This window comes from Pantoea sp. RIT413 (assembly GCF_003057675.2).
In the GTDB taxonomy this organism is placed as follows: Bacteria; Pseudomonadota; Gammaproteobacteria; order Enterobacterales; family Enterobacteriaceae; genus Pantoea; species Pantoea eucrina.
Genome location: NZ_QBJB02000006.1, coordinates 57,054 through 114,724, shown reverse-complemented (window position 1 = coordinate 114,724; position 57,671 = coordinate 57,054). Strand labels below are relative to the sequence as shown.

At 57.7% G+C, this 57,671-nt stretch carries 45 protein-coding genes and 1 riboswitch (1 of these 46 only partly in view); of the genes, 17 read left to right on the top strand and 28 right to left on the bottom strand.

Annotated features, from left to right (window positions below; translation table 11 throughout):
* The 21 genes from secA to ilvI form a co-directional block, all read right to left on the bottom strand.
* Positions 1-1,373, bottom strand: the 5' portion of a protein-coding gene (secA, locus tag DBY66_RS10275; RefSeq protein ID WP_071669073.1) for a preprotein translocase subunit SecA. 1,333 nt of this gene lie to the left of the window's left edge; the window shows 1,373 of its 2,706 coding nt (coding positions 1-1,373); it begins with the start codon at positions 1,371-1,373; its stop codon lies beyond the left edge, outside the window.
* 71 nt (positions 1,374-1,444) lie between these two features.
* Positions 1,445-1,945, bottom strand: a complete 501-nt coding sequence (gene secM, locus DBY66_RS10270; RefSeq protein WP_039382596.1) for a secA translation cis-regulator SecM — start codon at positions 1,943-1,945, stop codon at positions 1,445-1,447.
* 267 nt (positions 1,946-2,212) lie between these two features.
* The gene (lpxC, locus tag DBY66_RS10265) at positions 2,213-3,130 is read right to left on the bottom strand and encodes a UDP-3-O-acyl-N-acetylglucosamine deacetylase (protein ID WP_039382593.1); all 918 of its coding nucleotides are present in this window, start codon (positions 3,128-3,130) and stop codon (positions 2,213-2,215) included.
* 100 nt (positions 3,131-3,230) lie between these two features.
* A complete protein-coding gene (ftsZ, locus tag DBY66_RS10260) occupies positions 3,231-4,385 on the bottom strand; it encodes a cell division protein FtsZ (RefSeq protein ID WP_039382590.1) in 1,155 nt (384 codons plus the stop codon).
* Positions 4,386-4,457: 72 nt separating this feature from the next.
* On the bottom strand, positions 4,458-5,714 hold the full coding sequence (ftsA, locus tag DBY66_RS10255; protein WP_039382588.1) for a cell division protein FtsA: 1,257 nt from the start codon (positions 5,712-5,714) through the stop codon (positions 4,458-4,460).
* A complete protein-coding gene (gene ftsQ, locus DBY66_RS10250) occupies positions 5,714-6,550 on the bottom strand; it encodes a cell division protein FtsQ (RefSeq protein ID WP_071669074.1) in 837 nt (278 codons plus the stop codon). The genes ftsA and ftsQ overlap by 1 nt, the downstream gene beginning before the upstream one ends.
* A 1-nt stretch (position 6,551) precedes the next feature.
* The gene (locus DBY66_RS10245) at positions 6,552-7,472 is read right to left on the bottom strand and encodes a D-alanine--D-alanine ligase (RefSeq protein WP_039382584.1); all 921 of its coding nucleotides are present in this window, start codon (positions 7,470-7,472) and stop codon (positions 6,552-6,554) included.
* Positions 7,465-8,940, bottom strand: coding sequence for a UDP-N-acetylmuramate--L-alanine ligase (gene murC / locus DBY66_RS10240; RefSeq protein ID WP_104085541.1), 1,476 nt, complete (start codon positions 8,938-8,940; stop codon positions 7,465-7,467). Before murC ends, DBY66_RS10245 begins: the two co-directional genes overlap by 8 nt.
* A 70-nt stretch (positions 8,941-9,010) precedes the next feature.
* On the bottom strand, positions 9,011-10,069 hold the full coding sequence (murG, locus tag DBY66_RS10235; RefSeq protein WP_039382580.1) for an undecaprenyldiphospho-muramoylpentapeptide beta-N-acetylglucosaminyltransferase: 1,059 nt from the start codon (positions 10,067-10,069) through the stop codon (positions 9,011-9,013).
* Positions 10,066-11,280, bottom strand: a complete 1,215-nt coding sequence (ftsW, locus tag DBY66_RS10230) for a cell division protein FtsW (RefSeq protein WP_039382578.1) — start codon at positions 11,278-11,280, stop codon at positions 10,066-10,068. The genes murG and ftsW overlap by 4 nt, the downstream gene beginning before the upstream one ends.
* Positions 11,280-12,596, bottom strand: coding sequence for a UDP-N-acetylmuramoyl-L-alanine--D-glutamate ligase (murD, locus tag DBY66_RS10225; RefSeq protein ID WP_071669075.1), 1,317 nt, complete (start codon positions 12,594-12,596; stop codon positions 11,280-11,282). The genes ftsW and murD overlap by 1 nt, the downstream gene beginning before the upstream one ends.
* 2 nt (positions 12,597-12,598) lie before the next feature.
* Positions 12,599-13,681, bottom strand: a complete 1,083-nt coding sequence (gene mraY / locus DBY66_RS10220; protein ID WP_039382574.1) for a phospho-N-acetylmuramoyl-pentapeptide-transferase — start codon at positions 13,679-13,681, stop codon at positions 12,599-12,601.
* Positions 13,675-15,036, bottom strand: coding sequence for a UDP-N-acetylmuramoyl-tripeptide--D-alanyl-D-alanine ligase (murF, locus tag DBY66_RS10215; RefSeq protein WP_108569994.1), 1,362 nt, complete (start codon positions 15,034-15,036; stop codon positions 13,675-13,677). Before murF ends, mraY begins: the two co-directional genes overlap by 7 nt.
* Positions 15,033-16,520, bottom strand: coding sequence for a UDP-N-acetylmuramoyl-L-alanyl-D-glutamate--2,6-diaminopimelate ligase (gene murE, locus DBY66_RS10210; protein WP_039382570.1), 1,488 nt, complete (start codon positions 16,518-16,520; stop codon positions 15,033-15,035). The genes murF and murE overlap by 4 nt, the downstream gene beginning before the upstream one ends.
* Positions 16,507-18,273: a peptidoglycan glycosyltransferase FtsI gene (locus DBY66_RS10205; RefSeq protein WP_039382568.1), complete on the bottom strand. Its 1,767-nt coding sequence runs from the start codon at positions 18,271-18,273 to the stop codon at positions 16,507-16,509. The genes murE and DBY66_RS10205 overlap by 14 nt, the downstream gene beginning before the upstream one ends.
* A gap of 16 nt (positions 18,274-18,289) precedes the next feature.
* Positions 18,290-18,610: a cell division protein FtsL gene (gene ftsL / locus DBY66_RS10200; RefSeq protein WP_039382567.1), complete on the bottom strand. Its 321-nt coding sequence runs from the start codon at positions 18,608-18,610 to the stop codon at positions 18,290-18,292.
* Positions 18,607-19,548: a 16S rRNA (cytosine(1402)-N(4))-methyltransferase RsmH gene (gene rsmH / locus DBY66_RS10195; RefSeq protein ID WP_039382565.1), complete on the bottom strand. Its 942-nt coding sequence runs from the start codon at positions 19,546-19,548 to the stop codon at positions 18,607-18,609. The genes ftsL and rsmH overlap by 4 nt, the downstream gene beginning before the upstream one ends.
* 2 nt (positions 19,549-19,550) lie before the next feature.
* Positions 19,551-20,009 carry a division/cell wall cluster transcriptional repressor MraZ gene (mraZ, locus tag DBY66_RS10190; RefSeq protein WP_108569993.1) on the bottom strand — a complete coding sequence of 153 codons (459 nt, stop codon included), beginning with the start codon at positions 20,007-20,009 and terminating at the stop codon, positions 19,551-19,553.
* Positions 20,010-20,495: 486 nt separating this feature from the next.
* Positions 20,496-21,506: a catabolite repressor/activator gene (gene cra / locus DBY66_RS10185; protein ID WP_039382560.1), complete on the bottom strand. Its 1,011-nt coding sequence runs from the start codon at positions 21,504-21,506 to the stop codon at positions 20,496-20,498.
* 197 nt (positions 21,507-21,703) lie between these two features.
* Entirely contained in the window at positions 21,704-22,195 is a 492-nt protein-coding gene (ilvN, locus tag DBY66_RS10180) for an acetolactate synthase small subunit (RefSeq protein WP_039382558.1), read from the bottom strand.
* 2 nt (positions 22,196-22,197) lie between these two features.
* Positions 22,198-23,922 (bottom strand): acetolactate synthase 3 large subunit, encoded by a 1,725-nt coding sequence (ilvI, locus tag DBY66_RS10175; RefSeq protein WP_039382556.1) that lies wholly within the window; start codon positions 23,920-23,922, stop codon positions 22,198-22,200.
* 909 nt (positions 23,923-24,831) lie between these two features.
* Between ilvI and leuA the strand changes: the two genes are divergently transcribed.
* From leuA to leuD, 4 genes are read left to right on the top strand one after another with little or no spacing between them, the layout of a single operon-like run.
* Positions 24,832-26,394 carry a 2-isopropylmalate synthase gene (gene leuA, locus DBY66_RS10165; protein WP_039382552.1) on the top strand — a complete coding sequence of 521 codons (1,563 nt, stop codon included), beginning with the start codon at positions 24,832-24,834 and terminating at the stop codon, positions 26,392-26,394.
* A 2-nt stretch (positions 26,395-26,396) separates the two neighbouring features.
* On the top strand, positions 26,397-27,488 hold the full coding sequence (leuB, locus tag DBY66_RS10160; protein ID WP_039382550.1) for a 3-isopropylmalate dehydrogenase: 1,092 nt from the start codon (positions 26,397-26,399) through the stop codon (positions 27,486-27,488).
* A gap of 2 nt (positions 27,489-27,490) precedes the next feature.
* The gene (gene leuC / locus DBY66_RS10155) at positions 27,491-28,897 is read left to right on the top strand and encodes a 3-isopropylmalate dehydratase large subunit (RefSeq protein WP_108569991.1); all 1,407 of its coding nucleotides are present in this window, start codon (positions 27,491-27,493) and stop codon (positions 28,895-28,897) included.
* Between the two features lie 3 nt (positions 28,898-28,900).
* Positions 28,901-29,506, top strand: coding sequence for a 3-isopropylmalate dehydratase small subunit (leuD, locus tag DBY66_RS10150; protein WP_104085543.1), 606 nt, complete (start codon positions 28,901-28,903; stop codon positions 29,504-29,506).
* 35 nt (positions 29,507-29,541) lie between these two features.
* Here leuD and DBY66_RS10145 read toward each other — a convergent pair whose 3' ends face one another.
* Positions 29,542-30,747 (bottom strand): MFS transporter, encoded by a 1,206-nt coding sequence (locus DBY66_RS10145; RefSeq protein ID WP_108569990.1) that lies wholly within the window; start codon positions 30,745-30,747, stop codon positions 29,542-29,544.
* A 256-nt stretch (positions 30,748-31,003) separates the two neighbouring features.
* Here DBY66_RS10145 and sgrR point away from each other — a divergent pair, with 256 nt between their 5' ends.
* The 4 genes from sgrR (at position 31,004) to thiQ (ending at position 36,100) form a co-directional block, all read left to right on the top strand.
* Entirely contained in the window at positions 31,004-32,665 is a 1,662-nt protein-coding gene (gene sgrR, locus DBY66_RS10140) for an HTH-type transcriptional regulator SgrR (RefSeq protein WP_108569989.1), read from the top strand.
* A 35-nt stretch (positions 32,666-32,700) separates the two neighbouring features.
* Positions 32,701-32,796, top strand: a riboswitch (TPP riboswitch).
* A gap of 46 nt (positions 32,797-32,842) precedes the next feature.
* Positions 32,843-33,829, top strand: a complete 987-nt coding sequence (gene thiB / locus DBY66_RS10135) for a thiamine ABC transporter substrate binding subunit (protein WP_039382540.1) — start codon at positions 32,843-32,845, stop codon at positions 33,827-33,829.
* On the top strand, positions 33,805-35,415 hold the full coding sequence (thiP, locus tag DBY66_RS10130; RefSeq protein ID WP_108570012.1) for a thiamine/thiamine pyrophosphate ABC transporter permease ThiP: 1,611 nt from the start codon (positions 33,805-33,807) through the stop codon (positions 35,413-35,415). The genes thiB and thiP overlap by 25 nt, the downstream gene beginning before the upstream one ends.
* On the top strand, positions 35,399-36,100 hold the full coding sequence (gene thiQ, locus DBY66_RS10125; RefSeq protein WP_039382537.1) for a thiamine ABC transporter ATP-binding protein ThiQ: 702 nt from the start codon (positions 35,399-35,401) through the stop codon (positions 36,098-36,100). The genes thiP and thiQ overlap by 17 nt, the downstream gene beginning before the upstream one ends.
* Here the strand turns inward: thiQ and DBY66_RS10120 are convergent.
* The gene (locus tag DBY66_RS10120) at positions 36,097-36,858 is read right to left on the bottom strand and encodes a DedA family protein (RefSeq protein ID WP_039382534.1); all 762 of its coding nucleotides are present in this window, start codon (positions 36,856-36,858) and stop codon (positions 36,097-36,099) included. The two genes, thiQ and DBY66_RS10120, sit on opposite strands and share 4 nt — an antisense overlap.
* A 143-nt stretch (positions 36,859-37,001) precedes the next feature.
* Between DBY66_RS10120 and polB the strand changes: the two genes are divergently transcribed.
* From polB to rluA, 3 genes are all read left to right on the top strand, one after another.
* The gene (gene polB / locus DBY66_RS10115) at positions 37,002-39,362 is read left to right on the top strand and encodes a DNA polymerase II (protein WP_108569988.1); all 2,361 of its coding nucleotides are present in this window, start codon (positions 37,002-37,004) and stop codon (positions 39,360-39,362) included.
* A 149-nt stretch (positions 39,363-39,511) separates the two neighbouring features.
* Positions 39,512-42,418, top strand: a complete 2,907-nt coding sequence (rapA, locus tag DBY66_RS10110; protein WP_039382530.1) for an RNA polymerase-associated protein RapA — start codon at positions 39,512-39,514, stop codon at positions 42,416-42,418.
* Between the two features lie 15 nt (positions 42,419-42,433).
* Complete coding sequence (gene rluA / locus DBY66_RS10105) at positions 42,434-43,093, top strand: bifunctional tRNA pseudouridine(32) synthase/23S rRNA pseudouridine(746) synthase RluA (protein ID WP_039382528.1); 660 nt, start codon at positions 42,434-42,436, stop codon at positions 43,091-43,093.
* A 48-nt stretch (positions 43,094-43,141) separates the two neighbouring features.
* Here rluA and djlA read toward each other — a convergent pair whose 3' ends face one another.
* On the bottom strand, positions 43,142-43,951 hold the full coding sequence (gene djlA, locus DBY66_RS10100) for a co-chaperone DjlA (RefSeq protein WP_108569987.1): 810 nt from the start codon (positions 43,949-43,951) through the stop codon (positions 43,142-43,144).
* Positions 43,952-44,133: 182 nt separating this feature from the next.
* Between djlA and lptD the strand changes: the two genes are divergently transcribed.
* From lptD to apaH, 6 genes are read left to right on the top strand one after another with little or no spacing between them, the layout of a single operon-like run.
* Positions 44,134-46,518, top strand: coding sequence for an LPS assembly protein LptD (gene lptD, locus DBY66_RS10095; protein ID WP_052246515.1), 2,385 nt, complete (start codon positions 44,134-44,136; stop codon positions 46,516-46,518).
* A 54-nt stretch (positions 46,519-46,572) separates the two neighbouring features.
* On the top strand, positions 46,573-47,862 hold the full coding sequence (gene surA / locus DBY66_RS10090; RefSeq protein ID WP_108569986.1) for a peptidylprolyl isomerase SurA: 1,290 nt from the start codon (positions 46,573-46,575) through the stop codon (positions 47,860-47,862).
* Positions 47,852-48,847, top strand: coding sequence for a 4-hydroxythreonine-4-phosphate dehydrogenase PdxA (gene pdxA, locus DBY66_RS10085; protein WP_108569985.1), 996 nt, complete (start codon positions 47,852-47,854; stop codon positions 48,845-48,847). The genes surA and pdxA overlap by 11 nt, the downstream gene beginning before the upstream one ends.
* Positions 48,840-49,664 carry a 16S rRNA (adenine(1518)-N(6)/adenine(1519)-N(6))-dimethyltransferase RsmA gene (gene rsmA / locus DBY66_RS10080; protein ID WP_039382519.1) on the top strand — a complete coding sequence of 275 codons (825 nt, stop codon included), beginning with the start codon at positions 48,840-48,842 and terminating at the stop codon, positions 49,662-49,664. The genes pdxA and rsmA overlap by 8 nt, the downstream gene beginning before the upstream one ends.
* Positions 49,665-49,668: 4 nt before the next feature.
* Entirely contained in the window at positions 49,669-50,046 is a 378-nt protein-coding gene (apaG, locus tag DBY66_RS10075; RefSeq protein ID WP_039382517.1) for a Co2+/Mg2+ efflux protein ApaG, read from the top strand.
* A 49-nt stretch (positions 50,047-50,095) separates the two neighbouring features.
* Entirely contained in the window at positions 50,096-50,965 is an 870-nt protein-coding gene (gene apaH / locus DBY66_RS10070; protein ID WP_094110724.1) for a bis(5'-nucleosyl)-tetraphosphatase (symmetrical) ApaH, read from the top strand.
* A 69-nt stretch (positions 50,966-51,034) separates the two neighbouring features.
* On the opposite strand, the gene folA is transcribed toward apaH, so the two are convergent.
* The 4 genes from folA to carA all read right to left on the bottom strand — a co-directional run bounded on the left by folA (position 51,035) and on the right by carA (position 57,546).
* Positions 51,035-51,517: a type 3 dihydrofolate reductase gene (gene folA, locus DBY66_RS10065; protein WP_039382513.1), complete on the bottom strand. Its 483-nt coding sequence runs from the start codon at positions 51,515-51,517 to the stop codon at positions 51,035-51,037.
* Between the two features lie 270 nt (positions 51,518-51,787).
* On the bottom strand, positions 51,788-52,930 hold the full coding sequence (locus DBY66_RS10060) for a porin (RefSeq protein ID WP_108569984.1): 1,143 nt from the start codon (positions 52,928-52,930) through the stop codon (positions 51,788-51,790).
* Between the two features lie 226 nt (positions 52,931-53,156).
* Positions 53,157-56,384 (bottom strand): carbamoyl-phosphate synthase large subunit, encoded by a 3,228-nt coding sequence (gene carB, locus DBY66_RS10055; RefSeq protein ID WP_039382507.1) that lies wholly within the window; start codon positions 56,382-56,384, stop codon positions 53,157-53,159.
* Positions 56,385-56,397: 13 nt separating this feature from the next.
* Positions 56,398-57,546: a glutamine-hydrolyzing carbamoyl-phosphate synthase small subunit gene (gene carA / locus DBY66_RS10050; RefSeq protein WP_039382504.1), complete on the bottom strand. Its 1,149-nt coding sequence runs from the start codon at positions 57,544-57,546 to the stop codon at positions 56,398-56,400.
* Positions 57,547-57,671: the final 125 nt, after the last annotated feature.

Sequence of the window (57,671 nt, the reverse complement as noted above, 5' to 3'; positions counted from 1 at the left end):
GAAATAGTCCCCACCAGCACCGGCTGGCCTTTTGCCGTACAGGTACGAATATCTTCAATGATGGCATCGATCTTCTCTTTCTCGGTCATGTAGACCAGATCGGCCATGTCTTTACGCACCATCGGACGGTTAGTTGGCACCACGATAGTGTCGAGCTTGTAAATCGAGCTGAATTCAAACGCTTCGGTGTCCGCCGTACCGGTCATACCGGCCAGCTTCTCATACAGACGGAAGTAGTTCTGGAAGGTGATGGACGCCAGCGTCTGGTTCTCATTCTGGATATCCGCGCCCTCTTTGGCTTCAATAGCCTGATGCAGACCATCAGACCAGCGGCGCCCCTGCATGGTACGGCCGGTGTGCTCATCAACAATGATGACCTCACCCTCTTTAACGATATAGTCGACGTCACGCGTGAAGAGCGCGTGCGCACGCAGCGCAGCGGTGACGTGATGCATCAGCATAATATTAGTTGGCGAGTAGAGCGACTCGCCCTCTTCCATAATGCCCTGGCTGACCAGCAGCTCTTCAACTTTGACCAGGCCGCGCTCAGTCATGTGCGCCTGACGCGCTTTCTCATCGACCCAGAAGTCGCCTTCTCCCTGAAAGTTGTCAGAATCTTCTTTTTCCTGACGAACCAGGTGCGGGATGATTTTATTGACCTTGATATAGAGATCGGAGCTATCTTCCGCCGGACCCGAAATAATCAGCGGCGTACGCGCTTCATCAATCAGAATGGAGTCGACTTCATCCACCAGCGCATAGTGCAGCTTACGCTGTACGCGCTCTTCCGGGCTGAATGCCATGTTGTCGCGCAGGTAGTCAAAGCCATATTCGTTATTGGTGCCGTAGGTGATATCAGCCGCGTAAGCTTCACGCTTGGCAACCGCAGGCATGCCTGGCAGGTTGATACCGATACTCAGGCCCAGAAACTCAAACAGCGCGCGGTTGTTCTCTGCATCACGTTGTGCCAGATAGTCGTTGACGGTAACTACGTGCACGCCTTTGCCGCTCAGCGCGTTCAGGTAAGCGGGCAGCGTGGCGGTCAGCGTTTTACCTTCACCGGTACGCATCTCCGCAATGCACCGCTCATTCAGCACCATACCGCCAATCAGCTGCACATCGAAGTGGCGCATGCCAAATACGCGCTTACTCGCTTCGCGTACGGTGGCGAACGCTTCCGGGATCAGGCTCTCCAGCGCTTCGCCCTTTTCCAGACGCGCGCGGAATTCATTGGTTTTGGCTTTCAGTTCATCATCTGACAGTTTGACGAACTCAGGTTCCATCTTATTGATGACATCTACAGCTTTGCGCATGCGGCGCAGCGTACGATCGTTGCTGCTGCCAAACACTTTCGTTAACAGTTTGATTAACATGTTCAATTTTTCTCTTATCAGCCGGGATATCGCGGCCGGTTAACTCTTAAAAAGGGGAAAAGGGGGCGTAATCAGGCAACGAAAGGTCCGGCGCGGATACCATCGCTGGTAGCCTGCCAGTCAGCAACGGCATGAGCTATCGGAGAGTGATAGCAGGCGTACGGCAGTGTCAGATGCGCGGGCTGCGGCTGCACAGGCGATGTCAGCAGCGCCTGCAGCGAATCAATCAGCGCCAGCTTCTGTACGGCAAGCGGCAGCGCGATTTCAGCTTCAGCTTCGGTGGCCGGTGACAGACTGAATGAGAGGTGGCGGATCACCGTGCGGATAGCGTGCTGATGCCAGTAATCGACATTAGCGCCAGGCCGACGGGCGCTCTCCTGCAGCCGGATCAGGTGATCAAAGTGAACCACATTGCCGGTGAACAGGCTGCTGACCGGGGAGTCGCTGGCGGAAGGCTCGGCGTTTTGCGCGCAGGCAGGCAGGCCCAGACTGGCCGCCACCATCCCCAGCAGGAGATGTGGCCAGAAATAGCGCCTGCCTAATTGTCGCCAGCGTGAAAAGAGTCCGATCACAATCCGTCCACAACGTTAATAACACATCCATGCGGCTGACATGCTATCAGCCCGCTTATATGAGCGCCAGATAATAGCACTTATGTACGGCTTCCACAGCAGAGATCGGGCGGCTTACGGCGGATTTCACGCTTTTCGTACAGCATTTCACCAGACAGGCGGGCATTTTGCGGGCGGGCTTCCACGCCATCAGAGAGGCGAAAAAAAACGGCGGATACCGCTGACCGGAGAGAGTGTCAGGGTATCCGCCGTTCTTATGACCGGCTGTTAAGCCAGGACTAAATTAGGTGCTTTAAACGCCAGCGGCAGCTCAGCTTCATCTTCGAAGGTGGCCCACTCCCAGGCTTCCTGTTTCGCCAGGACAGCCTGCAGCAGCTTGTTGTTTAACGCATGGCCTGATTTAAACGCCGAAAAGGCACCAATCACGTTGTGACCACACATAAACAGATCGCCGATAGCATCCAGCATTTTGTGCCGTACAAACTCATCTTCAAAGCGCAGGCCATCTTCATTCAGCACGCGGAAATCATCAAGGCCAATCGCACAATCTAAACTACCGCCCAGGCACAGGCCTTTAGACTGCAGATATTCAATTTCACGCATAAAGCCAAAGGTGCGCGCACGGCTGATCTGGCGGACAAATGCCTCAGCCGAGAAGTTGAGCTGGTAACGCTGCGAGCTTGAATCGATAGCCGGATGTTTGAAATCGATAGTGAAATCGAGCGAGAAACCGTTATACGGTTTGATCTCAGCCCACTTATCACCATCTTCTACCCGTACCGCCTGCTTAACGCGTACAAATTTTTTCGCGCTGTTAAGCTCTTCCACACCTGCATCCATCAGCAGGTAGACGAAAGGTGCTGCGCTGCCATCCATAATTGGAATTTCTGGTGCATCGACTTCCACAATAATGTTATCGATACCCAGACCCGCCAGCGCGGCGTTCAGGTGTTCAACCGTTGAAATACGTACGCCTTCATCGTTCACCAGGCAGGTACTCAGCATGGTGTCGCGCACGTATTTTGCATCAGCCGGGAAATCAACCGGTGGATTCAAGTCGGTGCGACGATAGATGACCCCGGTGTTAGCCGACGCAGGGCGTAAAGTCAGCGTGACTTTTTTGCCGGTATGTAAACCGACGCCAGTCGCCTGAACAATACGTTTTAGTGTCCTTTGTTTGATCATCGCATTATCTCGCAATATTACCATCCGACCGCCAGTATAAATTACCGGCGGGCGAAGACTTTAGCACAAAGAGCGGGAAATCCCAATTATCAGCTTATTCTTAATCTGCCTGTTTACGCAGGAACGCTGGAATATCGAGATAGTCAGGCTCTTTACCGGAAGCGGCCGGCTGTTCGTTAACAACTTTCGCAGCAGGTTTCTGCTCCTGCGGCAGCGGCGCCATGCCGTGCTGCTGATAGCGGTGATCCATAACCGGTTGCGAAGCAGGTTTATTGGTCACCAGAGTGATTTCCGGACGCTTATCCATACCGATGCCGGTGGCCACGACGGTGACACGCAGCTCATCATTCATCTCTGGATCCAGTGAGGTACCGATAACCACGGTCGCATTGTCAGAAGCGAATGCGCGGATAGTATTACCGACGGTTTCAAACTCATCCAGACGCAGATCGAAGCCGGCAGTGATGTTGACCAGCACGCCACGTGCGCCAGAGAGGTCGATATCTTCCAGCAGCGGACTGGAAATTGCCATTTCAGCAGCTTCTTCAGCACGATCTTCACCGCACGCCACGCCAGAGCCCATCATGGCATAACCCATTTCTGACATCACAGTACGCACGTCTGCAAAGTCGACGTTCATCAGACCCGGACGGGTAATCAGTTCAGCAATACCCTGAACCGCACCTTTCAGTACATCGTTTGCTGCGCCAAAAGCGTCCAGCAGCGAGATACCGCGGCCCAGCACTTTGAGCAGTTTGTCATTCGGGATGGTGATCAGGGAGTCAACGTGCTTGGAGAGCTCAGCAATACCCTGCTCAGCAAACGCCATACGTTTTTTGCCTTCAAAGTTGAACGGCTTGGTCACGACAGCAACGGTCAGAATCCCGAGATCTTTAGCCACTTCAGCGACAACAGGCGCAGCACCGGTACCGGTACCGCCGCCCATACCGGCTGCGATAAACACCATGTCTGCCCCATCCAGCGCAGAACGCAGTGCTTCGCGATCTTCTTCCGCTGAGGTACGACCGACTTCCGGGTTAGCCCCTGCGCCAAGACCTTTGGTGATATTGGTCCCGATCTGGATCGTCTGGCCGACCGCTGTTTTACGTAACGCCTGAGCGTCCGTGTTTACAGCAAAGAATTCCACACCTTCGATACGCTCGCGCACCATGTGCTCTACGGCGTTGCCACCGCCACCGCCGACGCCGATGACTTTAATCACCGCGTCATTGGTTAATTCCATAGGTTCAAACATGATTTCTCTCCGTTATGTGCCTGTTCGCCTGGAGATCATAAACATTGCCAGCATGATCTCCTTTTATCAAAATTAAAACTCTTTCTTCAGCCAGCTGTTGATTCGTTTAAACCAATTGCCAACTGAAGCACGTTTTTCTGTTTCTGCGTCACCGTTCAGGTGTGACTCTTTACCATAGTGCAGCAGGCCCACCGCCGTGGAGTAGTAAGACTCCTGAGCGTAGTCGGTCAGGCCCGTAATATTCAGCGGCTGGCCGATACGCACCTGCGTATGAAACACGCGTTGTGCGCAGGCTGCCAGACCTTCAATTTGCGCCGCGCCGCCGGTTAATACAATACCGGCAGCAAGATGATGCTTCACACCCTGCTGGCGCAGCTGCTCCTGCAGTTGCAGAATCTCGTCGTTCACCAGATTCAGCAGTTCGGTGTAGCGCGGCTCAATGACTTCAGCCAGCGTCTGACGCTGCAGGCTGCGCGGCGGACGTCCGCCTACGCTTGGCACTTCTACATTCTCATCTTTGCCGACAATCGATCCCAGCGCGCAGCCGTGGCGTACTTTGATCGCCTCAGCGTCAGTAGGCGGTGTACCAAACGCATAGGCGATATCGCTGGTCACAACGTTCCCGGCATAGGGGATCACCTTGGTATGACGCAGCGCGCCGCCGGTATACACCGCGATATCCATTGTACCGCCACCGATGTCGACAACACAGACGCCCAGCTCACGTTCATCTTCTGTCAGGACAGAAAAGCTGGAAGCCAGTCCGGCAAAAATCAATTGGTCAACTTTAAGTCCGCAACGTTCAACTGCTTTTACGATATTTTTCGCCATATCGTTGTGACAGGTGATTAAATGTACTTTGGCCTGCATACGGACGCCGGATAAGCCCACCGGATTCTTGATGCCCTCCTGGTAGTCAATGGCATACTCCTGCGGGATGACATGCAGAATGCGATGCTCATCACGTACGCGCACTGATTTAGCCGTATGGACAACGTTTTCCACATCATCCTGAGTCACTTCCTCTTCGGAAATCGGAACCATCCCGATTTCGTTCTGACAGCTGATGTGTTTGCCCGATAAAGCAAGGTAGACCGACGAAATCTGGCAATCCGCCATCAGTTCCGCCTGATCGATGGCGCGCTGTACGCACTTCACCACCGATTCCAGATCGTTTACGCCGCCTTTGTCCATACCCCGCGACGGGCAGCTGCCCACCCCGATAATATTGACCATACCATCAGGCAGAATTTCTCCAACCAGGGCGGCAACCTTCGCGGTGCCAATTTCAAGTCCTACTACCAGTTTTCTGTCCGTTGCCTTGATCATTATGGTTTAGCCTGTGCCTGGTTCTGTTGCTGATTACTGTCCTGTGGCTCAATCGGTGCCGGAACCCAGCCTACTGCGGCGCCAGAGTCATAGCGTAGATCAACATAATCAACACGCTTGCTTTCATTCTGGCCCTGCAGCTGCAGCTCCGGATAGAGCTCAATAAAACGGTTCAGACGCTTCATGGTATCGCTCCGTCCCAGTTCGATGCGGATATCGTCCCCGGTGACCAGCTGCCATGAGCGACGCGCCGTCATCGACGCGACCTTCAGGGTAAACTTGCTGGCCTGGAGCACATCCCGCAGGGAGTGATAACCCGCCAGCACCTCTTTTTCACTGCCTTCCGGTCCATAGAGCATCGGCAGATTCTCTTTGCCGACATGACTGGCCGGAACGCTGAAGGAGACGCCATCGGCATCTACCATGTGCGAGTCGTTCCAGCGTGCAACCGGAACATACTCCACCAGATTTATCTTCAGCTCATCAGGCCACTGCTTGCGCACGCTGACCTGTTTAATCCAGGGTAATCGTTCAATCTGTTGCTGAATGATATCCACATTCTGCGACATAAAGGTCCCCGGGGCGCCCAGTGACAGAATCGCCTGGCGAATATCATCATGCGTGGTGTAGTGGGTTTGCCCCGTTACGACCAGCTTTGATAGCGGCAGACGTGAAGCGTCATTCATCCACTTCAGGACCACCAGGCCACCGGCTATCATGGTGCCCAGCACCAGCAGCAGAAACACAATGCCAAACAGCCGTGCGCCGTTGCTGCGCCCGGTGCGGGCTCGCTCCTGAGGTTCGCGGTTGCGTACGCGTAGCGCTGCCTGAGACATATCAGTCAGCCAGCGCCAGGATACGCGTTACCAGCTGCGGAAAGCTGTAACCCGCCTGCCGTGCCGCCATCGGAACCAGACTATGGCTGGTCATGCCCGGCGACGTATTGACCTCCAGCAGCTGAAAACGGCCTTCGCTATCGGTCATGACATCCACGCGTCCCCAGCCACTGCAGCCCAGCGACTGCCAGGCAGCCAGCACCAGCTTTTGCAGTTCAGCTTCTTTTTCTGCACTCAGACCGCTGGGACAGAAGTACTGAGTATCGTCAGAAATGTATTTTGCTTCATAGTCATAGAAAGCGCTGGCTGTTTTAATTTTAATGGATGGCAGGATTTCTTCCCCGACAATTGCCACGGTATACTCATCACCGCTTAAAAAAGCTTCAATCAGTACATCGTTGTCGTGGCGAAACGCTTCATCCAGTGCCGCTGGCAGATCGTCAGCGCGCTCAACCCGGCTGATGCCTACGCTGGAGCCTTCACAGCTCGGCTTAACAAACAGCGGTAAACTCAGCGCGTCAATAGCGGTAGCGGTCTGCGCATCGATTCCCTGCTGATACTGCTCCCGGGTCAGCCAGATAAACTTGCCTGACGGCAGTCCCCTGCCCTGCCACAGTAGCTTGCTGCGCAATTTATCCATGGTGATAGCAGAGGCCATCACGCCGCTGCCCGTGTAGGGTAGCTGCATAAAGTCCAGCACGCCCTGCAGCGTACCATCCTCACCACCGCGCCCGTGCAGCGCAATAAAGACTTTGTTAAACCCCTGCTCTTTGAGCGTCAGCACCGATACATCACGAGTATCCACACCGTGCGCATCAACGCCCATTTCCTGCAGGCCAGCCAGCACTGCGCTGCCTGAATTCAGTGACACCTCGCGCTCTGCTGAGGTGCCGCCCATTAATACGGCGACTTTATCAGCCATGACGCGCCTCCTGGTTCGGTGCAGGCTGCAGCTGGCTTTCAGCCAGCCGGCGCGCGATTTTGCCGATGTTGCCTGCGCCCTGCACAATCACTAAATCGTCACCTGACAGCAGGGGAGCCAGCGCATCCGGCAGGGCGTCATGCTCAGTCACCAGAATCGGATCGACTTTGCCGCGACTGCGAATTGCCCGGCAGAGCGAACGGCTGTCGGCACCCGGAATCGGTGCCTCTCCGGCCGGATAGACCTCCAGCATCAGCAGTACATCCACCTGGGAGAGCACGCTGGCGAAATCGTCAAACAGATCGCGGGTGCGGGTATAGCGATGCGGCTGGAACACCATCATCAGCTTTTTATCCGGCCAGCCGGCGCGCGCTGCCTTGATCGTGACATCCACTTCGGTCGGATGATGACCATAGTCGTCAACCAGCATCGCGCTGCCCGGCTTGCCGTTTACGGCAGCAGTATCAAACTCACCCAGCACGTCAAAGCGGCGACCAGTGCCCTGGAAACTCTCCAGCGCCGCGAGAATGGCCGCATCCTCAATGCCTTCCTCACTGGCGACCGCTACGGCTGCCGCCGCGTTAAGGGCGTTATGGCGGCCTGGTGCATTCAGAGTAACCTGCAGCAGCGGTTTATCATGCCGGCGCAGGGTAAAATGCCCCTGCGCACCGCGCTGCTCATAGTTCTCTACCCGTACGTCCGCATCGTCGCTAAAGCCGTAGGTGGTAATCTGGCGACCCACGCGCGGGATCAGGTCGCGGATCACGACATCATCCACACAGAGCACCGCGCGACCGTAGAACGGCAGATTGTGCAGGAAATTGATAAAGGTCTGTTTCAGGTTCTCAAAATCGCCCTGATAGGTATCCATGTGATCCGCTTCGATGTTGGTCACAATGGCGACCATCGGCTGCAGATGCAGGAAAGAGGCGTCGCTCTCATCCGCCTCAGCAATCAGGTAGCGGCTGGTACCCAGCCGCGCATGCGTGCCTGCTGCTTTTACCAGGCCGCCGTTCACAAAGGTCGGATCCAGGCCACCTTCCGCGTAGATACTGGTGACCATGGCGGTGGTGGTGGTTTTACCGTGCGTACCGGCAATGGCGATGCCGTGGCGGAAACGCATCAGCTCGGCCAGCATCTCTGCGCGGCGGATCACCGGAATACGCTGCTCGCGCGCCGCCACCAGCTCGGGATTATCCTGCGCCACCGCGGTTGACACCACGACCACGCTCGCGTCGGTGACGTTCTCCGGACGATGGTTAAAATAGATAGTCGCCCCCAGCGAAGCAAGATGCTGGGTCACCGCGTTGGGCGCCAGATCGGATCCGCTGATGTGATATCCTTCATTCGCCAACACTTCGGCAATACCGCCCATGCCGGCACCGCCGATGCCAACAAAGTGGATGTGCCGGACACGTCGCATCTCGGGCACAATTGAACGCAGTTTTGCCAGTTGTTGTGTATTCATCGCTCTCTGTTACCTGTTTTCCTGTTCGCACCCGCATACGGATGCAGGCCTATTCATCAGGCCCGAAAATTTACTTTGCAGCGCGCGCCACTTCACGGGCAACGCGTTCGGTGGCATCCGGGATCGCAACCTGACGGGCCTGTTCAGCCATGGTCAGCAGCGTCGCGCGGTCCCACTGGCGCAGCGTCTCCGCCACCCCTTCCGCAGTAAACTGCGGCTGCTCAAAAATTCTGGCCGCGCCCGCGTTTTCCAGCGGCAGCGCATTCCAGTATTGCTGGCGATCTTTATGCTGAAACGGCACGAAAATAGCCGGCAGACCTGCCGCAGCAATTTCGCTCACCGTCAGCGCACCTGAGCGACATACCACTACGTCCGCCCAGGCGTAGGCAGCGGCCATATCGTCAATAAATTCTGTGACCTTATGCTGCGGCTGACCTGCAGCCTGGTACGCCTGCTGCACTATCGCCTGGCCGCCTCTGCCGGTCTGATGCCAGAGGGTAATGGCGTCGCCCAGTTCGGCGGCGACCTGAGGCAGCGTCTGGTTCAGGATCCGGGCGCCCTGACTGCCGCCAACGACCAGCACCCGCAGCGGACCGCTGCGATCGCGCAGGCGTTCAGCCGGCGACGGCAGCGCCAGCACATCGGTGCGCACCGGGTTGCCGACAATATCGGCTGCAGGGAACGCCCCGGGAAACGCCTGCATCACTTTGGTTGCAATTTTTGCCAGCCACTTATTGGTGAGTCCGGCGATACCGTTCTGTTCGTGGAGCACGACCGGGATACCGCAGCTCCATGCCGCCAGACCACCCGGCCCGGAGACATAGCCGCCCATGCCCAGTACCACGTCGGGCTGCCACTGTTTCATGATGCGGCGCGCCTGACGCCAGGCGTTGAAAATACGTACCGGGGCCAGCAGCAGCGCTTTGATCCCTTTGCCGCGCAGTCCGCTGATGCGGATGAAGTCGATCTCAATACCGTGTTTCGGCACCAGATCCGCTTCCATCCGGTCAGCCGTTCCCAGCCAGCGTACCTGCCAGCCCTGCTCCATCAGATGATGTGCCACTGCCAGACCGGGAAACACATGTCCGCCGGTTCCGCCAGCCATGACCATCAGCCGTTTGCTACTCATCGGGCACCTCGGGTAAACGCCTGCGCTTTCGCCAGGCGCGTTTCATAATCGATACGCAGTAAAAATACGATGGCGGTCGACATAATAATCAGACTCGATCCCCCGTAGCTGATCAGCGGCAGCGTCAGGCCTTTTGTCGGCAGCATACCGGCTGCCGCGCCGACGTTAACCAGTGCCTGGAAGCTAAACCAGACGCCAATTGAGCAGGCGAGAAAGCCGGAAAAACGCTGGTCCAGCTCAAGGGCGCGACGGCCAATCGACATCGCGCGAAAAGCGACGAAGAATACCATTAACAGGGCTAAAACCACACCGACATAACCGAGCTCCTCACCGATTATCGAGAAGATAAAATCGGTGTGCGCCTCCGGCAGATACTCCAGCTTTTGCACTGAGTTACCCAGCCCCTGCCCCCAGAATTCACCGCGGCCAAACGCCATCAGCGACTGCGTCAGCTGATAGCCGCTGCCAAACGGATCTTCCCACGGATTCCAGAACGAGGTGACGCGGCGCATACGATAGGGTTCGGCGATAATCAGCAGCACCACGGCAAAGATACCGGAGCCGATGATCGCAAGGAATTGCCACAGTTTGGCCCCCGCGAGAAACAGCATCGCCAGCGTGGTCACAAACAGCACAACCACCGTCCCGAGGTCCGGCTGCGCCAGCAGCAGTACGGCGAGGATCACCATAACGCCCATCGGCTTACAGAATCCCCAGAAGTTGTTACGCACCTCTTCCACTTTGCGCACCAGATAGCTGGCGAGATAGCAGAACAGCGAGAGCTTTGAGAGTTCCGCCGGCTGGATACGCAGCGGCCCCAGCGCAATCCAGCGCGATGCCCCGTTCACCGAGCTGCCCACGACCAGCACAATCAGCAGCATCAGCACGGACGCCACCAGCATGGCGTTGCTGTAGCGCTGCCAGAAATCCATCGGAATACGCAGGGTGACCAGCGCCATACCGAGAGCCAGCAGGATGTAAAACGCGTCGCGCTTGGCAAAATAGAAGGGATCGTCGTTCAGACGCTGTCCTACCGGCATGGAGGCGGACGTCACCATCACAAACCCGATAATAGCCAGACCAAACGTCAGCCATAAGAGCGTGCGATCGTATAGCACCACCGGTGCGTCGTCGCCATCGCGTGCGCCCATAACCCAGTCGCGCAGACGCACGGACAGGAAACTGGCAATAGCGGTTCCGGGTATACGCATCAGCCAGACTCCTTCGCCAGTTGCGCGAAGAGATCGCCGCGCTGCTCAAAATTACGAAACTGATCGAGACTGGCACAGGCGGGAGAAAGCAGCACCATGTCACCAGACTGAGCCGCCGTTGCAATCTGTGCGACCGCCTGCTGCAGCGTTTCGGTACGTGTCGCGACCTCTGGCCGCAGCGCGGCCAGCGCATCGCCATCGCGGCCATAACAGAACAGGCGGATATTATCGCCCTGCAGATAACGCGCCAGCGGTGAGAAATCCGCGCCTTTGCCGTCGCCGCCGAGCAGCAGCCAGAGCGTGCCCGCTACCTGTAATCCCTGCAGCGCCGCTTCGGTACTGCCAACGTTGGTGGCTTTGGAATCGTTGACCCAGCGCACTCCGCGCGCTTCATGTACTAGCTGGAAGCGGTGCGGCAGACCGCTATAGGTCGTCAGCGCTTTCAGGCTCGACGCGCGCGGGATAGCCACTGCATCTGCCAGCGCCAGCGCAGCCAGCGCGTTAGTGTAGTTGTGCTGCCCCACCAGCTTCATCTCAGCGGTGTTCAGGATCTTTTCACCCTGGGCGCGCAGCCAGGTACTGCCCTGCTGCCGGGTCAGATGATAATCGCCCAGGTCGACACCAAAGCTGATACAGCGCCGATCGGCGCCGCGCACTGGCATAGTCATGCCATCATCGGCATTAACGACACAAATCGCCGCGTTTTCATAAATACGTAACTTGGCGGCGCGATACTGCTGCATGCCCAGCGGATAGCGATCCATATGATCTTCCGTCACGTTGAGGATCGTGGCAGCTGCTGCTTTCAGACTGTGTGTGGTTTCCAGCTGAAAGCTGGAAAGCTCCAGTACATAGAGCTGAGCAGGCGATTTCAGCAGCGTCAGCGCCGGCAAGCCGATGTTGCCACCCACGCCCACCGCCCAGCCTGCTGCGCGGGCCATTTCGCCCACCAGCGTAGTGACCGTGCTTTTACCGTTGGAGCCGGTGATGGCCACAACCGGCGCCTGCGCTTCGCGGCAGAAAAGCTCAATATCCCCCACGATCTCAATACCAGCGTCCGCTGCTTCGCTCAGCGCCGGGTGCGCCAGCGCAATGCCGGGGCTGGCGACAATCAGATCGGCGGCCAGTAGCCAGTCGCTGTTGATACTGCCGGTATGACACGCTACCTGCTCCGGCAGCTTATCCAGGCCTGGCGGTGAGAGACGGGTATCCATGACGCGTGGCGTAACGCCCTGCCCCAGGAAGAAATCGACACAGGAGAGGCCGGTAATACCCAGCCCGATAATGACAACGTTTCTGCCCCGATAGTCAGCCATGATTAACGCACCTTCAGCGTAGCCAGGCCAATCAGCACCAGCATCAGCGAAATAATCCAGAAGCGCACGATAACGCGCGGTTCCGGCCAGCCCTTGAGTTCATAGTGGTGATGAATAGGCGCCATGCGGAAAATACGCTGGCCGCGCAGTTTAAAGGAGCCGACCTGCAGGATCACCGACAGCGTTTCAACCACAAATACGCCACCCATAATCACCAGCAGAAACTCCTGACGCAGCAGCACCGCCAGCGTGCCCAGCGCGCCGCCCAGCGCCAGTGACCCGACGTCACCCATGAAAACCTGTGCCGGATAGGTGTTAAACCACAGGAACCCGAGCCCGGCCCCGACAATCGCGGTGCAGACAATAACCAGCTCACCCGCGTGACGCAGATAGGGGATATGCAGATATTCAGCAAACTTCACGTTGCCGGTTGCCCAGGCGACCAGCGCAAAACCGGCAGCGACAAACACCGTTGGCATAATTGCCAGGCCATCAAGACCATCGGTAAGGTTCACGGCGTTGCCGGTGCCCACAATGACAAAGTAGGCCAGCACCACATAAAACAGACCCAGCTGCGGCATCACATCTTTAAAGAAGGGCACCACCAGCTGCGTGGCAGGCGTATCTTTGCCAGCCACAAACAGCGCAAATGCCACGCCGAGTGAGATCACCGACATCCAGAAATATTTCCAGCGCGCGATAAGCCCTTTGGTATCTTTGCGCACCACTTTACGGTAGTCGTCAACAAAGCCAATGGCGCCAAAGCCGAGCAGTACCACCAGTACACACCAGACATAGGGATTGGAAGGGTAAGCCCACATCAGTACGGAGATGGTGATTGATGTCAGGATCATGATGCCGCCCATGGTCGGCGTGCCGCGTTTGCTAAAGTGCGACTCCGGGCCATCATTACGTACCACCTGGCCAATCTGCAGCTTCTGCAGCCAGGCGATCAGACGCGGTCCCATCCATAATGAGATAAACAGAGCGGTCAGCAGGCTGACAATGGCGCGAAACGTCAGATAGGAAAAGACGTTAAAACCGGAATAAAATGCGACCAGATGTTCGGCCAGCCAGACTAGCATGTTCCTTTCTCCTTCAGTCCCTGTACTACCTGCTCCATGGCGGCACTACGTGAACCTTTAACTAAAATAGTGATCTCAGGATGCTGCGCGAGCAGCGCCTGCAGATGGGCGATCAGCGCGGCTTTGCTGGCAAAATGCTGGCCTCTGCCGCTGCTGTCGCTGATAAAGTGGCTGAGCTGACCGGTGCTGAGCACGGCATCCACGCCGGCAGCCTGTGCTGCGGCGCCCACCTGACGGTGGCACGCTTCCGCTTCCTCGCCCAGCTCGCCCATATCGCCTACTACCATAACGCGGAAGCCGGGCATCTCACCCAGCACCTGCGCGGCGGCCGTCATCGAACCCACGTTTGCGTTATAACTGTCATCCAGCAGCAACTGTGTCGCCGAGAGACGCACCGGGAAGATACGTCCCGGCACCGGCTGCAGCATTTTCAGGCCGGACTGGATGGCGGTCAGCGGTGCGTCGACCGACAGGGCCAGTGCTGCGGCGGCCAGCGCGTTGGCAATATTATGGCGGCCCGGCAGCGGCAGTTCGATAGCGATATCTCCGCGCGGCGTGTGCAGCGTAAAGCAGGTCACGTCAGGCCGCAGTACGATATCGCTGGCGCGAAACTCCGCATCAGTCAGCGGCTGCGGCGAAAAGTGCCACAGCGTTCTGCCGGCAAAATAGGGCTGCCAGTTAGCGAGATCGTGACTGTCGGCGTTTACAATCGCCGTGCCGTGCAGCGGTAAACCGGCAAAGATTTCGCCTTTGGCTTTCGCCACGCCTGCCAGTGATCCAAAACCTTCGAGATGCGCCGCTGCGAGATTGTTGACCAGCGCGGTCTCCGGCTGTACCAGCGCCGTGGTGTAGGCGATTTCGCCCTGATGGTTAGCGCCAAGTTCGATAACCGCATACTGATGTGCCGCGGTCAGACGCAGCAGCGTCATCGGCACGCCGTAGTCGTTATTCAGGTTACCAGCGGTGTAGAGCGTTTCGCCACACTGGCGTAAAATCGCCGCCGTCATCTCTTTCACTGAGGTTTTACCCGATGAGCCGGTCAGCGCCACGACGCGCGCGGTCGACTGCTGACGTACCCAGGCACCAAGCTGGCCGAACGCAATGCGCGTATCAGCCACCACCACCTGCGGCAGCGCAACCGATAACTGCCGGCTCACCAGCAGCGCCTGTGCCCCGCTGTTCATCGCCTGCTCAGCAAAGTCGTGCGCGTCAAAACGCTCACCCACCAGCGCCACAAACAGGCAGCCTGCGGTGACTTTACGGGTATCGGTCGTGACTTCATGCAGGGTCGCATCGCTGCCGTGCAGCGTACCGCCGCTGATGTCAGCCAGCGTTTGCAGCGTAATCGGGATCATGCCATTACTCCCAGCAGTCGGGCGACGGTGTCGCGGTCCGAGTAATCGAGACGACGATTGCCGATAATCTGATAATCTTCATGGCCCTTGCCGGCGACCAGCACGATATCTTCAGCTTTTGCCTGCATCACGGCGCTGGTCACCGCCTGCGCCCGGCCAGGCACGACGCGTGCGCGACCCGGATCGAGCAGTCCGGTCAGAATATCGTCCACAATCGCGGCGGGATCTTCGCTGCGCGGATTGTCATCGGTGATCACCACCACGTCAGCAAACTGTTCAGCAATCGCCCCCATCAGCGGACGTTTGCCTTTGTCGCGGTCGCCGCCGCAGCCGAATACGCACCAGAGCTGGCCCTTACAGTGAAGGCGCGCCGCTTCCAGCGCTTTCTCCAGCGCATCCGGGGTGTGCGCGTAATCCACCACAACGGTGGCTTTGCCCGCTGCACTGAAGACTTCCATGCGTCCGCATACCGGCTGCAGGTCTGCAGCGGTTGCCACTAAACTCTCCAGCGGATAGTCCATCGTCAGCAGCGTAGCCAGCGCCAGCAGCAGATTGCTGACGTTAAAGGCGCCCATCAGGCGGCTGTCAAAAGAGCCATCTCCCCAGCTGGAGCTGAAGCGCACGCGTGCGCCACCGTCGTGATACGCGACTTCAGTGGCATGGAGCCAGCGCCCGTGCCAGCCGGATGGCAGGTTGTTTGCCATGGTTACCGCGACCGCATCGGGCAGCTGCTGCAGCCAGCGATAGCCGGTCTCATCATCAGCGTTGATGATTGCGTCACCGATCTGATGTTCAGAAAAGAGCAGCCACTTGGCTGACTCATAGCTTTGCATGTCACCGTGGTAGTCGAGATGGTCGCGGCTCAGATTGGTAAATACCGCCGCAGCAAACGGCAATGCCGCCACGCGGTGCTGTACCAGGCCATGCGACGAGACCTCCATCGCTGCCAGGGTGGCGCCCTGCCCCACTAAGTCGTGCAGGATATGCTGAACCTCAACGGCCGAGCCGGTGGTGTTCTCTGCTGGCAGCAGCTGGCCATACAGGCCGTTACCCACGGTACCCATCACCGCGCCCGTCTCACCCAGCAGGTTAGCCCACTGTGCAATCAGCTGGGTGGTGGTGGTCTTGCCATTCGTCCCGGTAACGCCTGCCAGCTTCAGCTTGCTGCCCGGCTGCTGATAAAAGCGTCCAGCCAGCGCGGAGAGGCGCTGCGGCAGCTGCGCCAGATAGATCACCGGCACGCCGTGCAGTTCACGGATATCGCCGTCACTGGCCTCGCCTTCCGCTTCGGCAATCACGGCGGCAACGCCCTGCGCAATGGCCTGCGGGATAAAGCGCCGGCCATCAGCATGATGGCCCGCTACGGCGATAAACAGATCGCCGGCCGCCGCCGCGCGGCTGTCCAGCGTCATGTCACGAAGGGGACGCGCCGGCGCGCCGGCCACCCAGGGGGCCAGTAAATCGCGCAGGTTACGATCTGTCACTTGATGCCTCACTTCTGTTCTTCACTAATTCGTTTTTATCCACGACAGGCAGTGCGTCCGGCTCAATATTCATGGTGCGCAATACGCCGCCCATGATGGCGCCAAACACCGGCGCAGAGACTGCACCGCCATAATATTTACCGGCCTGCGGATCGTTAATCACCACGACCAGCGCAAAACGCGGCTGGCTGGCTGGTGCCACACCGGCGGTGTAGGCAATATACTTATTGACGTAGCGGCCATCGGGACCGACCTTTTTCGCGGTGCCGGTTTTAATCGCAATGCGATATCCTTTGATAGCGGCTTTTACCCCACCGCCGCCAGGCAGTGCCACGCTCTCCATCATATGCATTACCGTTCTGACCAGGTTCTCCGGAAAGACGCGCTCACCTGCAACCGGCGGATCCACTTTGGTAATGGAGAGAGGACGATTGATACCGTAGCTGCCAATCGTTGCGTAGACTCGCGCTAACTGTAACGGCGTTACCATTAGCCCGTAGCCGAAAGAGAAGGTGGCCCTCTCTATGTCAGACCACCGTTGTTTTTGAGGGTATAAGCCACTGCTTTCCCCGACCAGCCCCAAATTGGTCGGTTTACCCAGTCCAAAGCGCGCGTAAGTATCTACCAGCGCTGAGGAGGGCATCGCTAACGCCAGACGTGAAACCCCGACGTTACTCGACTTCTGTAAGACCCCGGTCAGGGTCAGTTCGTTATAGCGCGCCACATCTTTGATCTCATGACCGTTTACGCGGTATGGCACGGTGTTCAGTACGCTGTTCTCTTTTACCACCCCACGCTGCAGCGCAGTCATCACCACCATGGGCTTCACCGTTGAGCCCGGCTCAAAAATGTCGGTGATGGCGCGGTTACGCATGACATCTTTTGGCGTATTGCTGAGGTTATTCGGGTTGTAGGCAGGGCTGTTTGCCATTGCCAGGACTTCGCCCGTGCTGACATCAACCAGCACCGCCGTGCCCGACTCTGCTTTGTTAAAGGCGACCGCATTATTGAGCTCGCGATAGACCAGCGCCTGCAGCCGCTCATCAATACTCAGCGTCAGATTGTGTGCGGCACGGCTGTCGACCGACGAGATATCTTCAATGACGCGCCCGAAACGATCTTTACGCACCGTACGCTCGCCTGGCGCGCCCGTCAGCCATTTGTCGAAGCTTTTCTCAATCCCTTCGATGCCCTGTCCGTCAATGTTGGTGAAACCAATCAGATGCGCGGTGACCTGACCGGCCGGATAGTAGCGGCGCGACTCCTGGCGCAGATAAATACCCGGCAGCTTCAGTTTTTTCACATAGTCGCCAATGGCCGGATTAACCTGACGCGCCAGATAGATAAAGCGTCCTTTGGGGTTGGCGTTGATGCGCGCGGCCAGCTGATCCAGCGGGATCGACAGCGCATCTGAGAGCGCTTTCCAGCGGCTATCAAGGGTGACGCCGCCGTGACCAATCAGCTCTTTGGGATCGGCCCAGATAGCATTAACCGGTACGCTGACCGCCAGCGGACGCCCGGCGCGGTCGCTGATCATGCCGCGTGCCGTCGGCACCTCCTGCACGCGCAGCGAGCGCAGATCGCCCTCTTTAACCAGCCGATCGGGCTTGATCACCTGCAGCCAGGCGACGCGCGACAGCAGCCCGCCCAGCGCGAGTAAAATACAGCCGCACAGCAAAGCAAAACGCCAGCTTACAAAGCTGGCCTTATCTTCCTGTTTTTTTAACTTCAGCGTTTTGCCTGCGCCGCTCATTGAGGTCTGCGATTCCTTATTTCTGCACCACAATATTTTCCTGAGAAGGATCAACGTGCCGCAGCTGCAGCTTATCGGTTGCGATCCGCTCTACCCGGCTGTGATCGCCAAGCGCGTTCTCTTCCAGAATCAGGTTGCGCCATTCGATATCCAGCGCATCGCGCTCCAGCACCAGCTGTTCACGCTGCGCCGTTAGCAGGCGCGTTTTGTGCGTTGTGGTCACGACCAGTACCGAAGAGACCAGTACGGCAATCAGCAACAACACCGGGATCTTGCCAAAGCGCAGCAGGTCTCCGCCGATGACGCCGGGGAGACTGTGCCGCTCATTGCCAATCATGGCGCGGTCCTTTCAGCAATACGCAGCACCGAGCTGCGCGCGCGCGGGTTTTCCCGCACCTCTGCTTCGCCCGGAATGAGCTTGCCCAGCGTTTTCAGCTCGCGTCCGCCCAGCGCTTTCAGCTGGCTTTCCGTCATCGGAATTCCCGCCGGAACCTGCGGACCACGGCTTTGATCGCGCATAAAACGCTTCACCAGGCGATCTTCAAGAGAGTGGAAGCTGATGATGGATAAACGGCCACCCGGAGCCAGAACAGAAAGCGCGCCTTTGAGTGCGGTATCAATCTCTTCCAGCTCACTGTTGATCCAGATACGAATAGCCTGAAAGCTGCGCGTCGCCGGGTGCTTAAATTTATCTTTTACCGGCGTCGCGGCGGCAATGACTTCAGCCAGCTCTTTTGTGCGCGTCATCGGCTGCTCCCGATTGCGCTCTGTAATGGCGCGTGCAATGCGCTTCGCGAAACGCTCTTCGCCGTATGTTTTCAGCACAAAGGCGATATCAGCTTCTTCTGCCTGCAGCAGCCATTCAGCGGCAGAGTGACCCCGCGTGGGATCCATGCGCATGTCCAGCGGCCCGTCGCGCATAAACGAAAAGCCGCGCTCGGCGTCGTCCAGCTGCGGTGAGGAGACGCCCAGATCCAGCAGGACGCCACTGATTTTCCCGGTCAGCCCGCGCGCGTCGACATAGTCTGCCAGCGCTGAGAAAGGACCGTGCACAATAGAAAAGCGCGGATCGTTAATCTCAGCGGCGGCCGCAATTGCCTGCGGATCGCGATCGATGGCCAGCAGCTGTCCATTTTCGCCTAGCTGCGAAAGGATCAGGCGTGAGTGGCCACCGCGACCAAAGGTGCCGTCAATGTAAATGCCGTCTTCCCTGATATTAAGGCCGTTTACCGCCTCATCCAGCAGCACCGTGGTATGTTTAAAATTTTCCTGCATAGCTATAGCGATAAGTCCTGCAACCGCTCAGATAGAGGTTCCTGAGCTGAATGTTCTGCGTCAATATCATCCCTGACTTGTTGATACCAGGTCTGTTCATCCCACAATTCAAACTTGTTGAACTGCCCAACCAGCATCACTTCTTTTTTCAGTCCCGCATGCTGCCTTAAGATATTTGCCAGCAGCAGCCGGCCTGCACTATCCATCTGGCATTCGCTGGCATGTCCGAGCAGCAGACGCTGTACGCGTCGCTCTGCCGGATTCATACTGGATAAGCGAGCCAGTTTTTTCTCAATAATTTCCCATTCGGGCAGGGTATAAAGCAGCAGGCAGGGCTGATGCAGGTCGATAGTAGAGACCATCTGCCCCTGAGACTCTGCGAGCAGTAATTCGCGATAGCGCACCGGAACCGCTAACCGCCCTTTACTGTCGAGATTGACTAACGTTGCCCCGCGGAACATGCCAGCCTGACTCCTCAGCTACCGTTTTCACCACTTTATCCCACTTTTTACCACGAAACGAGTTTACGGAGCCGATGAAAACATTGTCAAGCCGCAACGGCAGGTGAATATCACTCTTTACATCCCGGAAAAATAAGCGGAAAGCGAAATAAAAAAGCGTGCGGAATGGCAAAGCAAAATTAAACCGATGAATAACAGTATAAAAATATCTGCTTACTTCAGACATGATTAAATTTGATTCAGATTTGGCTTAAGTACAGCAGCGCGGGGTTATGCGACAGCGGCGGCATTTTAGGGGATTTCTGAACGGAAGCCCAGCGCAAGCGCTTGGTGGCAGGGATTAAAAATGACTAACTTTTATCCAGCAGGATTAAATTGCTCGCTGTTTTGTGAAAATTAATGGCTGTTATTTACGCTTTTTTACGTCAGATAATTAATTGCCCGCCAGATAGTGAATAAATGGCGGGCATCATCGCGTCCGCTAACTCATTTTGTCAGGCGGCTTAACTGGCCACGATGAAATAAGTTACGGCGAATGCGCGTTAATCCGGGTTTGGGTTTGCGCGGCTCATCAAGAGACGCCAGCACCAGTTCCAGAACCCGCTCTGCAACGTCGCGATGACGCTGTCCCACCGCCAGTACCGGACAATCAAGGAAATCGAGTAATTCGTGATCGCCAAACGTGGCGATCGCCAGATCTTTTGGCAGCCGCCCTTCTCGTTTCAGCGTGACATCCATTACGCCCTGCAGCAGACCAAATGATGTGGTAAAAAGCGCATCAGGCATGGGATTTTCGTCCAGATAACGCTCAAACAGGGCAGCGGCGGCCGCGCGATCAAAACTGTTGCAGTAGAGGTAACTGACTGAACGCTCATCATCCTGCCAGGCTTCGCGGAAGCCCATTTCACGCAGAAAACTCACGGAAAGCTCCGGTAGCGCGCCCATAAACAGTACGTTTTTCACCGGGAGCTGACGCAATTCAGCCGCCAGCGCGCGCGCATCATCCTGATCGGCACCGACAACGCTGGTAAAGTGCTCACGATCCAGCGCGCGATCCAGCGCGACAATCGGCAGCGGATCGTTTATCCAGCGCTGGTAGAACGGGTGCTCCGGCGGCAGCGAAGTGGAGACGATGATTGCATCGACCTGACGCTGCAGCAGATGCTCGATACAGCGCATCTCGTTATCAGGCTGATCTTCTGAACAGGCGATAAGCAGCTGATAGCCGCGCTGGCGCGCCTGACGCTCCAGATAATTAGCAATACGCGTATAGCTGGTGTTTTCGAGATCGGGGATCACCAGTCCGATAGAGCGCGTGCGCCCTGCACGCAGGCCGGCAGCGACCGCATTGGGGTGGTAGTTATACTCGCGTACCACCGCCATCACTTTCTCAACCGTTTTGTCGCTGACACGATACTGCCGCGCTTTACCATTGATCACATAGCTGGCGGTGGTACGCGAGACGCCGGCCAGACGCGCAATTTCATCCAGTTTCACGATAACACCTTCATGTCGATAAGCCAGAGCTGGCGGAGATATCCGCAACGTAGCTGTGGATAAAATCTTTGTTACATCTAACCGCAGAAAACCGGCCTGAGCAACCGCTTTTCATCAGCAAACAAAGCTGGCGCATAAAATAAAAAAACCCGGCATTACGCCGGGTTAGAGTAAAGTGCAGTGATAACAGAGCGGGATTAACGCATGATGCGCTCGCCGCGTGATACGCCAACGATACCTGAACGTGCCACCTCAACAATCTCTGCTACTTCGCGTACGCTGTTGAGAAACGCATCCAGCTTGTCGCTGGTGCCTGCCAGCTGAACCGTGTAAAGCGTCGGTGTGACATCAACAATCTGTCCGCGAAAAATCTCTGCGCTGCGTTTCACTTCTTCACGGCCATAGCCGCTGGCCTGAATTTTGACCAGCATGATCTCACGCTCAACGTAAGCGCCCTGCCCCAGTTCAGTGACGCGCAGTACATCCACCAGCTTATGCAGCTGCTTCTCAATCTGCTCAATCACTTTTTCATCGCCCACGGTCTGAATGGTCATGCGCGACAGAGTAGGATCGTCGGTGGGCGCAACGGTCAGGCTCTCAATGTTATAACCGCGCTGGGAGAAAAGTCCGACCACGCGGGATAATGCGCCCGACTCATTCTCCAGCAGCACCGATAGAATACGACGCATAATTAAGTCCTCTCCGTCTTGCTCAACCACATTTCATCCATTGAGCCGCCCCGAATCTGCATCGGATAGACGTGCTCGCTGCCATCAACGGTGACATCCACAAACACCAGTCGCCCTTTTGCCAGCGTATCCAGCGCCAGCTGCAGCTTCTCTTCCAGCTCGGCCGGATGCTGGATAGCGATGCCGACATGGCCATACGCCTCAGCCAGGCGGACAAAATCGGGCAGCGACTCCATATAGGATTGTGAATGGCGTCCGGAATAGATCATATCCTGCCACTGTTTCACCATGCCGAGGAAACGGTTGTTCAGATTGAGCACCAGCACAGGCAGATCGTACTGCAGCGCTGTCGATAGCTCCTGAATGTTCATCTGGATGCTGCCATCGCCGGTGACACAGATTACCGTCTCTTCCGGCAGCGCCATCTTCACGCCCAGCGCAGCCGGCAGGCCAAAGCCCATGGTGCCAAGGCCACCGGAGTTGATCCAGCGACGCGGCTTGTCAAACGGGTAATAGAGTGCAGCAAACATCTGGTGCTGTCCGACATCAGAGGTCACGTAAGCCTCGCCGCCCGTCAGACGCGCGATTGTCTCTATCACCGCCTGCGGTTTGATCTTATCGCTGCTGCGATCGAACTCCAGACACTTACGGCTGCGCCAGGTTTCAATGTTCTGCCACCAGTCGCGCAGGCTGTCGTGCTGCTGCTGCGTGTCGCTCTGCGCCAGCAGCTCCAGCATCTGCACCAGCGTCTGTTTTGCATCGCCAACGATCGGAATATCTGCGCTGACCGTTTTTGAAATAGACGTCGGATCAACATCAATGTGCATGATGGTGGCATTCGGGCAATATTTTGCCAGATTGTTGGTGGTGCGATCGTCAAAGCGGACGCCGATGCCGAAGATCAAATCGGCGTTGTGCATCGTCATGTTGGCTTCATACGTGCCGTGCATGCCCAGCATGCCGACGCACTGACGGTGCGTGCCAGGAAACGCACCCAGCCCCATCAGCGAGGTGGTTACCGGGATGTTAAGCTGCTCAGCCAGCTGGCGCAGTTCCGCTTCGCATCCTGACGTGATCGCCCCGCCACCGGCATAGATTACCGGTTTATGCGCAGCCAGCAGTGTCTGCAGTGCGCGCTTGATCTGACCTTTATGGCCCTGCAGGGTCGGATTATAAGAGCGCATGCTGACGCTTTCCGGCCAGGCATACGGCAGCTTGTTCGCCGGATTAAGGATATCTTTAGGCAGATCGATCACGACCGGGCCAGGGCGTCCGCTGGCCGCCAGCCAGAACGCTTTTTTCAGTACAGTGGGGATCTCTTCCGTGCTTTTTACCAGAAAGCTGTGTTTGACCACCGGCCGGGAGATACCGACCATGTCACACTCCTGAAACGCATCATAGCCAATCAGCGATGAGGGCACCTGGCCTGACAGGATCACCAGCGGAATCGAATCCATATAGGCGGTTGCGATACCGGTGATGGCATTTGTCGCCCCCGGGCCAGACGTCACCAGCACCACGCCAACTTCGCCAGTTGCCCGCGCCAGACCATCTGCCATATGCACTGCGCCCTGTTCGTGACGCACCAGTACATGGTCAATTCCACCGACCGTCTGCAGCGCATCATAGATATCGAGCACTGCTCCGCCCGGATAACCGAATACCTGCTTTACGCCCTGATCGATCAACGAACGGACGACCATTTCGGCTCCTGACAACATCTCCATTTTCTGCCTCCAGGCGTCAGAAACAGCCGCGACGGGCAGCGCTGTCCAGCGCACGGTGTCGCATCTGTTCCCTTATCGCCAATTAAGATCAAAATCTTATGTTTATGCTCAGAAGAAGGAATTCATTTCCGCCTTCCAGATATCGGGAATCTACCTGAATGAATTCTTTTGAGAGTAGGACGATTACCATAACCGCAGAGCCTGCGGGCTGCAAACCGCCAGGGCCTGTGACGTGCGTTCTCTGACACGCAAGCCTCTGACGTGTCGGGTCAGGGTGCGATGAATAAACTAATCGTCAGGCATAAATTCAGAGGAATATGCTGGCCTGGAGATTATTTTCAGCGAGTTGTAAGAAATATATTTTTGTTATCGCCTGTTGCATCAGCCCACAATGTTTTTAACTTCTTTCTTTGCCGTGTGATTAACGTCAAAAATTGCCAGAGGCATTATATTATTCTGCCTTGCAGCCTGAGATTTGTATTTTCACCTGCCGCATACATTAAAATATAACAATAAAATCAACAACTTAATCAAAATAATCGCTTTATGATAGCGTACATTACATCTGCCCCTGCGATGCAGCACGCTATTTTTTTCGCGATCCTCCACAGGCGTCAATATTTCCAGCAGATCGCGCTTTTGGCGTAAGAAAAATAGCCGCTGGTTCAGGGTTGACATCACATCGCCAATCCAGTACCAATATGTACAGCACACATTTTATGGGGTCTGATTCATGTTTCGTTCTTTCCGCCTACTCGGTCTACTACTAAACGCATCCAGTTTGCGCGGTAGACTCGTGGGCGAAATCAACAACTGATTCCAACCCGCTGAAAGTTAAAAACCCGCGCCACTGCGCGGGTTTTTTTATGCTCGTTGCACCGGCGAAGTTAATGCAAAAGGAAGATAACCATGAGCCAGCAAGTTATTATTTTCGATACCACTCTGCGCGACGGCGAACAGGCGTTACAGGCCAGCCTGAGTGTTAAAGAAAAATTGCAGATCGCCCTGGCGCTGGAAAGAATGGGCGTGGACGTAATGGAAGTGGGTTTCCCGGTCTCTTCACCCGGTGACTTTGAATCGGTACAGACCATTGCCCGTACGATTAAAAACAGCCGCGTCTGCGGGCTGGCGCGCTGTGTCGAGAAAGATATTGATGCCGCTTACGAATCACTGCGCGTCGCCGATGCGTTCCGTATTCACACCTTTATCGCTACCTCACCGATGCATATTGCAACCAAGCTGCGCAGCACGCTGCCGGAAGTGATTGAGCGCGCGGTGCACATGGTAAAACGCGCACGTAACTACACCGATGATGTGGAGTTCTCCTGTGAAGATGGCGGGCGCACGCCGATTGACGATCTCTGCCGCATGGTTGAAGCCGCCATCAGCGCCGGTGCTACCACCATTAATATTCCCGATACTGTTGGCTATACCCTGCCTGGCGAATACGCCAATATTATCGGGCAGCTGGTTAACCGCGTGCCTAACATCGACAAAGCGATTCTGTCAGTGCACACCCATGATGATTTAGGGATGGCAACCGGCAACGCTATTGCTGCGGTACTGGCGGGCGCGCGTCAGGTTGAAGGCACGCTGAATGGTCTGGGCGAGCGCGCCGGTAACTGCGCGCTGGAAGAGGTGATCATGGCGATCAAAACCCGCCAGCAGATCATGAACGTTCACACCGCTATCAACCACCAGGAGATCTACCGCACCAGCCAGATTGTCAGCCAGATCTGCAACATGCCAATTCCGGCGAACAAAGCGGTGGTCGGCTCAAATGCGTTTGCGCACTCCTCCGGCATTCATCAGGATGGCGTGCTGAAAAACCGTGAAAACTACGAAATTCTGACGCCTGAATCGATCGGCCTGCACAAAATTCAGCTGAACCTCACCTCCCGCTCCGGACGCGCGGCGGTAAAACATCGTATGGAAGAGATGGGCTATAAAGAGGCTGACTACAACCTCGATGCGCTGTATGACGCCTTCCTGAAGCTGGCCGATAAGAAAGGTCAGGTGTTTGACTACGATCTGGAAGCGCTCGCCTTTATCAACAAACAGCATGAAGAGCCGGAATTTTTCCAGCTCAACGAATTCAACGTGCAGACCGGCTCCAGCGTCACGGCAACCGCTTCAGTCCAGCTCGGCTATGGTGAAGAGACCAAAGCGGATGCGGCCACCGGCAACGGTCCGGTTGACGCGGTCTATCAGGCGATCAACCGCATTACCGGCTTTGACGCCGAGCTGGTGAACTACAAGCTGACGGCGAAAGGTCACGGCGAAAATGCCCTGGGCCAGGTGGATATCGTAGTGAATTACAACGGACGCAAGTTCCACGGTGTAGGTCTCGCTACCGATATCGTTGAATCCTCTGCCAAAGCGATGATCAACGCACTGAACAACATCTGGCGAGCCCGACAGGTCGAAAAAGAACTGCAGCGTAAATTTAAAGAACAGAAGGAAACGGTGTAACTATGACTCACTCATATCATATTGCGGTCATGCCTGGCGACGGAATCGGCCCGGAAGTGATGGCGCAGGCGATGAAAGTGCTCGACGCGGTTCGCACCCGCTTTGGCATGCGTATCACCACCAGCGAATATGATGTTGGCGGTATCGCCATCGATCGTCACGGTGAACCACTGCCGCCTGCGACCGTAGCCGGGGCTGAGCAGGCAGACGCGATTCTGTTTGGCTCCGTTGGCGGCCCGAAGTGGGAGCATCTGCCGCCGGCTGGCCAGCCGGAGCGCGGGGCGCTGCTGCCGCTGCGCAAGCATTTCAGACTGTTCAGCAATCTGCGCCCTGCCGCGCTCTATAAAGGTCTTGAAGCATTTTGCCCGCTGCGCAGCGATATCGCGGCGCGCGGTTTTGATATTCTCTGCGTACGTGAGCTCACCGGCGGCATCTACTTTGGCCAGCCAAAAGGACGCGAAGGCAGCGGTGCACACGAGCGGGCGTTTGATACCGAGGTTTACCACCGCTTTGAGATTGAGCGCATTGCACGTAACGCCTTTGAAGCCGCACGCAAGCGCCGGGGTCATGTCACCTCCATCGACAAAGCTAACGTGCTGCAGAGTTCGGTGATGTGGCGCGAAATCGTGAATGAAGTGGCAAAAGCGTATCCTGACGTGCAGCTGGCGCATATGTATATCGACAATGCCACCATGCAGCTGATCAAAGATCCGTCGCAGTTTGATGTCCTGCTCTGCTCCAACCTGTTTGGCGACATTCTCTCTGATGAGTGCGCCATGATCACCGGGTCGATGGGCATGCTGCCGTCAGCCAGCCTGAACGAAGAGGGTTTTGGCCTGTTTGAACCCGCTGGCGGCTCTGCGCCGGATATCGCCGGACAAAATATCGCTAACCCGATTGCCCAGATCCTGTCGCTGTCGATGCTGCTGCGCTTCAGCCTGAACGCCGCCGACGCGGCGAATGCTATCGAACAGGCGGTCAGCCAGGCGCTGGAAGCGGGCCATCGCACCCGCGATCTGGCGGGCGACGGCCCTGCTGTCAGTACGGATGAAATGGGTAGCCTCATCGCGGGCTTCATTGCCGGAGAAAAATAAAAATGAAAAGCTTATACCAGAAGTTATTTGACGCACATGTCGTTCACGAAGCGCCCGATGAAACGCCGCTGCTCTATATTGACCGTCACCTGATCCACGAAGTGACCTCCCCGCAGGCGTTCGACGGCCTGCGCGCGCACGGCCGTAAAGTGCGTCAGCCGGAAAAAACCTTTGCCACCATGGATCACAACGTTTCAACCCAGACGAAAGATATCAATGCGTCGGGTGAAATGGCGCGGATTCAGATGCAGGAACTGATGAAGAACTGCGATGAGTTCGGCATTCAGCTCTACGACCTGAACCATCCCTTCCAGGGCATCGTACACGTGATCGGGCCGGAACAGGGCATGACCCTGCCAGGTATGACCATCGTCTGCGGCGACTCACATACCGCCACGCACGGCGCCTTTGGTTCACTGGCGTTTGGTATCGGCACTTCGGAAGTTGAGCATGTGTTTGCCACTCAGACGCTGAAGCAGGGTCGGGCGAAAACCATGAAAATCAATGTGTCGGGCGCCGCTGCGCCGGGCATTACGGCGAAAGATATCGTGCTGGCGATCATCGGTAAAACCGGCAGCGCCGGCGGCACTGGCTATGTGGTGGAGTTCTGCGGCCCGGCGATTGAAGCGCTGAGCATGGAAGGCCGCATGACGCTGTGCAATATGGCGATTGAGATGGGCGCGAAAGCGGGTCTGGTGGCGCCGGATGACACCACGTTCGCCTACCTGAAAGATAAGCAGTTTGCGCCGAAAGGCGACGACTGGGAGCAGGCCGTGGCCTACTGGCGCACGCTGAAGTCAGATCCGGACGCAGCGTTTGATAGCGTGGTGACGCTGAACGCCGCCGATATTGCCCCGCAGGTCACCTGGGGCACCAATCCGGGTCAGGTGATGGCGGTGGATCAGGCGATACCCGATCCCGCCTCGTTTGCCGATCCGGTTGAGCGCGCCTCCGCTGAAAAAGCGCTGGCTTACATGAACCTGCAGCCGGGCGTGAAGCTGACCGACGTGGCTATCGATAAAGTCTTTATTGGCTCCTGCACTAACTCACGCATTGAGGATCTGCGCGCTGCCGCGGCAATTGCCAAAGGGCGTAAAGTGGCACCCGGCGTGGTCGCGATGGTCGTGCCGGGTTCCGGTCCGGTTAAAGCGCAGGCGGAAGCGGAAGGTCTGGATAAAATCTTTCTTGAGGCGGGTTTTGAGTGGCGTCTGCCGGGCTGCTCTATGTGTCTTGCCATGAACAACGATCGCCTGAATCCGGGCGAGCGCTGCGCCTCGACCAGCAACCGCAACTTTGAAGGCCGTCAGGGCCGTGGCGGCCGTACGCACCTGGTCAGCCCGGCGATGGCTGCCGCCGCAGCGGTCTCCGGCCGTTTTGCCGATATTCGTGAACTGACTCAGGGAGCTTAAGCGATGGCGACTAAATTTACGCAGCACACCGGTATTGTCGCGCCACTGGATGCGGCCAACGTGGATACCGATGCCATTATTCCAAAGCAGTTTCTGCAGAAGGTCACCCGCACCGGCTTCGGTGCCCACCTGTTTCACGACTGGCGTTTTGACGATGATGCCGGCACACAGCCTACCGCCAGCTTTGTGCTTAACAAGCCTGAGTTTGCCGGTGCCAGCATTCTGCTGGCGCGCGAGAACTTCGGCTGCGGCTCCTCCCGCGAGCACGCCCCCTGGGCGCTGACCGACTTCGGTTTCCATGTCGTCATTGCGCCGAGCTTTGCCGATATCTTTTACGGCAACAGCTTTAACAATCAGCTGCTGCCGGTGCGACTGAGCGAAGAGGATGTTGACGCACTGTTCCGGCTGGTTGACGCCAGTCCTGGCATGCGCTTTACGGTGGATCTGGAAGCGCAGACGGTCACGGCAGGCGATAAGATCTATACGTTTGAGATCGACAGCTTCCGCCGCCACTGTATGATTAACGGTCTGGACAGTATCGGCCTGACGCTGCAGCATGAAGAGTCGATCGCGCGCTACGAGCAGCAGCAGCCCGCTTTCCTGCGATAATGATTAAACGCCGCTACGTCAGGTAGCGGCACGCTTTACGCGTCGGCGATCTCCGTCGCCGGCTTCACATCGCGCACGCGCGCGACCAGCAGCAGCGCCAGCACGGACATGCCCAGCGCCACCTGATAAACCGATTCATGCCCGAAGCGCTCGCTCAGGATCCCCTGCAGCAGCCCGGCCACGATCAGCCCGGTGGAGATGGAGGTGGTAAACAGCGTTGTTGCCGCGCCCGCCCGGCCGGGCATCAGATCCTGAAACCAGAGCATGCCAATACCGGCGATAATGCCGATAAAAGCGGCGTTAAACAGCTGCAGCAGCATCAGCGCAGTTTTTGAGGTAAACAGCACCAGCCCGAGATAAAAGAGAATTGCCGCCACGCCCGCCGCCAGCATCAGCGCGCGCTTGCCGACGCGCTTCGCGTAAAAGCCCGCCAGCAGCATAATCGGGATCTCCAGGCCGGCGGCCGTTCCCATCAGCAGGCCCGCCAGCTTTTCCGGCAGCCCCAGCGTGTTGCTCATGTAGAGCGGCATATCAATAAAGTACATGGTGTTGCACGCCCACATGATTACTGAGGCGATAAACAGCAGCATCACCTGCGCATCTTTCCACGGGCTGACCTGCAGCAGCAGCTGCTCCGGCGTCGCCACCACGCGCGGTACCGACGGCAGGCCGCGCCAGATCAGCAACATACTCAGTAAAAACATGCCCGCCACCACGGCAAACAGCGTGACGAAACCGAAATTGAGCGCCAGCGCAAATGAGAGCGGCGGACCGATGACCCACGCCAGCGACAGCTGCGCCCGCATCACCGAACTGAACATCACCACTTCACGCGCTGATGCGTCCGCGTACTCCCGCGCCAGCGCAAATATCTGCGGCATTGCGACGCTGGCCAGCGCGGAGAGCAGCACGCCCAGGCTTATCAGCGTGGCGTAGTGACGGTTAAACGCAAACAGCAGCGCGTTCAGAATGGCCATCAGGCAGCAAAAGAGGATCAGGTGGCGCCGGTCGCCGCGCGTGTCGGAGCGCTTTGCTACCAGCATACTGATCACAATGCCGCCGAGTGCGTTAATGGTGAAAAAGAGCCCGACCCAGAAGGGGCGTACCTGCACTTCGCGGGTCAGAAACAGGCTGAGGGTCGGTGCCTGCAGCGCACCCGCAACGCCCGCCATAAAGGTGACAGCCATAAAAGCGAGATAGACCGGATCGGGGCGGCGCTGCCGCGTTAACAGCGACTTCATGCAGAAATCCCTTTGGAAAAAACAGAAAAGAGTAGCGAAAGAGCGTAGACGATTTCACACCGCTATGAAAAAAGCCAGCAGAGAAAAATCTGCTGGCGGTGTAATTGCACCCTACTCAGAAAAATGTGCCACACGGGCGACACAGCTGGTTGAGCGCCACCCGGATCGGGTACCTCCCGCTCTTCCATTGAGTGGCAGTATGCCTCTATTATAGGGCAATAAACACTGAGCGAAATCGTCACGGAGTTCCCCTTTTATGCCTTCGGCCCGTCTGCAGCAGCAATTTATTCGTCTCTGGCAGCAGTGTGAAGGTCAGGATCGGGCGACAACGCTTGATGCACTGGCCAGCACTCTGCACTGTTCGCGGCGCCATATGCGCAACCTGCTTCAGGCGATGCAGCGTGAAGGCTGGCTGACCTGGCAGGCTGAGGCGGGACGCGGAAAGCGTTCGCAGCTGCGCTTCCGCTGTACCGGTCTGGCGCTGCAGCAGCAGCGTGCAGAAGCGCTGCTGGAGCAGGACGGTATTGACCAGCTGGTTCAGCTGGTTGGCGACAAAGCGCAGGTGCGGCAGATGATTGCCGCCCACCTGGGCCGCAGCGTGCGTCAGGGAAAACATATTCTGCGCGTGCTTTACTACCGTCCGCTGCAGAACCTGCTGCCCGCCTCACCGCTGCGCCGCTCGGAAACGCATCTGGCCCGCCAGATCTTCAGCGGCCTGACGCGCATAAATGAGGAAAACGGGGAAATTGAACCCGATATTGCTCATCACTGGCAGCAACTCTCCGCGCAGCAGTGGCGCTTTTATCTGCGTCCGGCCATCCGCTTTCATCACGGGCGCGAGCTGGAGATGGCAGATATTCTTGATTCGCTGCAGCGCAGCGCCGCTCTGCCGCTGTTTGCGCATATCTCGCAGCTGCACTCGCCGGCGCCCTGGACGCTGGATATCACTCTGACCCAGCCTGACAGCTGGCTGCCATGGCTGCTGGGCAGCGTCAGCGCCATGATCCTGCCGCGCGAATGGCCGTCCCTGCCCGACTTTGCCCGTCAGCCTGCCGGCTGCGGCCCTTACAGCGTGGTACGCAATCAGCAGACGCAGCTGAAAATTGCCGCGTTTGATGACTACTTTGGTTACCGGGCGCTGATTGACGAAGTCTCAATCTGGGTGCTGCCGGAAGTCAGTGACGAGCTGGTCTACTCTGGCGTAAAACTGCAGGGCAGCGAGGCGGATGAGATAGCGGAAGAGAGCCGTCTGGAGGAGGGCTGCTACTTCCTGCTGTTTGACCAGCGCTCCGCCTGGGGACGCCATGCCCGGTTCCGCCGCTGGGTCAGCGATCTGCTTAATCCGGTTACCCTGCTGCATCATGCCGATCCCGGCTATCAGCGTTACTGGTTTCCTGCCTGGGGCCTGCTGCCGCGCTGGCACCATCGCCGCGATCTGCGGGCGGCGGACAAGCCGGAAGGTCTGACCCGGCTGACGTTAAGCTGGTACAGCGACCACGTCGAGCATGAAGGCATCGCCAGCGCGCTGCGTCCCCTGCTGGCGCAGCAGGGGGTGGAACTGATCACCCGGGTGGTGAGCTACGAAGCGTGGTTTGCCGGCGCCGGAGAGAGCGATATCTGGCTCGGCAGCGTTAACTTCACCCTGCCGCTGGAGTATGCGCTGTTTGCGCAGCTCTATGAGCTGCCGCTGATGCAGCACTGCATTCCGCTGGCGTGGCATGAGGATGCTGCGCGCTGGCGTGAGAAACGCCTGCCGCTGGCTGAGTGGGCGCGCCAGCTGGTAGATCAGGACTGGCTGCATCCGCTGTTTCACCACTGGCTGCTGCTGGAAGGCCAGCGCAGCATGCGTGGCGTACGGCTGAACACGCTGGGCTGGTTCGATTTTAAATCTGCCTGGTTTGCGCCGCCGGCGTTATGACGCTTTCACGCCGTGGCGGAAATGTCTACACTAAGCCGTTCTCAACGGGGTGCCTGCGTCGTCAGGCTGAGAGAAACCCGTCGAACCTGATCCGGTTAATACCGGCGTAGGGATTTGAGATGTGCCAGCCTCAGATCCTTTGCGACTCACTCATATCCTCTCCTTAAGGAGCGCAAAGTGTTAAAGAACGTTCTGCCTGTCCTGCTGCTGTTGTCCGCACCGGTATTCGCCGCCAGACCGCTACTGACCGTCTATACCTATGATTCGTTCGCTGCTGAATGGGGCCCTGGGCCGGCGGTAAAGAAAGCGTTTGAAGCGGAGTGCGGCTGCGAGCTGCGCTACGTGGCGCTGGAGGATGGCGTCTCGCTGCTCAACCGTCTGCGCATGGAAGGGAAAAACAGTAAAGCGGACGTTGTGCTGGGACTGGATAACAATCTCCTGCAGGCGGCGGAGAAAACCGGCCTGTTTGCTAAAAGTCAGGTCGATACCGCGGCGCTGCAGCTGCCTGAGCGCTGGCAGAACGACACCTTTGTTCCTTTCGATTACGGCTACTTCGCCTTTGTGTATGACAAAAACCGCCTGAAGAATCCGCCCGCAAGCCTGCAGGAGCTGGTTGAAAGCCCGGAGAAATGGCGCGTTATCTATGAAGATCCGCGTACCAGTACGCCAGGCCTTGGCCTGCTGCTCTGGATGCAAAAAGTGTTTGGCGATCGCAGCGACGCGGCATGGCAGAAGCTGGCGGCGAAAACCGTTACCGTCACTAAAGGATGGAGTGAAGCGTACGGCCTGTTTCTCAAGGGCGAAGGCGATCTGGTGCTGAGCTATACCACGTCGCCCGCTTACCACATTATTGAAGAGAAGAAAGAGAACTACGCTGCTGCCACCTTCAGTGAGGGGCACTACCTGCAGGTCGAAGTCGCCGCCCGGCTGGCCGGCAGTAAACAGCCAGCGCTGGCACAGCGTTTTATGCAGTTTATCGTCAGCCCCGCTTTCCAGCAGACGATCCCCACCGGCAACTGGATGTACCCGGTGATCAAAAGCGATTTGCCGGCTGGCTATCGGGCGCTGAACGTGCCGCAAAAAGCGCTGCAGTTTTCACCGGCAGAAGTGGCTGACCAGCGCGCCGCGTGGATCAGCGCCTGGCAGCGGGCTGTCAGCCGCTGATGCCCGGCTGGCTGATACCCGGCGCGCTGAGCGCGCTGCTGCTGTGCGCCGTGGCGCTGCTCGCTCTGGGGGCGCTGCTGACGGCGGCCCCGCTGCCGGACATGCGCAGCCTGCTCAGTGACAGCTATCTGCACCACGTGCTGGCGTTCTCATTTGAGCAGGCGCTTCTCTCGGCACTCTGCTCCGTGCTGCCGGCCGTGCTGCTGGCGCGCGCGCTCTATCGCCGCCGCTTTCCTGGCCGCGCGCTGCTGCTGCGTTTATGTGCGATGACGCTGGTGCTGCCGGTGCTGGTGGCGGTATTTGGCCTGCTGAGCGTCTACGGCCGCAGCGGCTGGCTGGCACAGCTCTGCACGCTGCTGGGTATTCCCTACCACTTCTCTCCCTATGGCCTGCAGGGTATTTTGCTGGCGCACGTCTTTTTTAACCTGCCGCTGGCCACGCGCATGCTGCTGCAGGCGCTGGAGAGCATTCCGCCGGAGCAGCGTCAGCTGGCGGCTCAGCTTGGGCTGCGCGGCTGGAATCTGTTCCGGCTGCTGGAGTGGCCCTGGCTGCGTCGCCAGATCCTGCCGACCGCGGCGCTGATCTTTATGCTCTGCTTTGCCAGCTTCGCCACGGTGCTGGCGCTGGGCGGCGGGCCACAAGCGACCACGCTGGAGCTGGCGATCTACCAGGCGCTGAGCTTTGATTACGATCCCGGCCGCGCCGCGCTGCTGGCACTGCTGCAGCTCAGCTGTTGTCTGCTGCTGGTGCTGCTCAGTCAGCGCTTCAGTAAAGCGATCCCTGCCGGCAGTCAGACGCTGCAGGGCTGGCGCGATCCGCAGGATAGCGGGTTTGCACGCGTCAGCGACACGCTGCTGATTGCTCTCGCGCTGCTGCTGCTGCTGCCTCCGCTGGCAGCGGTGGTGGCCGATGGCGTGCGCGGCGGTGTGGCCGGCGCACTGCAGCAGTCGGCGCTCTGGCAGGCCACGCTGACCTCGCTGCGCATCGCCCTTGGCGCGGGCGCACTCTGTGTGATCCTGACAATGATGCTGCTGTGGAGCAGCCGCGAGCTGCGTCAGCGCCAGCGTCGGGCGAGCGCACAGGCGCTGGAGCTGAGCGGCATGCTGATTCTGGCGATGCCGGGCATCGTGCTGGCCAGCGGCTTTTTCCTGCTGTTTACCGCTACCTCCGGGCTGCCGGCGCGTGCCGACGGGCTGGTGATCTTTACCAATGCGCTGATCGCCATTCCCTACGCCATGAAAGTGCTGGAAAACCCGATGCGCGATATCGCCGCACGCTATGCGCCGCTCTGCGCCTCGCTCGGTCTCTCCGGCCTCAATCGCCTGAAGCTGATTGAGCTGCGGCTGCTGAAGCGTCCGCTGGCGCAGGCGCTCGCCTTTGCCTGCGTACTCTCGATTGGCGACTTTGGCGCAGTGGCGCTATTTGGCAACGCCGATTTCCGCACCCTGCCCTGGTATCTTTATCAGCAGATCGGCGCCTATCGCGGTGCCGACGGTGCCGCGACCGCCCTGCTGCTGCTGCTGCTCTGCCTGTTACTTTTTACTCTGATGGAAAAACTGCCGGGACGCCATGCTGACACTCACTGATCTTACTTACCTTTATCAGCATCTGCCGATGCGTTTCAGCTTCAGCGCTCAGGCGGGTGAACGGCTGGCGATACTTGGCCCGAGCGGCGCCGGTAAAAGCACGCTGCTGAGCCTGATCGGCGGCTTTCTGCCGGTCAGCCACGGCACGCTGCTGATTAATGGCCGCGATCACACCCGCAGCGTACCGGCGTTGCGTCCGGTCTCGATGCTGTTTCAGGAGAACAATCTCTTTCCGCACCTTTCGGTACAGCAGAATCTGGCCCTGGGTCTGCATCCGGGCCTGAAGCTCACGCGCGACCAGCAGCAGCAGCTGAGGGAGATTGCACACCAGACCGGACTGCATGATTTACTGACGCGCTTGCCTGGCGAGCTCTCCGGCGGCCAGCGGCAGCGGGTGGCGCTGGCGCGCTGCCTGCTGCGCAACCAGCCGGTGCTGCTGCTGGATGAGCCTTTTTCGGCGCTCGACCCGGCGCTGCGCCGCGAAATGCTGCAGCTGGTGCGCACGGTGTGTGACGCACGCAATATCACGCTGCTGATGGTGTCGCACAGTCTGGAGGATGCGCAGCAGATTGCCGCACGCAGTCTGGTGATTGCTGATGGCCGGATCGAGTGGGATGGTGAGACGGCGGCGCTGCTTCGGGGTGAGAGCAGCAGCGCCGCGCGCCTGGGTATTACGCCAGCTTAAGCGAAGAAGACTTTCCAGAGCAGCTGCAGGAAAACAGGCATCATCGGATGAAACAGCAGCGCGATAAACGCGGCGCTGCCCGCTACGGCCATCAGCGGCGCCAGCCAGCGCAGGCGCGCTTTCGGCAGGTAGCGGGTTGCCCAGTCGCGCGTTTTGTCACTGCGCCACCAGCGCCAGAGCAGCCATCCGCCCAGCCAGAGCAGAATCGTTACCAGCAGCAGCAGCCATTTAAAGCTGTCGCCCTGCGCCTGCGGCACATCAATGGCCACACCGGCGAGGATCCCCGGCAGCAGATAGGCGGGCGGCCACAAAATACAGCCGATGATATTGGGCGGCAGAAACTTCCGCACCGGCAGCTCAAGCATGCCGGCCGCCAGCGGGATCAGCGGGCGTGTCGGGCCGACAAAGCGCCCCACCAGCACGGTAAACATGCTGTGCTGATGCAGCGCATGCTCGGTCTTATCCAGCAGGCTTTGATACTTTTTCAGATACTTCCAGCGGTGCAGCGGCCCCTGAAACTTCCAGCCGATACCGTAGGAGATCCAGTCGCCCAGCAGGCAGCCAATCAGCCCCGCCGCCCACGCCGGATAGAGGCCAATCTGACCGCTGCCCACCAGCGCCCCCAGGCTGGCCATCAGCACGGTGCCCGGCAGCAGCAGACCCACAAACGCCAGTGATTCAAGAAAGGTCACCAGAGCGACGGCGAACAGCGCGTACTCCAGCGATTGCGTAAACAGGTGTTGAATCCAGGCTTCCATAGCTATCCTCTGCGGAATATGAAGGCTGGATTGTCCTGAGCCTGCGTCAGGGCGTCAAGCTTTTCCCGCTGCGCTGCAGAGAGTTGCCGACACTGTATAAACATCCATGATATACTGCGCATAATTTCTACTCCGGAGTCACCGTGACAGAACCGCGCGCAGGCTATCTGCTGACCCGTCACTGGCGGGATACCCCTTCAGGCAGCGAGATCACGCTGTGGCTGGCAACCGATGCCGGGCCGCAGCGGCTGGTGCTGCCCGCGCAGGAGTCAGTGGCGTTTATTCCGGAAGCGTTCCGCCGTCAGACCGAAGCGCTCATCCGCGACGAAGCCCATACCCGTCTGCAGTCGCTGACGCTGAAGGATTTCCATTATCGTCCGGTGTTTGGCCTCTATTGCCGCAGCCATCGTCAGCTGCAGCAGCTGGAGAAACGTCTGCGTGAGAACGGCATCAGCGTTTATGAAGCTGATATCCGGCCACCCGAGCGCTATCTGATGGAGCGCTTTATTACCGCCCCGGTCTGGTTCAGCGGCGAGCCGCGCGGTGAGACTCTGATCAACGCCCGCCTGAAGCCGCATCCCGACTACCGGCCGCCTCTCCGCTGGGTGTCGCTGGATATTGAAACCACCGAACGCGGCGAGCTTTACTGTATCGGGCTGGAAGGCTGCGGTCAGCGTCAGGTGTATATGCTGGGCCCGCCCAACGGCGACGCCAGCGCGCTCAGCTTTGAGCTGATTTACGTTGAGAGCCGCCAGCAGCTGCTGGAGCAGCTTAACGCCTGGTTCGCGCGGCACGATCCCGATGTGGTCATTGGCTGGAACGTGGTGCAGTTCGACCTGCGGGTGCTGCAAAAGCATGCCGATCGCTACGGCATTCCGCTGCGCCTCGGCCGTCAGCAGCAGCCGCTGGAGTGGCGTGAACACGGCTTTAAGCCGGGCATCTTTACCGCCCAGCTCGCCGGCCGCGTCGTGATTGACGGCATTGAAGCGCTGAAGTCTGCCTACTGGGATTTTCCCTCTTTCAGTCTGGAATCCGTTGCGCGCGAGCTGCTGGGTGAAGGTAAAGCGATCAATAATCCGTGGCAGCGCATGGAGGAGATCAACTGGCGCTTTGCCCATGATAAACCCGCGCTCGCGACCTATAACCTGAAAGATTGCGAGCTGGTGACGCGCATTTTTCACCATACCGCCATCATGCCCTTTTTACTGGAGCGGGCCAGCGTTAACGGCCTGGCGCTGGATCGGCACGGCGGCTCGGTTGCGGCGTTCAGTCATCTCTATATTCCGCGTATGCATCGTGCGGGGTATGTAGCGCCCAATCAGGGCGACGTGGCGCCGGAGGCGAGTCCCGGCGGCTATGTGATGGACTCCCGTCCCGGCCTCTACGACTCCGTGCTGGTGCTGGATTACAAAAGCCTCTATCCCTCAATCATCCGTACTTTTCTGATTGATCCCGTCGGGCTGGTTGAGGGCCTGGCCCATCCGTCTGACGCAGATTCTGTGCCTGGCTTTCGCGAAGCGCGCTTCTCGCGCCACCTTCACTGTCTGCCTGACATCGTGGCGCAGATCTGGCAGGGGCGTGAAGCCGCAAAGCGCGACGGCAACGCCCCGCTCTCCCAGGCGCTGAAAATCATCATGAACGCCTTTTACGGCGTGCTGGGCACCAGCGCCTGTCGCTTCTTTGATTCACGCCTCGCCTCCTCCATCACGCTGCGCGGCCACGCCATTATGCAGCAGACGCGGGCGCTGATTGAGGCGGAAGGGTTTACGGTGATCTACGGTGACACCGACTCCACGTTTGTCTGGCTGCAGGGCAAATATAGCGAGGAGCAGGCAGCGGCCACCGGCCAGCGGCTGACGACGCTGATCAACCGCTGGTGGCAGCAGCATCTGCAGCAGACGCTCGGTCTGACAAGCGCGCTGGAACTGGAGTATGAGACGCACTTCAGCCGTTTTCTGATGCCCACCATTCGCAACGCCGAACAGGGCAGCAAAAAGCGCTATGCCGGGCTGACCGGCAGCGGCGCGCAGCAGCGGCTGGTGTTTAAAGGGCTGGAGTCGGTACGTACTGACTGGACGCCGCTGGCGCAGCAGTTTCAGCAGCAGCTCTATGGCCGTATTTTCCGCGGGGAGCCCTGGCAGGATTATATCCGTGAAACTGTCGCACAGCTGATGGCCGGCCAGCTTGACGATCTGCTGGTGTATAAAAAACGCCTGCGGCGACCGCTGTATGAGTATGAGCGCAACGTTCCGCCGCACGTGCGCGCGGCGCGTCTTGCCGATGAACATAACCGCAGGCTGCAGCGTCCGCTGCAGTACCAGAAAGGCGGTTCCATCCGCTATGTGATGGCGACCGCCGGGCCGGAGCCGCTGGAGGTGCGTACCACGCCACTCGACTACGATCACTACGTCAGCAAACAGCTGCAGCCGATAGCGGATGGCATTCTGCCGTTTGTCGGCGACGACTTTGCTACACTGATTACCGGGCAGCTGGGGCTTTTTTGACAGGTGACGAATGCCCTGCCATCCAGTACCATAGCGCCCTTCCTGTATTTCAGCATGCACAACCTGACCAGACATCTGTCTGGCGCTTTGTTATTGCCTGAGAGCAGGCGAACGTCTTTAAGTCATTCAGAGAATCGAGCAAAAAATATATGGTATTTACACTGGGTCAACGCTGGATAAGTGATACGGAAAGTGAACTGGGACTGGGTACGGTCGTGGCGCTGGATACGCGCATGGTCACGCTGATGTTTCCCGCAACCGGCGAGAACCGCCTCTATGCCCGTCATGATTCTCCGGTCACCCGCGTGATTTTCAATCCGGGTGATACCGTTACCAGCCATGAAGGCTGGCAGATGCTGGTTGATGAAGTGCGGCACGAAAATGAGCTGGTGACCTACATCGGTACCCGCGCTGATACTGAAGAGAGCAACGTGGTGCTGCGCGAAGTGATGCTGGACAGCAAGCTGGTCTTCAGCAAGCCGCAGGATCGCCTGTTCGCCGGTCAGCTCGATCGCATGGATCGCTTCGCCCTGCGCTTCCGCGCGCGCAAATACCAGAGCGAGCAGTATCGCCTTGCCGTCAGCGGCCTGCGCGGCATGCGCACCAACCTTATCCCGCACCAGCTGCATATCGCACACGATGTGGGCCGCCGCCACGCGCCGCGCGTGCTGCTGGCAGATGAAGTCGGCCTGGGTAAAACCATTGAGGCGGGCATGATCATCCAGCAGCAGCTGCTGGCGGGGCGCGCCGATCGCGTGCTGATCGTGGTGCCGGAAACGCTGCAGCATCAGTGGCTGGTAGAGATGCTGCGCCGCTTTAACCTGCGCTTTGCTCTGTTTGATGACGATCGTTATACCGAAGCGCAGCACGACAGCGACAATCCGTTTGAAACAGAACAGCTGATTATCTGCTCGCTCGACTTTGTGCGCCGCAATAAACAGCGTCTGGAACTGCTGGCGGATGCGGAGTGGGATCTGCTGGTCGTGGATGAGGCGCACCACCTGGCGTGGAGTGAAGCGGCGCCCAGCCGCGAATATCAGGTGATTGAACAGCTGGCGGAGAACACGCCGGGCGTACTGCTGCTTACCGCCACGCCGGAACAGCTGGGGCTGGAGAGCCACTTTGCCCGTCTGCGCCTGCTCGATCCCGATCGCTTTCACGATTTCAGCCAGTTTGTCGCCGAGCAGCAGCACTATCGTCCGGTGGCCGATGCCGTCAGCTCGCTGCTGGCGGATCAGGCGATCAGTAAAGATGAGATGAACCTGATCAATGAGCTGATTGGCGAGCAGGATATCGAACCGCTGCTGCAGGTTGCTAACAGCGACCGCGACGGTAAAGAGGATGCGCGCAAAGAGCTGGTCTCAATGCTGATGGACCGCCACGGCACCAGCCGCGTTCTGTTCCGTAACACCCGTAACGGCGTGAAGGGCTTTCCAAAGCGCGAGCTGCAGCAGATCCGTCTGCCGCTGCCGGCGCAGTATCAGACAGCGATCAAAGTCTCCGGCATTATGGCGGCCCGCAAGTCGCCGGAAGAGCGCGCCCGGGACATGCTCTATCCGGAGCAGATCTATCAGGAGTTTGAAGGCGACAGCGGCACGTGGTGGAACTTTGATCCGCGCGTTGAGTGGCTGATGGGCTATCTCACCAGCAACCGCAAAGAGAAAGTGCTGGTGATTTGCGCCAAAGCGGCCACTGCGCTGCAGCTGGAGCAGGTGCTGCGCGAGCGTGAAGGTATTCGCGCGGCGGTGTTCCATGAAGGTCTCTCCATTATTGAGCGCGATCGTGCGGCGGCGTTCTTCGCCTCGCAGGAAGAGGGCGCGCAGGTGCTGATCTGCTCGGAGATCGGCTCTGAGGGCCGTAACTTCCAGTTCGCCAGCCGGCTGGTGATGTTCGATCTGCCGTTTAACCCCGATCTGCTGGAGCAGCGTATCGGACGCCTCGATCGTATCGGTCAGCTGCACGATATCCAGATTATGGTGCCCTGGCTGGAGAAAACCGCGCAGGCGGTGCTGCTGCGCTGGTATCACGAAGGGCTGGACGCGTTTGAGCACACCTGCCCTACCGGCCGCGCTATTTATGACGCTGAATATAACCAGCTGATTGAGTTCCTGGCGGCACCGGAAAACCCGCAGGGTCTCGATGAGTTCATCCTGAAAAGCCGTAAACAGCATGATGCGCTGAAAGCGCAGCTGGAGCAGGGCCGCGACCGACTGCTGGAGCTTAACTCCAACGGCGGCGAAGCGGCGCTGGCGCTGGCTGATGCCATTGCAGCTCAGGATAATGATACCGAGCTGGTAAACTTTGCGCTCAACCTGTTCGACATTGTCGGCATCAATCAGGAAGATCGCAGCGACAACCTGATTGTTCTGACCCCTTCCGATCACATGCTGGTGCCCGATTTTCCCGGTCTGCCGGAAGATGGCTGTACGATTACCTTTAACCGTAATCAGGCGCTGTCGCGCGAAGATACGCAGTTCATTACCTGGGAGCATCCGCTGATCCGCAATGGTCTGGATCTGATCCTCTCCGGCGATACCGGCAGCTGCGCCCTGTCGCTGCTGAAAAACAAGGCGCTTCCGGTCGGTACGCTGCTGGTTGAGATGATCTATGTGGTTGAGGCGCAGGCGCCGAAACAGCTGCAGCTTACCCGCTTCCTGCCACCGACGCCGGTGCGCATGCTGATGGATCGCGCGGGTAATAATCTGGCGGGCAAAGTGGAGTTTGAGAGCTTTAACCGTCAGCTTAACGCGGTTAACCGCCATACCGGCAGCAAACTGGTCAACGCTGTCCAGCAGGATGTGCATGCCATTCTGACGCAGGCGGAGCAGGCCGTGGTGCCGGAAGCGCAGGCGCTGATTGCCGCGGCGAAAGCGGAGGCGGATGAAAAGCTGAGCGCAGAGCTGTCGCGACTCGAAGCACTGCGCGCCGTCAATCCCAACATCCGTGACGATGAGGTTGAGGCGCTGGAGAGCAATCGTGCGCAGGTGCTGGCCAGCCTGAGCGAGGCGGGCTGGCGTCTCGATGCGCTGCGCCTGATCGTCGTAACGCACCAGTAAGCAGGCGAGACTGACATGCTGATGGAACCCTACAATCCGCCGTCCGAACCCTGGCTGCATATTCTGTATCAGGACGCGCACATTATGGTCGTCAACAAACCGAGCGGATTGCTCTCGGTGCCGGGCCGGCTGGAGGAGCACAGGGATAGCGTGATGACGCGCATCCAGCGTGATTTTCCGCAGGCGGAATCGGTGCACCGGCTCGATATGGCGACCAGCGGCGTGATTGTGGTGGCGCTGAATAAGGCGGCAGAGCGCGAGCTGAAGCGTCAGTTTCGCGAGCGTGAGCCGTCAAAGCACTACGTGGCGCGCGTCTGGGGCCATCCGGCAGCGGAAAAGGGCCTGATCGATCTGCCGCTGATTTGCGACTGGCCGAACCGGCCAAAGCAGATGGTGAGTCACGAACTGGGAAAACCGGCTCAGACGGAGTATGAAGTGCTGGAGTATGCCGCCGATAACAGCGCGCGCGTGCTGCTGAAGCCCATTACCGGTCGTTCACACCAGCTGCGCGTGCATCTGCTGGCGCTGGGACATCCGATCCTCGGCGATCGTTTCTATGCGCATGAGGCGGCGCTGGCGATGGCAGCGCGTCTGCAGCTGCATGCGGAGTCGCTGACCATTACCCATCCGGTATTTGGCAGCAGCATGACATTTCGGCAGCCAGCGGAGTTCTGACCTGCGTCACCCCGCCCTCTTTCCGGTAAAAAGGGCGGGATGGCCGGGCTATTTAAACCCTTTCTCTTTGCGGATCAGGTCGTATGCGGCCTGAATCTCCTGCGCTTTCTGTTTCGCCATCTCCATCATTTCCGGCGGCAGACCTTTCGCCACCAGCTTATCGGGATGATGTTCACTCATCAGCTTGCGATAGGCGCGTTTAATGGTGGTGTTATCATCACTGCTTTTCACGCCCAGTACGCTGCAGGCGTCTTCCAGCGTGGGTCCGTGCTTCGTCTGCTGCCAGCCGCCGCCTGAGGCCCCGGCGCCGCCAAACTGCTGGCCGCCTTCCATCATGCGCAGAAACTGATCGAACTGCTGGCGTGAAATCCCCAGCTCTTCGGCAATCACATACAGCACCTGCCGCTCGTTCGGATGCAGCGAACCATCCGCAAATGCCGCCTGAATCTGAATTTCCAGAAACATCCGAATCAGATCGAAACGGCCAAAACAGGCGCTGCGCAGCTCACGCAGTTTGTTGCGCAGCGGATAGTCGCTCTGTTTCCCTTCACGAAAGGCGCGCTGCGCGGCAGTGCGGGCCTCTCCGTGCAGCTGCATACGATCCATAAACAGCGACGCAATCTGAATATCCGCTTCGGTGACGCGCCCTTTCGATTTGGTCAGATGCCCCATGACCTGAAACGTCGTGCTGAAAAACAGCGTCTGCCGCGACTGATTATTGGCAAAGTATCCCTGCCCTTTTACGCTGCGCACTTTATCAATCAGATGACCAATGATCAGACCCAGGACAATGCCCCAGAACCCCGCGCCTGACATCACGCCAAGCGCAAGACCAATAACTTTTCCCCAGTAGCGCATAAACTCCTCAATTCGCCATGCTTGTGGCTGAAAATTGCATTATCATACCTGTCATTTATCTCCGCGCCTAACGGCAACGCAGACAGAAAAGGATTAACGCTGGCACTACGCCGGGCGGTAAGTTAGTCTCTGTCCGGATTGTCGGCATGATGCCAGTGTCCATGGAATTATCGAAACCGCGTATGAAAAAACGTATACCTACCCTGCTGGCAACCATGATTGGTGCCGCACTTTATAGTCAGCACGCGCTGGCCGACGATTTGATGTCGCAGTGTATGCTGGGCGTGCCAAGCTACAACCGCCCGGTTATCAATGGTGACGCTAACTCCCTGCCGGTAACCATCAATTCCGATTCGGCAAAAGGCAATTATCCGGACGATGCAGTATTCACCGGTAATGTCGATGTGCAGCAGGGTAACAGCCGTCTGCGCGCTGACGAAATGCAGCTGCATCAGCGTCAGCAGGAGGGCCAGACCGCGCCGGTACGCACCGTGGATGCGCTGGGCAATGTGCACTATGACGATAATCAGGTCATCCTGAAAGGTCCGAAAGCCTGGTCCAATCTGAACACCAAAGACACTAACGTCTGGAACGGCAACTACCAGATGGTGGGTCGCCAGGGACGCGGTGATGCCGACCAGATGAAGCTGCGTGGCAATAACCGGTATACCATCCTCGAAAATGGCACTTTTACCTCCTGTCTGCCGGGCTCTAACAGCTGGAGCGTGGTGGGATCAGAGGTGATCCAGGATCGTCAGGAAGAGGTGGCGGAGATCTGGAACGCGCGCTTTAAACTCGGCAATGTGCCGGTGTTTTATAGCCCTTATCTGCAGCTGCCGATCGGCGATCGTCGTCGCTCCGGTTTCCTGATCCCGAATGCGAAATATGGCAGTAATAACGGCTTCGAGTTTATGCTGCCGTACTACTGGAATATTGCGCCGCAGGCGGATGCCACGCTGACGCCGCACTATATGAGCAAGCGCGGTACGCAGCTGCAAACGGAGTTCCGTTACCTTACGGTGTTTGGCGCCGGCCTGATGGAGCTGGATTACCTGCCGTCCGATAAGCAGTATGAAAAAGATCGCGCGGCGCGCTCTTCTATTGAAGACGATCAGGACTCTAAACGCTGGCTCTTCTTCTGGCGCCACTCAGGCGTTTACGATCAGCACTGGCGCTTTGCGGCGGATTATACCAAGGTCAGCGATCCCTACTATTTCAACGATATCGACTCGAAATATTACAGCTCGACCAATAACTATGCGACGCAGAAATTCAGCATCGGCTACGCGGATACCAACTGGGATGCGACGCTGTCGACCAAAGATTTCCAGGTCTTCGGCAATACCAGCTCTGCCAACGTCTACCGTGCTGCGCCGCAGCTTGACGTTAACGCCTACCAGAATGATATCGGTCCGTTTGATGGTCGCGTCTACGCCCAGGCGGTGAAGTTTACCAACGTCAGCAACCGGATGCCGGAAGCGACGCGTCTGCATATTGAGCCGACGCTGAATCTGCCGCTCTCCAACGGCTGGGCCAGTCTTGATACCGAAGCAAAACTGCTGGCGACGCACTATCAGCAGGACAACATCGAAAGCTATAACACCCGTTTTAATCCCGACGCCACAAACAACAACAGCGGGCGGCTGAAAGATTCCGTAAACCGTACGCTGCCGCAGTTTAAAGTGGATGGCCGTCTGGTATTTGACCGGGATATGGACTGGTCGCAGGGCTATACCCAGACGCTGGAGCCGCGCGTTCAGTATCTCTATATTCCGTATCGCGATCAGAGCAACATCTATCCTTACGACTCTACGCTGCTGCAGACCGACTATACCGGCCTGTTCCGCGATCGCACCTATAGCGGTCTCGATCGCATCGCCTCCTCAAATGAAGTGGCAAGCGGCGTAACAACACGCATTTATGACAACGATCTGGTTGAACGTTTTAACGTTTCTGTAGGTCAAATCTACTCGTTTACTCCGTCGCGTACCGGCGTAAACCAGACGAATAAAGAAGATGATACCGGCAGCCTGGTATGGGCTGGCGACACGTACTGGAAAATCAGCGATCGCTGGAACGTCCGTGGCGGACTGCAGTATGACACCCGTCTCGACAACGTTTCACAGGGTAATACGGTACTGGAGTATCGCCGTGATGCCGATCGCATGCTGCAGCTGAGCTATCGCTACAGCAGCCCGGAATATGTCGCGCAGGCGCGTAACAACGCCAGCCTGATCAACAATCCGATTTATAAAAATGGCATTTCGCAGGTCGGTGCAACCGGCAGCGTACCGATTGCCGATGCCTGGTCGCTGGTGGGGGCATACTACTATGATACCCGCAACAGCCGTCCGGCAGAGCAGCTGGTAGGCGTGCAGTACAGCTCCTGCTGCTACGCTATTCGTTTGGGCTACGAGCGCAAGATTAACGGCTGGGAAAACAACGACAGTAAATATGACAACCAAATCTCATTCAACATTGAGCTGCGTGGCCTGAGTTCCAACTACGGCTTAGGCACTAATGAAATGCTGCGTCAGGGCATTATTCCCTATCAGCGCGCATTCTGATGTTGTGATGTTTGACAGGCGATCCCGCAGTGCGGAAACAATAATGGATAAAGTATGAAGAACTGGAGAATGCTGATTCTGGGTGCGGCGATGTCGGCCGGCACCGCTTTCGCAGCCCCACAGGTAGTTGATAAAGTCGCCGCCGTCGTGAACAACGGCGTGGTGCTGGAAAGTGACGTCGATAACATGATGCGCACGGTAAAATCCCAGGCGCAGCAGGCGGGTCAGCAGCTGCCTGAGGACCGTACGTTGCGTCATCAGATCCTTGAGCGTCAGGTCATGGATAACATTATTCTGCAGATGGGTGAAAAAGCGGGCCTGCAGATCAGCGATCAGCAGCTGGATCAGGCGATCCAGAATATCGCTGCGCAGAACCGTATGAGCGTCGATCAGCTGCGCAGTCGCCTCGCCTACGACGGCATGAACTACAGCGACTACCGTGCGCAGATCCGTAAAGAGATGCTGATCTCTGAAGTGCGTAACAATGAAGTGCGCCGTCGCGTCACCATTCTGCCGCAGGAAGTTGATACGCTGGCGAAGCAGATTGGTTCACAGAACTCGCAGGGCACCGAGCTGAATATCAGTCAGATTCTGCTGCCGCTGCCGGAAAATCCTACGCAGCAGCAGGTTGACGATCAGGAAGCGCTGGCACGTCAGCTGGTGGGGGAGATCAAAGGCGGTGCCGATTTCGGTAAGCTGGCGGTGACCTACTCAGCCGATCCTCAGGCGCTGAAAGGCGGCAACATGGGCTGGGGTAAAATTGAAGAGCTGCCGACGCTGTTCTCACAGGCGCTGAGCAGCGCGAAAAAAGGCGATGTGGTCGGTCCGATTCGTTCCGGCGTGGGCTTCCATATCCTCAAAGTCAACGATCTGCGTGGTGAGAGCAAGAATATCTCGGTCACTGAGGTACACGCCCGCCATATTCTGCTGAAGCCATCACCGATCCTGAGCGACGATCAGGCGCGTGAAAAAATTACGCAGCTGGCCGCTGACATCAAAAGCGGAAAAACTACCTTTGCCGCTGCTGCCAAACAGTTCTCTGACGATCCGGGTTCAGCTAACCAGGGCGGCGATCTTGGCTGGGCGTCACCCGACATCTACGATCCCGCTTTCCGCGACGCGCTGCTGAAGCTGCAGAAAGGTCAGGTCAGCGCACCGGTGCACTCTTCGTTTGGCTGGCATCTGATTCAGCTGCTGGATACGCGCCAGGTGGATAAAACCGATGCGGCGCAGAAAGAGCGCGCCTATCGCCTGCTGTTCAACCGTAAGTTTGCAGAAGAAGCGCAGACCTGGATGCAGGAGCAGCGCGCCAGCGCCTACGTGAAGATCCTTGATGGCAACTGATAGCTATCGCGTTGCGATCACGCCCGGCGAACCCGCCGGGATTGGTCCCGATCTTACGGTGCAGCTGGCACAGCGCAACTGGCCGGTTGAACTGGTCGTCTGTGCTGACGGCGAAGTGCTGCGGCAGCGTGCCGCGCAGCTTGGCCTGCCGCTAACCCTGCAGCCGTGGCAGCCTGACCGCGCCCCGCAGCCGCAGCAGGCAGGTACCCTGACGCTGCTGCAGATTGATACGGCACAGCCGGTGGCGCCAGGTCAGCTCTGCGTGGCTAACGGTGCGTACGTCCTTGAGACGCTGGCGCGCGCCTGTGACGGTGCGCTTCAGGGCGAGTTTGCGGCGCTGATCACCGGACCGGTACATAAAGGCGTTATCAACGACGCCGGCATTCCGTTTACCGGCCATACCGAATTTTTTGCCGATCGCGCCGGTGGCGACCGCGTGGTTATGATGCTGGCAACCGAGTCGCTGCGCGTAGCGCTGGCAACTACCCACCTGCCGCTGAAAGATGTCTCTGCCGCCATCACGCGCGAGAGCCTTCATGAGGTCATCACCATTCTGCATCAGGATTTGCAGCAGAAATTTGGCCTGGCGCAGCCGCATATCTTTGTCTGCGGTCTTAATCCGCACGCTGGCGAAGGCGGGCATATGGGGCGTGAAGAGATTGACACTATTACGCCAGCGCTGGATGCGCTGCGTCAGCAGGGCATCCGTCTGACGGGGCCACTGCCGGCCGATACGCTATTTCAGCCTAAGTATCTGCAACATGCCGATGCGGTGCTGGCGATGTATCATGACCAGGGATTGCCGGTCCTTAAATATCAGGGTTTTGGCCGGGCGGTGAATATCACCCTGGGCCTGCCTTTTATCCGAACCTCTGTCGATCACGGTACCGCGCTGGAACTGGCCGGTCTTGGACAGGCAGAGCCGGGCAGCTTTATCACGGCGCTTAATCTCGCCATCACTATGATCAAGAGCAGTAATGAATAATCGCGTCCATCAGGGGCATTACGCCCGTAAACGTTTCGGGCAGAACTTCCTGAACGATCAGTACATTATCGATAGCATCGTCTCTGCTATTCATCCGCAAAAGCAGGAGGCGCTGGTCGAGATCGGTCCCGGTCTCGGTGCCCTGACCGAGCCGGTAGGCGAACGCCTGGACGCGCTGACCGTCGTTGAGCTGGATCGCGATCTGGCGGCTCGCCTGCAGACGCATCCGTTCCTTGGTCCCAAGCTGACCATTTATCAGCAGGATGCGATGACCTTTGATTTTGCGGCGCTGGCGCAGGAGAAAGGTCAGCCGCTGCGCGTGTTCGGCAACCTGCCCTACAACATCTCCACGCCGCTGATGTTTCATCTTTTCAGCTATACTGGTTCGATCAAAGATATGCACTTCATGCTGCAGAAAGAGGTGGTTAACCGTCTGGTTGCCGGCCCGGGCAGTAAAGCATATGGTCGTCTCAGCGTGATGGCGCAATATTACTGCCAGGTGATCCCGGTCCTTGAAGTGCCGCCGCAGTCGTTTACGCCGCCACCTAAAGTGGATTCTGCCGTGGTGCGACTGGTGCCTTATGCACAGCCGCCTTACCCGGTCAGTGATGTTAAGATCCTGAGCCGCATTACCACCGAGGCTTTTGGTCAGCGTCGTAAAACGTTGCGTAACAGCCTGGGTCATCTGGTTGCGGCGGGTGCGCTGGAAGAGTTAAATATTGATACCTCGCTACGTGCTGAAAACGTCAGCGTTGCGCAGTATTGTCAGCTGGCAAACTGGCTGGGTAACCATCAGGCAAAAACAGCGGAGAACTAAGTGCATGAGTGATATGGCGCGCGTCTGTGTTCAGGTACTGAGTCAGTATGTGGAATCGCAATCCTCACCGGACGAGGATCGCTACGTGTTTGCCTATACCATCACTATCCGCAATCCCGGGCGCACGCGCGTTCAGCTGCGCAGCCGCTACTGGCTGATCACCAACGGCAACGGCCGCGAAACGGAAGTTCAGGGCGATGGCGTAGTGGGCGAGCAGCCGTTTATCGAACCGGGTGGCGAATACCAGTATACCAGCGGTGCGATTCTGGAAACGCCGATGGGCACCATGCAGGGCCACTACGTTATGATCGATGAAGAGGGCAGCGCCTTTAACGTCGATATTCCGGTGTTTCGCCTCGCCGTGCAAACCCACATTCACTGATCCCCCCCGCCCGGCTCGTCCGGGCGGCGCGTTTTACCGGACTGATATCATGAGTACATATCTGATTGGCGATATCCACGGCTGTTATGATGAGCTGCGCGCGCTGCTGGCGCAGGTAAGCTTTGATCCGCAGCAGGATGAACTCTGGCTGACCGGCGACCTTGTGGCGCGCGGTCCCGGTTCACTTGATGTGCTGCGCTACGTAAAATCACTGGGTGACAGCGTACGCATGGTGCTGGGTAATCATGACCTGCACCTGCTGGCGGTTTTCGCCGGGATCAGCCGTAATAAACCGAAAGATCGCCTGACGCCGCTGCTGGAGGCGGACGATGCTGATGCGCTGATCAACTGGCTGCGGCGCCAGCCGCTGCTGCAGGTTGATGAAGAGAAAAAGCTCGTCATGGCGCATGCCGGCATTACCCCTCAGTGGGATCTCGCGACGGCAAAAGCGTGCGCGCGTGAAGTAGAAGCGGTGCTCTCCAGCGACAGCTATCCGTTGTTTCTGGATGCGATGTATGGCGATATGCCCAACAACTGGACGCCGGAACTGAGTGGCCTGGCGCGCCTGCGATTCAGTACGAATGCCCTGACGCGCATGCGTTTCTGCTTCCCCAACGGCCAGCTGGATATGATCTGCAAAGAGGCGCCCGACTCCGCCCCACCGCCGCTGCGGCCCTGGTTCAACGTGCCGGGTAAAATGGGCAGTGACTACACGCAGATTTTCGGCCACTGGGCCTCCCTTGAAGGCAAAGGCACTCCCGATCACGTTATTGGTCTGGATACCGGCTGCTGCTGGGGCGGCACGCTGACGCTGCTGCACTGGGAAACACAGCAATACTATGTACAGCGCTCCCGGCGTGAAGCCGCACTGGCCGCTGAAGGCGCCGCCGCGACTCCTCCGCTAAACAATACGCCATAAAAAAAGCCCCGCGATGTCAGCGGGGCTTTTGCGCAGGGCGCGCATTTATGCACGCCAGGCAGGGATCAATTAACGACGCCGATCCAGGATCTCAAAGCAGTAGCTGTGCGAATTTTGCGCATCCGCATCGTGGAACTCGCTGAACGTCGACTGCCACTCATCTGGCTCGTAATCAGGGAATTGCGTATCCCCTTCCACTTCAGCATCAATATGCGTCAGGTAAAGACGATCGGCGCGGGGCAGCATCTGCTCATAGATACGCCCGCCGCCAATCACCATAATCTCTTCTGCGTCACCGGCTGCCTCGATTGCCGCTTCCGGTGAAGTGACCCAGGTCACCCCCTCGTGCGTACCGGGCTGGCTGCTGACCACAATATTGAGCCGGCCTGGCAGCGGACGGCCAATCGATTCAAAGGTCAGACGCCCCATGATCACCGGTTTATTCAGCGTAGTACGTTTGAACCAGGCGAGATCGGCGGGTAAGTGCCACGGCATGGCGTTTTCCATACCAATAATGCGATCCGCAGCCAGTGCTGCGATCAGACTAATCATGATTTAAAACCTGCTGGAAAAAATTGGCGCAATGATACGTAAAGGCGAAAGTTTCGTCGATAGGCCAGCCGTGCTATTTGCGTAAAGCTCTTTTTGCCGCCAGATTCAGGCTGCCGGGCAGAGCTTTACACCGACTTTACTGCGATTAACGGAGAGAGCCGCCATAATCGCCTGCGCAGCTGGCACAAATCAGCGGCATTAGCGGCAGGTTTTCAGAAAGAGTGTAAAGAAAAGCGCACTGAGCGGCTCCACGCGGAGCCGCTGCAGTCATCAGAAGTCGTAACGCAGACGGACCAGGTTCACGTTGCCCAGCGCCTTGCTGGTATCGGAGGTGATGACATATTCATAATCAACGCGGAAGCCGTAGTCGAGCTGCGCACTGATGCCCACGCCATTATCGATACGCTTATAGTGGCGTCCGTTGACGAAGTCCAGGCGATCGCCCATCACGTAAGGCTGCAGGGTTTTCACCGCATACTGGCCTACAGCAAATTTATAACCGGCAAAATATTCGATGCCCCAGGCGTCATCCGCAAAGTAGTTTGTTGCGCTTTTCAGGCGGGTTGGCGCAAAGTTCTGATACCAGCCGGCGCCTGCCGCCAGCGTCCAGCTATCCGGCGTCCAGCTGACCGAGGTGCCCCAGATATTCTGATCGTAGCGCTCGCTGTCGCCATTGCCCGGATTGCGTACGGTGGCACGGGTATAATTCCACGCGGTTCCCCACGCCAGTTCATCGCTGATGTGATAGTTGACACCCAGCGATCCGCCGCCGTTGCGCTTGTAGCGCAGGCCGTTACCCGGCAGATATTCGGTATCCTCAAAGAGATAAGAGGCGTACAGATCGGCGGCGCCGGCACGGGTTTTATACTTCAGCATTTTGCGCGAGCGATAGCTGCCGTCGTAATCGCCGTTGATCCCGACGCCGGAACCCTGGGCCAGCATATCGTAATCCCAGATATCGGTTTTTGCGCCAACTACATCGTAATAGACGCTGTTTTGCTGACCAAAATAGAGTTCGCCGAGGCTGGCACTTTTAAAACCGGTATAGAGCTGACGACGTGAGGTATCGCGTGCGCCGCTGGCATAGTGATGGTCCCAGCCCCACCACGCCGGGAAGTTAACGCCCAGCTCATAGTAGCCTACCCAGCTCAGATCTTCTGCGATCGCGTAGTCTGCGCCAAAGCGAAAGCGCGAGCCACCATCGTAGCCGTTACGCTTATAGGATGTGTCATTTACGCCATTCTGATGCATAAACTGCGGGCGAATGCTGCCGCCCACTTTAAAGCCAAGGCGATCGAACGCATTGTTCGCCTGAGGATCCTGCTTCAGCAGAGTAATTTCAGCCTGGCTGGCGAGCGGCGCAGCCATAAGTAACGCAGCCACTGCGCTAAGAGTCAAAGCACGCATGTTCATTTTATATTTTCCGGTGAAGGTAAAGGCTCTATGATTGAGCGCGCCAGATAGTAAGGTGCCCTCACCGGATCGCGGGTTATAAATTTGTGCGAAAAATCTTAAAAAGTTATTTAGCAGCACCAATAGCTAAAAGTTAAGCCAAATCAGCAGGTTTGCTATAGCTACTCTGTTTCAGGCAAAAAAAAACGGCCCCATACGGGGCCGCTGTCTCTTACGGACGCTGCGCTTATTTGCCTTTCAGCTGCGCATGCATCTCCTGTACTGAAGTCACTTTCTCAGTGGGATCCGCATTCAGGGCCATCGCCGTCGCGAAGCCGCCGTTCAGCGTGGTGTCATAATGCACTTTATACTGCAGCGCGCTGCGGCGAATCAGCTTAGAGTCTTCAATCGCCTGACGTCCCGCCGTGGTGTTAACAATATAGGTGTATTCACCGTTCTTCAGGCGATCCTGAATATGCGGGCGTCCCTCATGCACCTTATTGACCAAGCGTGGATTGATACCGGCTTCACCCAGCACCACCGCCGTACCGTGGGTAGCGTCCAGCTCAAAGCCAAACTTCTGCAGCTTCGCCGCCAGATCGACGATGCGCTTTTTATCGCCTTCACGCACCGAGAGCAGCGCACGACCGCTTTTCTTCATGTTGCTCTGCGCGCCCAGCATCGCTTTACCGAAGGCTTCAGCAAAGGTACGGCCGACGCCCATCACCTCACCGGTGGAGCGCATTTCCGGTCCCAGAATCGGATCGACGCCCGGGAATTTATTGAACGGCAGCACCACCTCTTTCACCGAGTAGTAAGGCGGAATGACCTCTTCCGTCACGCCCTGCTCCAGCAGGGTTTTGCCCGCCATGACGCGAGCCGCCACTTTGGCCAGCGGTACGCCGGTAGCCTTGGAGACAAATGGAACGGTACGTGCCGCACGCGGATTCACCTCAATCAGGTAAACCTCGTTATCTTTGACCGCAAACTGCACGTTCATCAGACCGCGTACGTTAAGTTCAAACGCCAGCTTCTCAACCTGCTGACGCATCACGTTCTGGATCTCGCTGCTCAGCGTATAGGCCGGCAGGGAACAGGCTGAGTCACCGGAGTGAACACCCGCCTGCTCAATATGTTCCATGATGCCGCCAATCAGCACCCGCTCGCCGTCGCAGATGGCATCCACATCGACTTCCACCGCATCATCCAGGAAGCGATCCAGCAGCACCGGCGCATCGTTAGAGACGGATACTGCGGTCTGGAAATAGCGCTTAAGATCCACTTCGTCATAGACGATTTCCATCGCACGGCCGCCCAGTACATAGGAAGGACGTACCACCAGCGGATAACCGATACCGGCAGCTTTCTCTACCGCCTGCTCCAGCGTGGCAACCGTGGCATTAGCCGGCTGTTTCAGTTTCAGACGATCCACCGCCTGCTGGAAACGCTCGCGGTCTTCAGCGCGGTCAATCGCGTCCGGGCTGGTACCGATAACCGGTACACCGGCCGCTTCCAGCGCACGCGCCAGTTTCAGCGGCGTCTGGCCACCATACTGCACGATAACGCCTTTCGGCTGCTCAATTCGTACAATCTCCAGCACATCTTCCAGCGTAACCGGCTCAAAGTAGAGGCGATCGGAGGTGTCATAATCGGTTGAGACCGTTTCCGGGTTGCAGTTAACCATGATGGTTTCATAACCATCTTCACGCAGCGCCAGCGATGCGTGGACGCAGCAGTAGTCAAACTCAATACCCTGCCCGATACGGTTTGGTCCGCCGCCCAGCACCATGATTTTGTCACGATCCTGATTCGGGTTCGCTTCGCACTCCTCCTCATAGGTGGAATACATATAGGCGGTATCGGTCGAGAACTCAGCGGCACAGGTATCCACCCGCTTATAGACCGGATGCAGATTGTACTGCTGACGCAGCTTACGGATTTCGCTTTCTGCCACACCCGCCAGCGCTGCCAGACGCGCATCAGCAAAACCTTTACGCTTCAGCGCGCGCAGGAAGCCGGCATCCAGCGCGTTAACGCCTTCACGTGCAACCTGCTCTTCCAGCCGCACCAGCTCTTCAATCTGTACCAGGAACCAGCGATCGATATTGGTGAGATTAAATACGCCATCCACCGACATACCGGCACGAAACGCGTCAGCAACATACCAGATGCGGTCCGAGCCGGCGTCTTTCAGTTCGCGGCGGATACGGGTCAGCGCGTCGGCGTCATCCAGATCCACTTTTGGATCGAAGCCGTTAGCGCCGACTTCAAGGCCGCGCAGCGCTTTCTGCATCGACTCCTGGAAGGTACGGCCAATCGCCATCACTTCACCCACTGATTTCATCTGTGTAGTGAGGCGATCGTTGGCGCCCGCAAACTTCTCAAAGTTAAAGCGCGGGATCTTAGTCACGACATAGTCGATTGAGGGTTCAAACGACGCCGGCGTGCGACCGCCAGTGATATCGTTCATCAGTTCATCGAGCGTAAAGCCCACCGCCAGCTTAGCCGCGACTTTAGCAATCGGGAACCCGGTGGCTTTGGACGCCAGCGCGGAGGAGCGCGACACGCGCGGGTTCATTTCGATTACGATCAGACGACCATCTTTCGGATTTACGGAGAACTGAACGTTAGAGCCGCCGGTTTCCACACCAATCTCACGCAGCACCGCCAGCGAGGCGTTACGCATGATTTGATACTCTTTGTCCGTCAGCGTCTGCGCCGGTGCCACAGTGATGGAGTCGCCGGTGTGAATGCCCATGGCGTCGAAGTTTTCAATTGAACAGACGATGATGCAGTTATCATTTTTATCGCGCACCACCTCCATCTCATACTCTTTCCAGCCAATCAGCGATTCATCAATCAGCAGCTCGTTGGTCGGAGAGAGGTCGAGGCCGCGCTCACAGATCTCTTCAAACTCTTCGCGGTTGTAAGCGATACCGCCGCCGGTGCCGCCCATGGTAAAGGAGGGACGAATAATGCACGGGAAACCGACCTCCTCCGCGACCTTCAGCGCCTCTTCCATCGTGTGGGCGATACCCGAACGGGCGGTATCAAGACCGATGCTTTTCATCGCCACGTCAAAGCGACGGCGATCTTCAGCTTTATCGATAGCGTCAGCCGTGGCGCCAATCATGGTCACGCCAAACTCTTCCAGCACGCCCTGGCGCTCCAGCTCCAGCGCGCAGTTCAGCGCGGTCTGCCCGCCCATGGTAGGCAGTACTGCATCCGGGCGCTCTTTTTCGATGATTTTTCGCACCACTTCCCAGTGGATTGGCTCAATATAGGTCGCGTCAGCCATTTCCGGGTCGGTCATGATGGTCGCCGGATTGGAGTTAACCAGAATGACGCGATAGCCCTCTTCACGCAGCGCTTTACACGCCTGCGCGCCCGAGTAGTCAAATTCACACGCCTGACCGATAACGATCGGGCCAGCGCCAAGGATCAGGATAGATTTTATGTCAGTACGTTTTGGCATCGGAGGCTCCTGATTACTTCGCGTTTGAACGGTAGGCTTCAATCAGTTCGATAAAGTGATCGAACAGCGGCGCCGCATCGTGCGGGCCAGGACTCGCTTCCGGATGTCCCTGGAAGCTGAAAGCGGGTTTATCGGTACGATGAATACCCTGCACGGTCTGGTCAAACAGCGACACATGCGTCACACGCAGATTGGCCGGTATCTGGCTCTCATCGACGGCGAAACCGTGGTTCTGTGCGGTGATCATCACAGTATTATTATCGAGATCTTTTACCGGATGGTTGCCGCCGTGGTGACCCAGCTTCATTTTGACGGTTTTTGCACCGCTGGCCAGCGCCAGCAGCTGATGCCCCAGGCAGATACCAAATACCGGAATTTCTGTCTCCAGAAACGCCTGAATCGCGCGGATAGCGTAGTCACACGGCTCCGGATCGCCCGGGCCATTGGAAAGGAAGATGCCGTCCGGATTGAGTGCCAGCACCTCTTCTGCTGGCGTCTGCGCCGGCACCACCGTCAGGCGGCAGCCGCGATCCACCAGCATACGCAGAATATTGCGCTTGGCGCCGTAGTCATAGGCGACCACGTGATACGGCAGTGCGTCAGCTGACTGCTGCTCAGGCAGGCCATCCTGCAGCGTCCAGCTCCCCTGCTGCCACGTGTAAGTCTCCGTGGTAGCCACTTCTTTCGCCAGATCCATACCTTTCAGCCCCGGGAACGCCTGCGCTTTCTGCAGCGCCAGCGCGGCATCCGGCGCGTCACCCGCAATGATGCAGCCGTTCAGCGCGCCCTTTTCACGCAGCAGACGCGTCAGCTTACGCGTATCGATATCAGCGATGCCGACAATATTATTGCGCTGTAGCCAGGCAGAAAGGCTCTCTTCACTGCGGAAGTTGCTGGTAATCAGTGGCAGGTCGCGGATCACCAGGCCCTGAGCGTGAATCTGGTTTGATTCATCATCTGCGATATTGACGCCAACGTTGCCGATGTGGGGATAAGTAAGAGTAACAATCTGGCGGGAATAGGAGGGATCAGTAAGGATTTCTTGATAACCGGTCATTGACGTGTTGAAAACGACCTCACCCACTGCCGAACCCGTAGCCCCGATGGCCCGACCGTGGAATTGGGTTCCGTCTTCCAGAACCAAGAGCGCTGACTTAATCAAAACATCCTCCAGGGAATAAACAGTCACAATATATGCATATTAATTCATAATGCTGGCCTGAATCAATGTAAAAACCGCCTGACTGCTCGATTTTTGGCAAATTGCGCGCATTCTAATGATCACCT

Bases quoted from the DNA above. Each gene is read 5' to 3' on its own strand.
- lpxC (WP_039382593.1), bottom strand. From the start codon at position 3,130: ATGATCAAACAAAGGACACTAAAACGTATTGTTCAGGCGACTGGCGTC.
- ftsZ (WP_039382590.1), bottom strand. From the start codon at position 4,385: ATGTTTGAACCTATGGAATTAACCAATGACGCGGTGATTAAAGTCATC.
- ftsA (WP_039382588.1), bottom strand. From the start codon at position 5,714: ATGATCAAGGCAACGGACAGAAAACTGGTAGTAGGACTTGAAATTGGC.
- ftsQ (WP_071669074.1), bottom strand. From the start codon at position 6,550: ATGTCTCAGGCAGCGCTACGCGTACGCAACCGCGAACCTCAGGAGCGA.
- DBY66_RS10245 (WP_039382584.1), bottom strand. From the start codon at position 7,472: ATGGCTGATAAAGTCGCCGTATTAATGGGCGGCACCTCAGCAGAGCGC.
- murC (WP_104085541.1), bottom strand. From the start codon at position 8,940: ATGAATACACAACAACTGGCAAAACTGCGTTCAATTGTGCCCGAGATG.
- murG (WP_039382580.1), bottom strand. From the start codon at position 10,069: ATGAGTAGCAAACGGCTGATGGTCATGGCTGGCGGAACCGGCGGACAT.
- ftsW (WP_039382578.1), bottom strand. From the start codon at position 11,280: ATGCGTATACCCGGAACCGCTATTGCCAGTTTCCTGTCCGTGCGTCTG.
- murD (WP_071669075.1), bottom strand. From the start codon at position 12,596: ATGGCTGACTATCGGGGCAGAAACGTTGTCATTATCGGGCTGGGTATT.
- mraY (WP_039382574.1), bottom strand. From the start codon at position 13,681: ATGCTAGTCTGGCTGGCCGAACATCTGGTCGCATTTTATTCCGGTTTT.
- murF (WP_108569994.1), bottom strand. From the start codon at position 15,036: ATGATCCCGATTACGCTGCAAACGCTGGCTGACATCAGCGGCGGTACG.
- DBY66_RS10205 (WP_039382568.1), bottom strand. From the start codon at position 18,273: ATGAGCGGCGCAGGCAAAACGCTGAAGTTAAAAAAACAGGAAGATAAG.
- ftsL (WP_039382567.1), bottom strand. From the start codon at position 18,610: ATGATTGGCAATGAGCGGCACAGTCTCCCCGGCGTCATCGGCGGAGAC.
- rsmH (WP_039382565.1), bottom strand. From the start codon at position 19,548: ATGCAGGAAAATTTTAAACATACCACGGTGCTGCTGGATGAGGCGGTA.
- mraZ (WP_108569993.1), bottom strand. From the start codon at position 20,009: ATGTTCCGCGGGGCAACGTTAGTCAATCTCGACAGTAAAGGGCGGTTA.
- ilvN (WP_039382558.1), bottom strand. From the start codon at position 22,195: ATGCGTCGTATTCTATCGGTGCTGCTGGAGAATGAGTCGGGCGCATTA.
- ilvI (WP_039382556.1), bottom strand. From the start codon at position 23,922: ATGGAGATGTTGTCAGGAGCCGAAATGGTCGTCCGTTCGTTGATCGAT.
- leuA (WP_039382552.1), top strand. From the start codon at position 24,832: ATGAGCCAGCAAGTTATTATTTTCGATACCACTCTGCGCGACGGCGAA.
- leuB (WP_039382550.1), top strand. From the start codon at position 26,397: ATGACTCACTCATATCATATTGCGGTCATGCCTGGCGACGGAATCGGC.
- leuC (WP_108569991.1), top strand. From the start codon at position 27,491: ATGAAAAGCTTATACCAGAAGTTATTTGACGCACATGTCGTTCACGAA.
- leuD (WP_104085543.1), top strand. From the start codon at position 28,901: ATGGCGACTAAATTTACGCAGCACACCGGTATTGTCGCGCCACTGGAT.
- DBY66_RS10145 (WP_108569990.1), bottom strand. From the start codon at position 30,747: ATGAAGTCGCTGTTAACGCGGCAGCGCCGCCCCGATCCGGTCTATCTC.
- sgrR (WP_108569989.1), top strand. From the start codon at position 31,004: ATGCCTTCGGCCCGTCTGCAGCAGCAATTTATTCGTCTCTGGCAGCAG.
- thiQ (WP_039382537.1), top strand. From the start codon at position 35,399: ATGCTGACACTCACTGATCTTACTTACCTTTATCAGCATCTGCCGATG.
- DBY66_RS10120 (WP_039382534.1), bottom strand. From the start codon at position 36,858: ATGGAAGCCTGGATTCAACACCTGTTTACGCAATCGCTGGAGTACGCG.
- rapA (WP_039382530.1), top strand. From the start codon at position 39,512: ATGGTATTTACACTGGGTCAACGCTGGATAAGTGATACGGAAAGTGAA.
- rluA (WP_039382528.1), top strand. From the start codon at position 42,434: ATGCTGATGGAACCCTACAATCCGCCGTCCGAACCCTGGCTGCATATT.
- djlA (WP_108569987.1), bottom strand. From the start codon at position 43,951: ATGCGCTACTGGGGAAAAGTTATTGGTCTTGCGCTTGGCGTGATGTCA.
- lptD (WP_052246515.1), top strand. From the start codon at position 44,134: ATGAAAAAACGTATACCTACCCTGCTGGCAACCATGATTGGTGCCGCA.
- surA (WP_108569986.1), top strand. From the start codon at position 46,573: ATGAAGAACTGGAGAATGCTGATTCTGGGTGCGGCGATGTCGGCCGGC.
- pdxA (WP_108569985.1), top strand. From the start codon at position 47,852: ATGGCAACTGATAGCTATCGCGTTGCGATCACGCCCGGCGAACCCGCC.
- rsmA (WP_039382519.1), top strand. From the start codon at position 48,840: ATGAATAATCGCGTCCATCAGGGGCATTACGCCCGTAAACGTTTCGGG.
- apaG (WP_039382517.1), top strand. From the start codon at position 49,669: ATGAGTGATATGGCGCGCGTCTGTGTTCAGGTACTGAGTCAGTATGTG.
- apaH (WP_094110724.1), top strand. From the start codon at position 50,096: ATGAGTACATATCTGATTGGCGATATCCACGGCTGTTATGATGAGCTG.
- folA (WP_039382513.1), bottom strand. From the start codon at position 51,517: ATGATTAGTCTGATCGCAGCACTGGCTGCGGATCGCATTATTGGTATG.
- DBY66_RS10060 (WP_108569984.1), bottom strand. From the start codon at position 52,930: ATGAACATGCGTGCTTTGACTCTTAGCGCAGTGGCTGCGTTACTTATG.
- carB (WP_039382507.1), bottom strand. From the start codon at position 56,384: ATGCCAAAACGTACTGACATAAAATCTATCCTGATCCTTGGCGCTGGC.